Raw genomic sequence first — 53,777 nt, 5'->3', positions numbered from 1 at the left:
GTGGCGAGGTAAGCCGCGCCGCCGGCGTCCACAGTGGTCCCGTCCGACTGCACGACGCGTCCGCTCGAGCCGGACGGCGGCTCGAGGTTGCCGTGCAGGTCGTTGAACCCGATGATCCGGACGTCGGTGGTGGGGTCCGGGCGCTGGCCCGCGGACGCGGGTGCGGTGGTCACCGCCGTCGTCGCCAGCGCGGCCGCGGCGAATACCGCGAGCCGGGTTGAAAGCCTCATGCGTGTTCTTCCTCCGATTCGCGCCCAGGGTCCCCGAACGGGCGCACGGCGGAGGATTCTGCCTCGCGGCGGAGGCGACGACCAGGGTCAAAAGACGGACGTAAAGCGAACGTCACCTAACGGCTTCCGTCGAGCAGCACCTGCGCGACGAGCTCCGGATCGTCGGACATCGGCACGTGGCCACAGCCGGGCAGCAGCCGGAACGTCCCGTTCGGCGCGACCTTCCGCAGGTCGGCGACGCGCGGCCGGGCGAGGATCCGGTCGCGCTCGGCCCAGGCGATGGTCACCGGGACGCCGGTGACCGGGCCGGCGAAGCGGAAGTCCCCTCGGGACTGCGCGGCGGTGGGCTCGAAGCCCGGGGCGGTGGCCAGCGCGTGGGCGTCCTCGACGACGACGTCCGGGGTCAGCAGTTCGGGCCGGCCGACGATCATCCCGGTCAGTGCCCTGCGCCCGGCGGCCGTCGCGGCGAGCCGGCGCACGACGTGTGGTGGCGTGCGCCCGGCGAGGGCGCGGTGGGCCTTGAGCGTGGCGATCGCGTAGACCTTCCGGGGCCGGTTCCACAGCCCGGCCGGCGACAACGCCGTGACGCTGCGGACGAGCCCGGCCTGGCCGAGCGCCAGCGACAGCAGGCCGCCGAGCGAGTTGCCCGCGACGTGCGGCCGGTCGAGCCCGAGGTCGGCGAAGAGGTTCTTGAACATCACCAGCGCGGGCTCGATGCCGTACCCGCCGGCCGGTTCGGGCGACTCCCCGAAGCCGGGCAGGTCGACCGCGATGACATCGCGATGCGGTGTGAGCAGCGGAAACACCGGCGCCCACGCCTGGCGGCGGTGGCCGATGCCGTGGATCAGCACCAGCGGTGCGCCCCGGCCCTCGCGCTCGTAGACCACGTCGTCCATCAGCCGAGGGTAAGGCGGACCTGACGGAAAAGCTACAACCTTCAGTAACAGTTACTCTGCGTCCGGACGAACCCGGGACCCGCTGTCGGCCGACCGCTGGACGGCGTCGAGCACCCGGTGCACACGCAACGCGTGCGCGAAGTCCGGCAGGTCGCCCTTGAGGTGCCGTGCGTAGGCGTGCGCGACGTTGTACGACGGCTCGGCGCCGCGCCCGGCCAGCTGCGGCAGCTCGTACCGGGCGGGCACGGTGAGCTTCTCCAGCGAACCGGTCCGGCTTCCGCGCAGCGTCAGCCTCGCGATCCAGAACAGCGGATCGGCGGCGCCGACGACCAGCGTGCCCTCGGTGCCGTTGATCTCCCAGTGGAAGTCCGTCGCGGGCGACGTCCCGCCGCGCAGGTGCAGCGACGCGACGGCACCGCCGGTCAGCACCCCGGTGACGGCGATCTGGTCCGGCGCGGTCATCGCGACGGACTCGCCGGTGACCTCGTCGCGCACGCGCGGCCGGACGGTCGCCATCGTCGCCGACAGCTCGGCGAAGCCGCCGAGCACCATGGCCAGCGCGTCGACGGTGTGCGCGAACGGGATCGTGAGCATGGTCGCGCCCCCTTCGGGGTGCAGCTGGTAGTCCCGGCCGGCGCGCACCGATGGCCCCCAGTTCGCGCCCGAAGCGATCAGCGACGTCGAAAGCACGCGGCCGACGTAGCCGTCCTTGATGAGGTCACGCAGGTAGCGCAACGCCGGCGCGGACCGGCCCTGCAACCCCACCGCGGTCTGCTTGCCCTTCGCGGCTTCGGCGAGCGCTTCGGTCTCGGCCAGGCTCACGCCGAGCGGCCACTCGCTCAGCACCTGCTTGCCGGCGGCCAGCGCGGGCTCGATCAGCGCCCGGTGCTCGGGCACCTTCACGGCGACCACGACCAGGTCGACCTCCGGGTGCCGGGCCAGCTCCCCGGCGTCGCCGAAGGTCAGCGGCACGCCGTACTTCTCGCCCGCCACCCGCGCCGACTCGGCGGTGCTCCCGCTCAGCGCGCGGAGTTCGTAGCCCTCCACCGCGGCCAGCGCGGGCACGTGCGCGGTGGCGGCCCAGCCGCCGTTCGCGCTGAGCCCGACGATGCCGACCCGGACCGGTGCCATGAGCGTTCCCTTTCGTTGCCTGCACAAGACCTCGACGTGCCGAGCGTCGTGGGCATTCCCGGGTCGGCGCAAGCCGCATCCGGTTACGACTGCCTTTTCCCACGATGACTTCGCTCACCGCGGTAACGACAGGGGGTGCGATACCGATTTCGCGAGCGATCCGTCACCTGGGGGACAAATGGGCATCGAGGTCGTACTCGTGGTGCTGGCCGTCGTCGTGCTGATGATCGGCGGCACGGTGTTCAGCGCGTGGCGGGCCGAACGCGCCACCGAAGAGGACGCCGCCGAGGACGAGACCCTGCCCTGACCGATCGGCCCGGCCGCGGGTCGGCCAGGTGGCCGATGGGCGTCCGGGCCCTCGGGCTCTTCGACCGAAGCGTGGCGGTGGCAAGATCCATAACGTCGGTGGCATGACGAACGCCCAGGTCACCGCCCTGCAGTACGGGTTCATCGGCTTCCTCGCGCTGTGGGGTTTCGTGCTCGTGCCGCAGCTGATCACCCAGCTGGCCCGGCACGGCGGCCTGCGGCCGCGCGGCATCGCCACCACGGCGGCGGTGCTGTTCTACGGCTGCATGACCCTCGCGGTCGTCTTCCTGCCGTTGCCCGGGCCCGGCGCCCGCCGGCTGAGCCAGACCGTGCAGCCGCACCCGTTCCAGTGGATCACCGACATCCACAGCGAGCTGCTCAAGCACGCCGAGCCGCTGTCGCGGTGGTTCATGACGCAGGCGTTCCAGCAGGCCTGCCTGAACGTGCTGCTGTTCGTGCCACTGGGGGTGTTCGCGCGGATCCTGTGGCGCCGTGGCCTGACCGGCACCGCGCTGATCGGCTTCGCCGCGTCACTGCTCATCGAGATCACGCAGGTCACCGCGAACTTCGGCACCGCGCCGCACGTCTACCGGATCTTCGACGTCAACGACCTCATGAACAACGCTTTCGGCGCCGGCGTCGGCTGGGTGTTCGGGGCGCTGCTGCTCACCCTGCTGCGCGGGAAGCGTTCAACGCTCGACGTGCAGCCGGCCCGGCGCGAGCGGGTCCACCTCGCCCAGGCGCGCTAACCGCGCCTTGCGCCGCAGCGCGGCCCGCTTGGCGGCTCGCCGGTCCTCGAGGACGACGACGAGGGCCGCGACGGCCAGAACCAGCGCGACCAGCCCGAGGGTGAGCGAAAGCTGCACGAAATCCTCCTCGGTACGGCGCTGTGCGGGAGATCACACAGGGTACGCAGGTTCGTGGTGAATTCGCTACCCCGGGCGATGGTGACGCGCGGCGAACCAGTTCCGGTCAGCGATGAGCCACCGCTCGAAGGTCAGGCCGGCCGCGGTCAGGACGGCTTCGAGGGCGATCCGACGGCAGGTGAACTCCTGGTCCCAGGTCCGCCCACGAGCCGAATAACGCACGGTCGCGGAGAGCAGATCACCGATGCGGGCCACGTCGGCCAGCTCGACCACCACCTCGCCGAGCCGGCCGCCCTGACCGGACGCGACGGTGTCGAACCACTCCGGCGGGTGCCACTCGACGATCAGCCGCCCGTCCGGGGCGAGGTGGCGGCGCGCGGCGGCGAGCATCGCCCGGCGGTCGGCGTCCCGCTCGGTGTTGAGCAGGTGGCTGGCGAGCAGCACCGCGTCGAACGTCCGGCCGAGGTCCAGGTCGCCGATCCGCGCGCAGACCGTCTCGGCGCGCACGTGCGCGAGCATCGCGGGCGAGTCGTCCACGGCGACCACCTCGTGCCCCAGCTTCACCAGGGGGTGCGTGATCCGGCCGGCACCGCTTCCCAGCTCGAGGATCGAGGCTCCCGGCGGGACCGCGGCGTCCACGATCTCCGGCTCGCCGCTCGGCGGCAGCACCAGGTAGCCGTCGACGGAACAGCCATCCGCGGTGACCTCCATGCTTCGAGCGTGCCGGAAACTGGACGGGTGAGCACCCGACCCACGAAGGACCAGCTGGCCGCCGCGCACAACACGACGATCCCGGATGTTCTCGCGCCCGGCCTCGACGTCCTGTTCTGCGGCATCAACCCCGGCCTCTACTCAGGCGCGCTCGGACAGCACTTCGCGCGGCCCGGCAACCGGTTCTGGCCCGCGCTCCACGCCGGTGGCTTCACCCCGCGGCGCTACGCGCCGAGCGAGCAGCACCAGCTCCTCGATCTGCGCCTCGGCATCACGAACGTCGTCGCCAGGACGACCGCGCGCGCCGACGAGCTCACCGACGACGAGCTGCGCGAAGGCGGGAAGCTGCTGGCCGGGAAGGTGCGAAGGTACCGGCCGCGGTGGCTCGCGGTCGTCGGGATCACGGCGTACCGGACCGCGTTCGGCTTCTCGAAGGCGCGTGTGGGCCGGCAGGAGCACCGCATCGGCGAAACCCGGGTGTGGGTGCTGCCGAACCCCAGCGGCCTCAACGCGCACTGGACGCCGGCCGGGCTGGCGGTGGAGTTCGCCGCGCTGCGTGCCGCGGTCGTGGCCGGTGACCAGGACTGACCCGCATCCGACGGCCGGGGCGGCTCGGCACCCCCGTCGGAGCAGGCCACTCTCGGTAGCGCCAGCAGCCCCATTCGCTCAGTTCATCCTCGGTCGAGCCACCTTCTCCCGAAAGATCTCTACCCAGAGTTTGCTGTGACCTGCGGATTGGACCGTGAGGGGGAATTGGCGTCATGAGCTGCGCAATCGCGACTCGTACCAACCAGGAGGAGTCACTTTTGGCCGGTCCCGGCAGGGGGACCGGGCGGTGCCGAACGCGAGAAACCAGGGGAACGCGTCCGGTGTCCCAGGAGCGACGGCGCAGAGACGGAGGCCGACGATGCACGGCATCGAGCCCAGCCGCAAGCCCGCCGGGCCGATCGGACCCGGCGGGCGCAGTCTCGGCGTGGCGGTCGTCGACCCGGTCCCGATCTATCGCGATGGGCTCGCCGCGCTCGTCCACCGCAGCCCGGGGCTGCACTGGGCGGGGCAGGCGGCCAGCCACCACGCCGCGTTGCAGCTGTGCGAGCAGGTCAAGCCGGACGTCGTCGTGCTCGACTCGGCCCTCGACCCGAGCTGCCACCTGACCAAGCTGCTCAACGCCGGCGACCCGGCGCTGATCCTGGTCATCCTGATCCGTGACGCGAATCGCACACAGCACTACCTCGCGGCCGCGATCGCCGCCGGCGCGCACGCGATCGTGCCCCGGTCAATCGACTCACGACGGCTCGCCGAAGCGATCCGGCGGGCGCATACCGAACGCCGGTACATCGACCCGGCGCTGGCCGCGCTCACCGCCCGGCCGAAGCGGGCGACCGCGCCGAAGGGGGACGCCGCCCACGACGCCCCACCGGCGTCGCGCGGCGGAATGCCGCTGTCCAGACGCGAATACCAGGTGCTGCAGCTCGTCGCCGAGGGTCTCGAGAACTCGGCGATCGCGAAGCTGCTGTTCCTGTCCGTGGAGACGGTCCGGACCCACGTCAAGAGCATCCTGCGCAAGCTGTCCGCGCGTGACCGGACACACGCCGTGACGATCGCCTTTCGCAGCGGGATCCTCGTCGCCAGGGCCGAGGACGGGCACGTCCCGGTGACGGCCGACACAACGGCGGCGCCGGGCAACCACTGACCCCGGTCACGCAGGTGGACGCCGAAATTCGAGGGAATTCCCGGTAATCGGGAGTGCCGTTCTCCTTGCCTTGGTTACCCGCAGGTAATATCCTGAAGTTACCGGCGAGTAAGGCGAGTATGTGCCCGGCCGGGGAGCCGAACACATTGGAGTGACGACATGGGCCACTACAAGAGCAACGTCCGAGACCTGGAGTTCAACCTCTTCGAGGTACTCGGCGTGCAGGAGCGCCTGGGCAAGGGTGTGCTCGCCGAGTCCGACGAAGAGACCGCGCGTGGGGTGCTGTCCGAGCTGAACAAGCTCGCGACCGGCCCGCTCGCCGAGTCCTTCGCCGACGCCGACCGCAACCCGCCCGTATACGACCCGAAGACGTTCAGCGTCAAGATCCCCGAGTCGTTCAAGAAGAGCTACAAGCAGCTCCTCGACGGCGAATGGTGGCGCCTCGGTCTCACCAACGACCTCGGCGGCTTCGGCCTGCCCCCGACCGTGCAGTGGGCGGCCTCCGAGCTCATCCTCGGCGCCAACGCCCCGCTGTTCATGTACATGGCGGGCCCGAACTTCGCGATGATCGTGAACAAGAACGGCACCGAAGAGCAGAAGCACTGGGCCCAGTTCATGATCGACCGCGCCTGGGGCGCCACGATGGTGCTGACCGAGCCGGACGCCGGCTCCGACGTCGGCGCGGGCCGCACCAAGGCCACCCAGCAGGAGGACGGCTCCTGGCACATCGACGGCGTGAAGCGGTTCATCACCTCCGCCGAGCACGACATGAGCGAAAACATCATGCACCTGGTGCTCGCTCGCCCCGAGGGACCCGGCATCGAGACCAAGCCGGGCACCAAGGGCCTGTCGCTGTTCCTGGTGCCGAAGTTCCACTTCGACTCGAAGACCGGTGAGCTGGGCGAGCGCAACGGCGCCTACGTCACCAACGTCGAGCACAAGATGGGCATCAAGGCCTCGACGACGTGCGAGCTGACCTTCGGCCAGCACGGCACCCCGGCCAAGGGCTGGCTGCTCGGCGAGGTGCACGACGGCATCGCGCAGATGTTCCAGGTCATCGAGTACGCCCGGATGATGGTCGGCACCAAGGCCATCGCGACGCTGTCGACGGGTTACCTCAACGCGCTCGAGTACGCCAAGGAGCGCGTCCAGGGTGCCGACCTGCCGAACATGCTGAACAAGGCCGCGCCGCGCGTCACCATCACGCACCACCCGGACGTCCGCCGCTCGCTGATGCTCCAAAAGGCCTACTCCGAGGGCCTCCGCGCGGTGTACCTGTACACGGCGTCGTTCCAGGACCAGCTGTGGACCGGCGAGGGCGACCAGAAGCTCGCGCAGGGCGTCAACGACCTGCTCCTGCCGATCGTCAAGGGCGTCGGCTCCGAGCGCGCCACCGAGCAGCTCGTGCAGTCGCTGCAGACGCTGGGCGGTTCCGGCTTCCTGCAGGACTACCCCATCGAGCAGTACCTCCGTGACGCCAAGATCGACTCGCTGTACGAGGGCACGACCGCGATCCAGTCGCTGGACTTCTTCTTCCGCAAGATCGTCCGCGACAAGGGCCAGTCGCTCGCGTTCGTGGCCGGTGAGATCACGAAGTTCATCGAGTCCGAGGCGGGCAACGGCCGGCTCAAGAACGAGCGCGCGCTGCTCAAGCAGGCCCTCGAGGACACCCAGGGCATGCTCGGCTCGCTGATCGGCTACCTCACCGCGTCGCAGGAGGACGCGCAGAGCATCAACAAGGTCGGCCAGCACACGGTCCGGCTGCTGATGTCGGTCGGCGACCTGCTCATCGGCTGGCAGCTGCTCAAGCACGCCGAGGTCGCCATCGGCAAGCTCGACGCCGGCGCGTCCGCCAAGGACGTCCCGTTCTACGAGGGCAAGATCGCCGTGGCCTCGTTCTTCTCGAAGCAGGTGCTGCCGGAGCTGACGGCCCGCCGCGCGATCGTGGAGGCCGCCGACAACGCGCTCATGGAGCTCGACGAAGCCGCGTTCTGATGGTCACGAAAAGGGCTCTCTCCGCGCGGGGAGGGCCCTTTTCGTGTTTCAGGGCCGTGCGGTGCGGGCATTCCGCTCACCGAGTCCGACGGACCCGAGTGGCCGGGTTCGCGGATCCTTGAGAGGAGAAAGTGATGACTGTCGCCGGCATCGTCAGCGCCATCATCGTCGGGCTGATCATCGGTGTTCTGGGCCGTTTGGTCGTTCCCGGCAAGCAGAGCATTCCGATTTGGCTGACCATCGTGATCGGTATCATCGCCGCGTTCATCGGCACGGCCATCGCGCGCGGTCTCGGGTACGCGGACACCAACGGCATCGACTGGCTGGAAGTCCTCACCCAGGTCGTCCTCGCCGCCATCGGTGTCACCATCGCCGCCGGCGCCTACGGTCGGCGTGGTGTAACGAGGTAGCATCCCGGATCCCTGGCCCGGTCCGGTTCGCGCGCGGCGAACGGGACCGGGCTTTTCCGTGTCAAGCCGCACTACCGCCTGACGGCCAGGCCCGCGCCGACGAGCAACAGCGCGGCGGCGCAGGTCATCGTCGTGGTGAGGGCGGTCGCGGACGACGTCGCGGCCAGCGTCAGGAACAGGCTGCCGAACGTGGCCACACCGACGACCTGGCCCAGCTGCAGCGTGGTGGTCAGCAGGCCGCTGACGTCCGCCGCGCGCTCGAGCGGGACGTGCGTCAGCGCGTTCACCATCAGGGAGCCGAACGCGGGTCCCATCGACAGCCCGAACAGCAGCAGTGCCACGAAGAACAGCGTCCCGCCGTCCCGGCCCAGCGCCAGCAGCGCGTACGCGATGGCGGATCCCGCGTAACCGCACGGGGTCAACCAGGCGTGCGCCCGTCGCGGCAGCCGGTTCCAGAAGAACCCGCACAGGCCGAAGACGACGCCACCGGGCGCCATCGCCAAGCCGGCGGCCATCGCCGTCTTGCCGAGGCCCGACTGCAGGTGCAGTGCCACACAGAAGAGGAACCCGCCGTAGGACGCGACGCCTGCCGCGAGCGTGGCCAGACCGGACGCGACACCACGGATCCTGAGCACGGCCAGGTCGACGAGCGGGTCGCGCACACGGCGTTCCACGACCACGAACAGCACGGCCAGCAGGACGCCCGCGACGATCGAACCGTACGACCAGGCGGGCCAGCCGGTTTCGTGCCCGAGCACCAGCGGCAGCACGACGAGCACCACCGACGGCACGGCGATCGCGAGCCCAGCGAGATCGAGCCGGCGGCCCGCCTTCGCGGCGCCGCTGGGCAGCAGTTTGATCGCGAGCACGGCCACGAGCACGCCGATCGGCACGTTCACCAGGAAGATCGGCCGCCAACCCGCCCCGAACAGGTCCGCGCCGACGAGCACGCCGCCGAGCACCTGGCCGGACACGAACGCGACGGAGATGACCGCGGTGTACGCGCTGAGCGCCTTCGCCCGCGCGGGGCCGGTGAACTGCGCCTGGATCACGCTGATGACCTGCGGCATCATCAAGGCCGCGCCGGCGCCCTGCGCGATCCGCGCGACGATCAGCACGCCCGCGCCCGGCGCGAGCCCGCACAGCAGCGAGCAGACGGTGAACGAGACGACACCGGTCACGAACAGCCGTCGCCGCCCGTACAGCTCGCCCAAGCGGGCGCCGGTGATCAGCAACATCGCGTAGCCGACGGTGTAGCCGGAAACGACGAGCTGCAACGCGGCGCCGGACGTGTGCAGATCGGTGCGGATGTCGGTCATGGCGACGTTCACGACGGTGACGTCGAGCAGCGCCATGAACTGGCCGAGCAACAGAACGGCCAGCATGAACCACGGCCGCCGGTCCGGCCGGGCGGCCCGGTCCGCGGTGGCCGGGACAGAGGTGGTCAGTGTCATGCCCTGACCCTGCGGCTCTTTCCGCCCGGACACCGAGAGCCTGGGGATGCTGGTACTCCCAGCACCTGGTTCGGCGGAAACTGTCGTACCCCTCCGCCATGATGTCCGCATGACCGACACGCAGGTCCACACGAGCCGCCGGGAGGAACTCGGCAGGTTCCTCAAGGCGTGCCGGGCGCGGATCAGCCCCGAAGAGGTCGGGCTCGCGCCCGGCCCGCGCCGTCGCACGAGCGGGCTGCGGCGCGAGGAAGTGGCGCTGCTCGCCGGCGTCGGCGTCACCTGGTACACGTGGCTCGAACAGGGGCGGCCGATCAACGCGAGCGCGCAGGTGCTCGACGCGGTGGCTCGCACGCTGCGGATGGACCACCCGGAGCGGGAGCACCTCTACCGGCTGGCGGAGCTGACGCCGTCGCGGCTGCCTTCGTCGGTCGAAGTGGTGCCGGACGCGGTGCGCGAGGTGCTGCGCGCGCTGGATCCGCTGCCCGCCACGGTGGTCAACGGCCGGTTCGACGTGCTGGAGTCGAACGCGGCCCAGGACGAGCTGTTCTGGGAGTGGCACAGCCTGCCGTGCCTGCACAAGAACCTGCTGTGGTGCTGCGTGACCGAGCCGAACGCGCGGCAGTTCCTCCTGAACTACGACGAGGAGGTTCCCCACATGGTCGCGCGGATGCGCGCCGAGTACGGCAGGCACGTCGGTGACCCGTCCTGGGAAGAGGACATCCGGCGGCTCTCGGCGCTGAGCCCGGAGTTCGCCGGCCTGTGGGCCCGGCACGAGGTGGCCGAACCGCGCCCTCGGCTGCGTCGGCTGCACCACCCGCAGGCCGGCCGGATGAGCTTCCGGCTGACCGAACTGGCGGTGTCGGAGGTACCGGGTCTGCGGGTCCAGGTGTCCACTCCGGACGACGCGGCCACCTGGGCGCGGCTGCCTTCGACGCGGCGGGAGGGATCGTGACCCTGCTCGACCTGAGCGGTCAAGGGCTGACTTCGGTGCCCGAGGTTCCGCACGACGTCACCCGGCTCGATCTCTACTCGAACGAGATTTCGTCGGTGCCCGCGTCGCTGTGGGAACGCACCGGGCTGGAGGTGCTCAACCTCGCGGCGAACCGGCTGTCTTCGCTGCCGCCGGGGATCTCCGCGCTGACGTCGGTGCACACGCTGGACCTGGCGCACAACCAGTTCGACTCGCTGCCGGCGGAGCTGGGTGAGCTGGCCGGGCTCACCGAATACCTGTATGTCAGCGACAACCGGCTGACGGAGTTCCCGGACGCCTGGTGCCGCTTGGGGAAGCTGCGGTACCTGGGGTGCACGGACAACCGGCTCACCGCGCTGCCCTCGGACCTGTCCGGGTTCTCTTCGCTGCGCGAACTCCGGTTGTACCGCAACTCGTTGGCCGAACTGCCGGAGTCGATCGGTGCTCTCGGCGCGTTGCGGGAGCTGCACCTGCGGGGCAACCGGCTCGCGGCACTACCGGATTCGATCGGCGAGCTGGGCGAGCTGCGTCAGCTCGACCTGCGGGAGAACGCGCTCACGACGCTGCCCGCGTCGCTCGCCCGGCTGTCCAAACTGGACAAGCTGGATCTGCGGTGGAACAAGCACTTCCGCGAGCCGGCGTGGCTGCGTGACTTCGAGGAGGCTGGTTGCATGGTCCTTCGCTGACAACTCAACAGAGAACCGTCGGACGCGGACCGTAGGTCGCCGTGTGCGAATTGCGGCGGATCTCGGCGCCGCTCGCGACGTCGTAGAGCACGCGCGTGTCGGTGACGCTGAAGCCGGGCGTGCCGATCGCCGGCAGGCACGGGTCGGCTCCGCCGGAGCCGAACTGGACCGGCGGCGGGTCCCCGGGCGTCTGCGCGCCGGTCTGGCCCTCGACGCGGTAGTGCCGGGTGCCCCAGATCCGGACCGTCACGGAACCGCCGGAAACCGTGGCCTGGATCGCGAACCCGGTCGGCGCGTCGTTGGTCAGCTTGAGCTCGGCCGGGCTGCCATCGGCGTTGACGGCCTTGGCGTCGCGGCCGGCCGGGTAGCGGTCGAGGTAGTGGTCGTGCTCCAGGTGACCGCCGTCGGTCAGGCCCGCGAGGTAACCCGCGTTGTACAAAGTGGACGCCAGCTGCGAGACGCCGCCGCCGACCACGGTGGCGCCGGTGCCGTCCTCGTCGACGGGGGCGGGCACGTAGCCGCTGTCCGCGGTGCGCGGGCCGGAGCGGCCGCCGAGGCTGAACGTCTCGCCGGGCTTGACGATCGCGCCGGACACACGCGCGGCGAGCGTCCGGTTGTTCGTCTCGGCCGGACCCGCCAGGCCGCCGGTGGTGAACTCGCCGATGACCTCGGTGATGCCGAGGGCACCCGCGGCTTCGGTGGTCACGCCGGGCGTCGACGCGTTGTAGACGACCGGGAGGACTCGCCCGTCGGTCTTCTTGAGCACGTCGATCAGCGGCAGGAAGGTCTTCTCCCAGTCGATCTTCCGCGCGTCTTCGGACGGCTCGACCGTCGGCTGGTCGCCGGTGAAGACGATCTGCGCGTCCTTGCCGTCGGTCTCGGTGCTCGCGAGGCCGTCCTTGAGCGCGGCCCGCAGCTTGCCCTGGTCGACGCGGACCTCGAGGGCGCCGCCCTCGACCGGCGCGAACTGGAACGACGACGCGATCGCCACCGGCTTCAGCGGGACGTCCTTGCCCTGGCCGTGCACCACGACCGGCTTCGCCACCGCGGGCACGACGATCTGCTGGTAGGCCGCCTGCACCCCGGCCGCGGTGGCCCGGACCGGTGTGATCGCCATGGGCAGCTTGACCCCGCGCGGGTCCAGCCAGCGGTCGGTGACGGTCTTCACGGCGCCGGCCAGGTCAGTCAGCTGCTGGCCCTGCCGCGGGATGACCGGGTACGGGGTGACGCCGCCGTCGCTGCCCGGGATCGGCATGAACCCGACCGCGCCTTCGGTGGCCGGGTGGTTGAGCCTGCCCTCGGCCAGTTCGCGCACCGCCTGGCTGATCTGGTCGGGGTCGGTGCGCGTGGCGACGCCGACCTCGCGGCTGGTGAAGAAGGACATGATCCGCGTGATGGGACTGAGCGGCTGGTGCCCGGCGAGGCCGAGGGTGTTCGGCCAGTCGAGGCCGAGACCGGAGCGCGACGGCACCAGTTCGGTCTGCACATCCCCACCGTGGACGACCACAGGGCGGGTCAGCCGCGGCTCGAGTTCCTTGCGCAGCTTGGCTTCCGCCTCGGCGTGGGTCAGCCCGCCGACGTCGATACCCGCGACGGTCACCCCGCGCGGCACGTCACCGGCACTGGCGAGCAGGTCGATCGTGTAGAGGATCACGAACATGCCGAGCGCGAGGCCGATGGCCATCATCGTGCGGGCGAGACCCCGGCGCATGCGGGTGCCCGTGGTTTCCGGCGCCGGCGGCGGCGCGGGCGTTTCGAGCAGCTCACCGAGCAGATCATCGGCGAAGAGATCACCGGTCGCGGCCGGCTCGGCGGGAGCTTCCGCTGCCCCGAGAACGGCGGGCGCTTCGACAACGGTTGGCGCTTCGGCGGCGGTCGGTCCGCCAACGACGGTCGGCTTTTCGACAGCGGCCGGCGCTCCGGCAGTGGCGAGTTCCCCGGCAGCGAGCTCCACCTGAGCGGTGGGCTCCTCGGCGACGGATTCCACCGGAGCGGCGAACTCCCCGGCATCGGACTCCACCGGAGCGGCGAACTCCCCGGCATCGGACTCCACCAGAGCAGTGAGCGCCTCGGCATCGGACTCCACCGGAACAGCAAGCTCCCCGGCGACGGACTCCACCGAAGCAGCGAACTCCCCGGCAGTGGTCGATTCCTCCGGAGCCGATTCACCCGGCGACGGCGACAGCGCTGAATCCGGCGCCGGGTCGCGCGCGTCGGCGCGTTCGGTCAGCTCGTCGTTTGCCACCGCCCCCGCCCTCCGCGGGACCCGACCTACAGGTAGAGCCCCGTTCCGTGTTCGGTCCGCTCGGTCGCCATGGCGTGAATGTCGCGTTCGCGCATCACCAGGTGCCCTTCGCCCTGGATCTCGACCTCGAGCTGATCCTCCGGGTTGAAGAGCACGCGGTCGCCGGTCTTGACGTTCCGCACACTGTTCCCGACGCCCAGTACATCACCCCAGGCGAGCCGGCGCGCGACCTGCGCGGTGGCGGGGATCACGATGCCGCCGCTGCTGCGGCGCTCACCCTCTTCGGGGGACAGCCGCACGAGCACACGATCGTGCAGCATCTGGATCTCGAGTTTCGGCCCGTCAGACACGGCGTGCATGTTACCCGTCGGTCCGGGGCTCTCCTGCCATGACCAGGCTCAGCTCCCCCATCCCACCCGCCTCGAGCCGCACCGGGACGCCCCAGTCCTGCCGGGTGATGCGGCACGCGGGGTGCTCACCACCGTCGTCACAGCTCGCGGCCTGCGCGACGACCTGCAGCACGCCTTCGGTGACGCCCTCGGCGAACCGGATCTTGCGGTTCAAGTCCGTGCCGGTGCCGGACCCGTCGGCCAGGAGCGAAGGCGGCGACGCGCTGATCTCGAGCCGCGTCGAAGGGCCGAAGCGGTCGTCGAGCTTCTCGCCGGGTGGCGCGGTGAAGACGACGGAGAAGTCGATCTCGCCGGGGGCGAGCACGGTCGGCGGCCTGCGGACAGCGTGCGCGTCGCCCGTGACGACCGTCGGCTCCCCCGCCGGCAGCGGGCTGAGCCGGTGGCCCGCCGACTCGACGACGAGCAGTTGGCCGTCGTGCGACAGCAGGCCCTGTGGCTCCGAAAGCCCGGTGGCGATCGTGGTCACCTCGCGGGTGAAGACGTCGAAGCGGCGTACGGCGCCGTTGTAGGTGTCCGCGATCGCGATCTTGTCGCCGGGCAGCACGGCGAGGCCGAGCGGGTGCTGCAACAGCGCCTTGTCGGCCGGGCCGTCGGTGTGGCCGAAGGAGAAGAGGTCGATGCCGATCGCGGTGTGCACGGTGAACGACTCGCCGTCGGGCTCGATCCAGCGCAGCGCCGACGTCTCCGCGTCGGCGAGCCACAGCTTGTCGCCGTCCACCGCCAGGCCGGACGTCTGCGCGAAGAACGCTTCGCTGACGTCGCCGTCTCGGAGGCCTTCGACCGTCGTCCCGGCGAAGCGGCGGATGGTGCCGGAAGCCGGGTCGAACACGCTCAACGTGTGGTTGCCCGCCATCGCGACGACGACCCCGCCGGCGGGGCCCCACCAGACGACGTCCCAGGGGCTCGTGAGGTCGACGTCGACACCCTTGCCGGAGTCCGGCCCGGTGCGCCACTGCGCGCCGGTGCCGGCCACCGTGGTCACCTCGCCGGTGATCAGGTCGAGGCCGCGCAGCCGGTGCCCGGCGGTGTCGGCGACGACGGCGTGGTAGCCGGCGCGCTCGGCGACGTCGTACGGCAGGAGCGCGATGCCGGACGGCTCGGTGAAGGTCGCGACGTCGAACGGTCCGTCCTGCCAGCCGCGGACGCCGCTGCCGAAGCGGCGGATGACGGTCTCGCCGTCCGAAGCGAACTCGACGATCGCGTGGTGCCCGGTGTCCGCGACCAGGACGCGTCCCTCGGCCGTGGCGACGGCCTTGCTCGGGAACCGCAGCTCGCTGTCCTGCTCCTCGGCCGGCACGTACGGGCTGCCGCCGCGGCGAAGCGTCCCCTTCGCTTCGTGTTTGGTGACGAGCTCCGTGATGACGCGGCGAAGCGCCTCTACGTGCCCTTCGCCCGCGGCGACGTGCACGACGTACCCCTCGGGGTCGACGACCGCCAGCGTCGGCCACGCGCGGACCGCGTACTGCGACCACAGCTCCATCTTCGGGTCGTTGACCACGGGATGGTGCACGTCGTAGCGGCGGACCGCGGCCTCGATCGACGCGCGCTCGCCCTCGTGCAGGAACTTCGGCGAGTGGACGCCGATCGTGACCAGCACGTCCGCGAACTCGGCTTCCAGCGGACGCAGCTCGTCGAGCACGTGGAGGCAGTTGACGCAGCCGCTGGTCCAGAAGTCCAGCAGGACGACGCGGCCGCGCAGTCCGGCGAGGGTGATCGGGCGGCCGCCGGTGTTCAGCCAGACGTCGCCGCGCAGCTCGGGGGCACGCACGCGGCTCTGCGGTCGTGGAGAAGTCACGGCAAGAGTGAACTACACGCGGTCACAGTCTGTTCCGTGGTTCAGCCGATGAGAGAACAAACTCACTCCTTGGTGGTGTCCCAGGTCGGGCGAGCGGAGGCACGGAAAAGGACGCGCGGCGGGGTGAGCCGCCGCTTAGGCTCAGCTCATGACCCCCGTCCAGCCGGCCGGCGCCCTCACCTTCGAGGAGGCGCGGCACCTGCAGGAGAACCTCCGGGAACCCGTGCGTCCCGGGCTGACCGACACCGAGCTCGACGACGTCGAGCGCCGGTTCGGCTTCCGCTTCGCCGCGGACCACCGCACGTTCCTGGCCGCCGGCGTGCCGATCGGCGACCGCTGGCCGGACTGGCGCTGCGGCAACCCCGAGCAGCTGCGCAAACGGTTGGCGTGGCCGGCCGACGGCGTGCTGTACGACGTCGAGCACAACGGCTTCTGGCTGCCCGACTGGGGCACGCGCCCGGTCGGCCCCGAAGACGCGATCCGCGAAGCCCGGCGGCGCCTGGCCGACGTGCCGCAGCTGGTGCCGGTGTGCGGGCACCGCTACCTGCCCGGTCTGCCGGGCACAGTGGGGTACCCGGTGCTGTCGGTGTACCAGACGGACATCGTCGTCTACGGCAGTGACCTGCGGGACTACCTGAACCGCGAGTTCGCGACCGGCGGCATCAGCACGGCCCCACCGGACGGCCCGCGCTACATCCCGTTCTGGTCCCGCTTCATCGACTAGCTTCGGCGACCCGCTTCAGCCGGCCGAGCGTGGCCGCGATGTTGGCCGCGCGACCTCGATCCGGCCAGTGGCACTGGGTTCGCTCACGGGACCTCCACGCCGAGGGACATACCGACAGTACGTCAGTTTTCCCGGCGCAGCATGCGGCTCACACCCGCGGCCACCGTGGTCGCCAGGATCCAGCCTGACGCCGTGAAGCCCGCCGCCACCCAGTTGTCCGGGCCGTGCATGTACCAGCGGGTCTTGTTGCCGAAGTCGACGATCGGGACCAGCAGGTCGGCCGTGTAGATCACCGGGTTCCACTGCAGGCCCGTGTCCTGCTGGTTCACCACGCACCGGGGTCCGCTCGCGATGAAGCGGCCGGTCTTGTCGTTGACGCAGTCGTCGGAGCCGAGGCCGAACCACAGGCTGCCCAGCACGAGCAGCGCGAGCAGCCAGCCGAGCGCGCGCACCGGGCGGTAGCCGTAGCCGACCATCGAGCGCTGGAGCCAGCTCCACAGGCGGACGCCGGGGCCGAAGAACTTGAAGCCGCCGGCCAGCGCCTCGTAGCGGAACTGCTGCTTGCGCAGGGCGACCGTGGAGGCGTGCTCTTCGTTACCGGCCGCTCTGAGCATGTGCGCGAGCTGGTCGTACGGGCCGGGCCGGTAGCCGCGCATCGCTTTGCGGAGCAGCTCGATGCGGTGGTCGAGCGCCTTGTCGTCGGCGAGCGGGATGCCCGTCTTGAGCGCGTCGTACCGGAAGTCCTCCAGCTCGATGCCCTCGGACGCGGCCCAGAACTGCTCGTTGTCGCTCAGCGTCCCGCAGTGCGCGCGACGCAGCACGACCCGGCCGACCGGCGGGGTGCTCGGGGTGAGCGTGAACTCGTCCGCGGCGACGTCGCCGGCGTCGAGTGCCACGCCGAACGGCGGCAGCGACCCGAGCTGCGAACCCCGCAGGTCCACGCGCCGGGCGACCTGCGCGCCGTCGAGGTTGACGCCGCCCTCGGCGACGAAGGGGCGGCCGTTGTTGTCCCGCAGCGTCAGGTCACGGCCGATCCGCCCGGTCCGGACGTCGAGAGAGAAACTGCTGGTCGCGCGACGACCGGGATCGGTGAGCCGGGTGCCCGCCAGGTTGATGCTGCCGCCGACCTCGACACCCTGCAGCCGCAGCGTGCCGTGGATCGTGGCGTCGGTGAGCTGGAAGTTGCCGGCGATCGTCGACCGGCGCGCCGAAAACACGTCCCGGCCAGGATGGCGGAACATCGAATTCCACGCCAGGAAATTGCCGCCGACGGTGACGTCGGCCAGCCGCAGCTGCCCGGCGGGGACACGCAGGCTCGTCGCCTCGATGTCACCGCCGATCTCGGTCCCGTCCAGGTGCAACGCGCGGTCGTAGTACGGCTGCGACTGTCCACGCACGACGCTGATCTCGGCGCCGGCCAGCCGCAGCGAGCCACCGATCCGGGCGTTGACCATCCGCAACGTCCCCAGCGCCTGCAGGCCGTCCGACAGCTCCACGTTCCCGTCGACCCGCAACCGGTCGGCGACCAACGCCGGCCGCGGATCCAGATACGGGTCGTTGGACTTCCACGCGTCGACGGCGATCGGCCCGTGCTGGGACACCGTCAGCTTCGCCTCTCGCAGGACGATGTCGCTGTCCACCGTGGCGCTCGGCAGGTACATGATCCCGGTCGCGGAAAACCGCTTACGCTGGCTCGCCGGCCCGTAATTGTCGACCTCGCACAGCAGGCTGCCGCCGATGTGCAGGCCGTTGCCGTTGAGCGCGAAGCCGTCCGGGTTGTTCAGGGTGGCGCCGGAGAAGTTGACGTTACCGCCGGTCCGCAGGCCGGGCAGCCGGACTTCGCCGTTGGCGACCATCCGATAGGCCAGCAACGCCCCGGCGAGCACCAGCCGGTCGGCGTGGATCGCCTTACCGTGCGGGTGGGAGATCACCGTGCGGGTCAGCACCAGCGAACCCTCGATCACCGCGTCGGTGAGGTTGACCGCGGCGTTCGGCATCCCGCGCTCGCGGTCGTCGCCGCGCTGGACGGTGGTCTCCTCGATCTCGCGGTCACTGCCGTCCACCTGCACGACGCAGCGGATCAACCGGACGTCGTTGCGGCTGCGCATGTTGCGGGCCTTGAGCCCGGGCAGCCAGCACTTGCGGAAGACCAGGCCCAGCAGGTTGGCCTCGCGCACGTCCGGCGGGTGCTCGAACCGGCACCGCTCGAACCGGAACAGATACTTCAGATCCGCGGCCCGCAGGTCGAGGGTGCCGGTGATGTAAGCGTCCTCGACATAAACGATCGGCGCGTTCGTGGCCTGACGCCGCCAGCGCAACAACCCACCATTACCGGGTTTCAGCAGGTCAGCGGCCTTGACTTCGTAGCGCCGATCCGGGATACCCGCGAACGGGTCGAGGGGCGGCAGCGCACTCTCGGTCGTCATGACGGGCCTCCCCTCCCACACCCCGCCCCAAGGTAGCCGAGGAGAACGCTATCCGCAGGCGTTTCGCAGGTAGACGGCCGAATTCACGACAGTGCCCGCGCGCCCCGCCGACCGGGACGCGCGGGCACCGCTCAGGCGTTGGGGTTCAGCACCCGAGCGAGGAACGACTTGGTCCGCTCCTCGCGCGGGCTCCCGATGACCTGGTCCGGCGGGCCCTCTTCGACGACGACGCCGCCGTCCATGAACAGGACCTTGTCCGCCACCTCGCGGGCGAACTGCATCTCGTGGGTGACGACGACCATCGTCATGCCGTCCTTGGCGAGCTGCTTCATCACGCCCAGGACGTCGCCGACGAGCTCCGGGTCCAGCGCGGACGTCGGCTCGTCGAACAGCATCAGCTTCGGCCGCATCGCCAGCGCCCGCGCGATCGCGACGCGCTGCTGCTGCCCGCCGGACAACTGCGCGGGGTAGTTCTTCGCCTTGTCGCCGAGGCCGACGCGGTCCAGCAGCTCCAGCGCGCGCTGCCGCACCTGGGCCTTCGGCTCGCGCCGGACCTGGATCGGCGCCTCCATGACGTTCGCGAGCGCCGTCATGTGCGGGAAGAGGTTGAAGCGCTGGAACACCATGCCGATGTCCTTGCGCTGGAACGCGACCTCGTTCTCGCGCAGCTCGTGCAGCTTGTCGCCACGCTGCCGGTAGCCGACGAGCACGCCGTCGACGTAGAGCCGGCCGGCGTCGATCTTCTCGAGGTGGTTGATGCAGCGCAGCAGGGTCGACTTGCCCGAACCGGACGGCCCGATCAGGCAGAGCACCTCCCGCTCGTTCACCTCGAGGTCGATGCCCTTGAGGACGTCGACGCTGCCGAAGCTCTTGTAGATCTTCTGGGCGGACACGACGGGGGTCATGCGGTGCCTCCTCCGCCCCGGCCGAACATCCGGCTGCGCAGGCCGGTCCGTGGGGTGACGCCTTGCGAAGTACCGCGGGCGAAGTACTTCTCGATCTGGATCTGGATGGCGGTCAGGATCGACGTCATGAACAGGTACCAGATCACCGCGGTGAGCAGCAGCGGGATCGTCTTGAAGTTCTGCGCGTAGATGGTCTGGACCGCGACCATCAGCTCGAAGTAGCCGATCACGACCACCAGTGACGTGGTCTTCAGCATCGCGATCGTCTCGTTCCCGGTGGGCGGCACGATCACCCGCATCGCCTGCGGCAGCACGATGCGCCGCAGCGTGGTCGTCCGCTTCATGCCGAGCGCGGACGCCGCCTCCAGCTGACCGCTGTCGATCGACTGGATGCCGCCGCGCACGATCTCCGCCATGTACGCGGCCTCGTTGAGGCCGAGGCCGAGCAGCGAGGCCGTGAACTGGTTGATCAGCGTGTTCGTGTCCCACGAAACGAACTCGGGCCCGAAGGGGATCCCGAGTCCGAGCCGGGGGTAGGCGAACGCGAGGAAGTTCCAGAACACCAGCTGCGTGATCAACGGGGTGCCGCGGAACAACCAGATGTAGATGCCGGCGGCGCCCTTGGTCAGCGGGTTCGGCGACAGCCGCATGACCGCCAGCAGGACCCCGCCCACGATGCCGATGAGCATCGAGATCACGGTCAGGATCAGGGTGTTCTGCAGACCGCGCAGCACGCGGTCGTTGAACATGTAGTCCCAGACGGTGGGCCAGTCGAAATTGTCGTTCGTGACGATGCTGCGAACGACGATGAAGGCGACGAAGAGGACGACCACCCCGGCCGCCCAGCGCCCGTAGTGGCGCACCGGGACGGCCTTGATGGGTTCGGTGTCGACGGACTCCCGTTCACCGGGAGGCGCGTCGGAGGAGCTGGACACTGACTAAGCCCTCTCTGCCCGGCTCAGGAGGCCGCCGGGTTGAGTTCCGACTTGGTGACCGCGCCGGCCCCGGACAGACCCCACTTGTCGAGGATCTTCTTGTAGGTGCCGTCGTCGATCAGAGCCTGGACCGCGGCCTGGACCGCCTTGCCGTAGTCGGCGCTGTCCTTCTTCAGGATGATGCCGTAGGGCGCCGTGTCGTACGGCTCCCCGACGACCTCCAGCTGCCCGTTGGTCTGCTTGACCGCGTAGTCGACGACCGGGGAGTCGGCCAGCTCGCCCTGCACCCGCTTCGCGGTGAGCGCGAGGTTCACGTCGGTCTGGGCCTGCAGCTGGGTGACCTCGATCGCCGGCTTGCCCCCCGAGGTGCACTTCTGCGACCGCTTCTCCAGGTCGTCGACCTGCACGGTGCCCTTCTGCACGCCCATCTTCTTGCCGCACAGGTCGTCGACGTTCAGCTTGTCGGGGTTGCCCTTGAGCACGCCGAGCGACGTTCCCGCCTTGTAGTAGCTGACCATGTCGACGATCTGGAGCCGTTCCGCGTTGACGCTGAACGACGACATCGCGAGCTCGTACTTGCCGGCCTGGATGCCCGGGATGATCCCGTCGAACGCGGAGTTCTGGAACTCCATCTTCAGGCCCAGCTTCTGCCCGATCGCGGTGCCGAGGTCCACGTCGAAGCCGGTGACCTTGCCGCTCTCGTCCTGGAACTCGTTCGGCGGGTAGCTCTGGTCCTGGCCGACCAGGATCTTGCCGTCCGCCTTGACCGCGTCCGGCACCATGGCCGCCAGCTTGTCGTCCTTCGCGACCGTGCCCACGTCACCCGAACCGGCGCCCGGCGCGGCCGAGCTGCTCGGGCCGGCGTTGCCGGCGCCACTACCACCGGCGCCACAGGCCACGGTCAGGCCGACCAGGGCGAACGCAGGCAGCAGGGCGAGCGCCTTGAGCTGGGGTCCTCGGGCCACGTCGTCACTCCTCGTAGTTCTCAGTTCGTGAGAGCACGCATATTGCCACTCATCCATACCAAAGCACAGCACCGCGACGTTACAGCGATGTTTAGAGCGGCGCGCGAGAGTCGCGTCCAGGCCACGCCGTGAGCAAGGATGTGGTTCATGAACGCCACGCCGCCCCGGCTGCCCCCGTCCGGTCGACGTGCGAGGACGGCGACGACCCGCCGGATCACCCGTCCGGGGGCCCGGTTCGACGGGTACCTCTCCCCCGACCGGCCGCACGCCGGCGCCTACGACGAGATGTTCGCCGCCGACGGCACGGTCCGCGGCCCGTACCGCGAGCTGTACGAGTCGATCGCGGCGCTCGACGCGCACGACCTGAACTCGCGGTCGCTCGCGCTGGACCGGGCGATGGTCGACCAGGGCATCACGTTCTCGCTGTCCGGCCAGGAGCGGCCGTTCCCGCTGGACCTGGTGCCGCGGGTGATCCAGGCGGCCGAGTGGGCGAAGCTCGAACGGGGCGTGGCCCAGCGGGTCCGCGCGCTCGAGGCGTTCCTCGCCGACATCTACGGCGACCGCCAGATCCTGCGCGAGGGCGTGCTGCCCCGGCGGCTGATCACCTCGTGCGAGCACTTCCAGCGCGAGGCGTTCGGCATCAACCCGCCGAACGGCGTGCGCATCCACGTGTCCGGAGTGGACCTGGTGCGTGACGAGGAGGGCACCTTCCGGGTGCTCGAGGACAACCTCCGCAACCCGTCCGGGGTGTCGTACGTGATGGAGAACCGGCGGACCATGGCGCGGGTGTTCCCGGACCTGTTCGCCCAGCACCGGGTGCGACCGGTGGGCGACTACGCGTCACACCTGCTCCGGGCGCTGCGCGCGGCGGCCGCGGCGAACGTCGCCGACCCGGTGGTCGTCGTGCTCACCCCCGGCGTGCACAACTCGGCGTACTTCGAGCACTCGCTGCTGGCGCGGCTGATGGGCGTCGAGCTGGTCGAAGGCCGCGACATGTTCTGCCGGGACAACGTCGTCTACCTGCGGACCACCGAGGGCGAGCGCCAGGTCGACGTCATCTACCGGCGGATCGACGACGAGTTCCTCGACCCCGTGCACTACCGGCCGGACTCCGTGCTCGGCATCGCCGGCGTGCTCAACGCGGCCCGCGCGGGCAACGTCGTCGTCGCGAACGCCGTCGGCAACGGCGTCGGCGACGACAAGCTCGTCTACACGTACGTGCCGGAGATGGTGAAGTACTACCTCAACGAGAAGCCGCTGCTGCCCAATGTGGACACGTACCGCTGCTGGCTGCCGGACGAGTTCGACCACGTCATGGCGCACCTCGACGAGCTGGTCGTGAAGCCGGTGGAAGGCTCCGGCGGCTACGGGATCGTCTTCGGGCCCGAGGCGTCGAAGAAGGAACTCGACACGCTGCGGCGGAAGGTCCGCGCGCACCGGCGCGGCTGGATCGCGCAGCCGGTGGTCCAGCTGTCGACCGTGCCGGCGAAAGTGGAGGACCGGCTGGCCCCGCGGCACGTCGACCTGCGGCCGTTCGCCGTCAACGACGGCAAGGAGATCTTCGTGCTGCCCGGTGGGCTGACGCGGGTGGCGCTGCCGGAGGGCAGCCTGGTCGTGAACTCCTCGCAGGGCGGCGGCTCGAAGGACACGTGGGTGCTGACGTCCCGGGCGTCGACGGCCGAACGGGAGCTGTCGCAGCCCGCACTCGGCGCGATGTCCACTGTGGATGGACTGGTCGCCGAGCAGGGGCCGGAGCTTTCGGTGTCGCAACAGCAACAGCAGCAGCAACAGAGCTGAGTTGAATGATCCCTCAGCGGTAAAGATTACTTCGGGATGTGGAGGCTCTCATGCTCGCCCGCAACGCGGAATCGCTGTACTGGATCGGCCGGTACGTCGAACGCGCCGACGACACCTCCCGCATCCTCAACGTCTCGGTCCACCAGCTGCTCGAAGACGCGACCGTCGACTCGGACCACGCGAGCCGCCAGCTGCTGGCCGTCCTGGGCATCGAGTCGGAGGGCACGGAATCCCTCGACGTCTGGAAGCTGACCGAGCTGGTGGCGTACGCGAAGGACAACCCCGCGTCGATCGTCGGGTCGATCAACTCGGCCCGCGAAAACACGCGCGGCGCCCGCGAAGTCGTCTCGACCGAGCTGTGGGAATGCCTGAACGCGACCTGGAACGCGGTGCCCGACCGGCAGCGCTACGCCCGGCGCGCCGGGCCGCACTCGTTCCTGTCGTTCGTGGAGGAGCGCGCGGCGATGTTCGCCGGGCTCGCCGACTCGACGATGAGCCGCGACGACGGCTGGCTGTTCATGGTCCTCGGCCGGTCCATCGAACGCGCCGACATGGTGGTGCGGCTGATGCTGTCCCGGGTCACGGACCGCGCGTCCTCGCCGGGCTGGATCACGGTGCTGCGCTCGGCCGGCGCGCAGGACACCTACCTGCGCACCTACCGCGGCGCGCTCGACGCCGGCCGCGTCGTGCAGTTCCTGTTGCGGGACACGCTGTTCCCGCGGTCGGTGTTCCACGCGCTGCGGCAGGCGGAGGACTGCCTGCGGCAGCTGGACCCGGGCGGCGGCTCCCGCAACCACGAGAAGTCCGAGGCGTTGCGCCAGCTCGGCCGGGCCCGCAGCGAGCTGGAGTTCCTCCGCCCGTCGGACCTGCTGACCGACCTGCCGCGGCGGCTCGGGACACTGCAGACGTCGATCAAGGAAATCGGCGAAGCGGTGTCCATGCAGTACTTCAGCACGTCGCCGTGGGTGGCGTGGAGCGGTGCGGAGGTTTCGCTGTGACCTGGCAGGTGCGTGTGGCACACCGGACGGGGTACCGGTACGCGACGCCGGCGACGCAGTCGTACAACGAGGCCCGGCTGACCCCGCGCTCGGACCGCCGTCAGACGACGGTGGCGACGCGCATCGAGACGACCCCGGCGACGCGTGCCTACCGGTACACGGACTACTGGGGCACGGTCGTGACGTCGTTCGACCTCCACGCGCCGCACACCGAGTTCACGGTGCTCGCGACGTCGGTGGTCGAGACGGCGGACGAAGCGGAGCCGATCCGCACGGCGTCGTGGAAGGACCTCCGCGCCGACACGGTGATCGACCACCGCACCGAGTACCTGACCCCGACGGACTACACCCCCCGCGACCTGGAGCTGGCGCGCGAAGCCCGTTCGTTGCGGACGGGGCTGGACCCGGCGGACGCGGTGCTGGCGGTCTGCGAGTGGGTGAACAAGCAGCTGAAGTACCAGCCGGGCACGACGGGCGTCCACTCGACGGCGACGGACGCGTGGCGGGCGCGCGAAGGCGTGTGTCAGGACTTCGCGCACGTGACGTTGGTGATGCTGCGCGCGATCGGCGTCCCGGCCCGGTACGTCTCGGGCTACCTGCACACGAAGCCGGACGGGAAGCTGGGCGAGGTGGTGGAGGGCGAGTCGCACGCCTGGGTCGACGTCTGGACCGGCGGGTGGTGGGCCTACGACCCGACGAACGCGATCCCGGTCGGGCCGCGCCACGTGTGGGTGGCGATGGGCCGGGACTACGCGGACGTGGCGCCGTTGAAGGGGATCTTCACCGGGGGTGGGCAGTCCACTCTGGACGTCTCGGTCCACCTGACCCGGCTGGGCTAGCGCCCCAATGTGGCGTTGGTTGCGTCCAACGCACCCAATGTGGCGTTCGGTGCGTCCAACGCACCCAACGCCACATTGGGGCGTTTGAGTCAGCCGTTGGCGTGGGCGTCCAGGATGTGCGCGACGGCCTCGGTGACCTGCTGTGCGAAGTCCAGGTGCAGCCACTCGTCCGGCACGTGGATGTTCGAGTCGGCCCCGCAGGCGCCGGTGACCAGGAACTGCGCCTCCGGGTACTTCCGCGAGAGCAGGCCCATGAACGGGATCGACCCGCCCATGCCGGTCGCGCGGTGCGGGCGGCCGAACACCTCGTCGCTGACCGTGCGCAGGGCCGTGGTCAGCCACGGCGACTCGGCCGGCGCGTTCCAGCCGTTCTCCGCCTGCGGCGAGCCGAGCGTGACCTTCGCGCCGTACGGGACGTCGGTGGTCAGCGCCTTCTTCACGGCTTCGAGCGCCTTCTCGGCGTCGACCGTCGGCGGGAGCCGGAAGCTCAGGGTGAGCGTGGTGCTTTCGCGGAGTACGTTGCCGGCGTCGGCGGGCTTCGGGAAGCCGTCGGCGCCGATTACCGACAGCGTCGGCCGCCACGCGTTGTTGAGCATCAGCTCCAGCGCGTCGTCCGTGATCACGCGTCCGCCTTCGACCAGCGGGAACGCCTTCGCCAGCGCGTCGGGGAAGTCCTGAGAGACGGCCTCGAGCTCGGCGAGCCGGTCCGCCGGGACGTCCACCTTCAGTTCGTCCAGCAGCAGTTCGCCGGTCGTGCTGTCCTCGAGCCGCTCGATCAGCTGCCGCAGGATCCGGAACGAGCTGGCGACGACGCCGCTCGCGACACCGGAGTGCTGTGCCGAGCCGAGCAGCTGCACCGTGACGTCCAGGTGCAGCATCCCGCGCAGGCTCGTGACCAGCCACAACCGCTCGTAGTCGCTGCCGCCGGCGTCGAGGCAGACCACCAGCGAGACGTCGCCGATCCGGTCGGCCAGGTGCTCGACGTAGGTCGGCAGGTCGGGGCTGCCGGACTCCTCACCGGTCTCCAGCAGCAGCACGATGCGGGCGTGTTCGCCGCCCGCCGCGTGCACGGCTTCGATCGCCGTCGTCGCCGCGTACCCGGAGTAGCCGTCGTCGACGGAGCCGCGGCCGTACAGCCGGCCGTCGCGGATCACCGGGGTCCACGGGTCGAGGCCTTCGGACCAGCCGCCGACCGGAGGCTGCTTGTCGAGGTGGCCGTACATCAGGACGGTGCCCTTGTCCGCCGCGCCCGGGGTCGCCGGGACGTCGACGAGCAGCAGGGGAGTTCGGTCTTCCAGGCGCACGACCTCGCACGTCGCGCCGGGCAGCGCGCGTCCGGCGATCCACGCGCGGACGTGCTCGACGGCGGCGTCGAGGTGACCGCTCTTCGCCCAGTCGGCGTCGAAGGCCGGGGACAGGGCGGGGATCGCCACCAGCCCGGACAAACTCGGGGTGACGTCGTTGATCCAGGCGGACACGACGGATTCACGGACGGATTTCTGCTCCACGTGGCCCATCGTGCCACGCAGGTCCGATCGTGCGGCACGTCACAGCAACGGCAAAGCGGGGGCGCCCGCGCGTCCGTACGGCCGCGTGCCCGTGCGACCGCGCCTGGTGAGCGGTCGGACCGACGACCTACTCTCGTAGGTCCAATGCTCGGGCTTCCTAGCGTTTTCCCTGTTCAGGGGCAGTTCCTCAGCAACAAATCAGTATCCGTGACTCACCAAGACGTTGACCTTCGTGCCAGGATGGCGGCGAGAACCGTCAACGCCGACGGTGACCGAGCGCTTCGGACCCGATGCGCTGGTCCCCGCCGGTGCAGTCGCTGTGGTCGCCACAAGCGGCCGCCAGAGGCACCGACACCGAGGAGTACAGCGCATGCCGTCCGAACAGTGGACGCACCCGGAGCCTGGCGACGGCCCAGCCGCGCTCGCGGCCCAACCGTCCCCCGAACAGGTGATCGCCGGATTGCGAGCAACCAGCGAAGGTGGCGCTGAGCTCACTCAGCTGCTCACCCCCGAGGGCGAACGGGTCCCCTCGCCCCAGTTCGACAAGTACGTCGAGGACGTCGACGCCGAAGCGCTGTGCGGTCTGTACCGCGACATGGTGCTGGTCCGGCGGGCCGACCGCGAAGCGAACGCCATGCAGCGCCAGGGCCAGCTCGGCATCTGGGTCCCGCTGCTCGGCCAGGAAGCCGCACAGGTCGGCTCCGGCCGCGCCCTGAAGCCGACCGACATGGCGTTCCCCAGCTACCGCGAGCACGGCGTCGCGTACACGCGCGGGGTCGACATGAAGGACCTGCTGGGCATCTTCCGGTGCACCGACCACAGCGGCTGGGACTACCAGCGCCACGGCTTCCACCCGTACACCATCGTGATCGGCAACCAGGTGCTCAACGCCGCCGGCTACGCGATGGGCCAGAAGTTCGAGGGCAAGGTCGGAGACGACGACGGCGAAGCGACGATCTGCTACTTCGGTGACGGCGCGACCTCGCAGGGCGACGTCCACGAGGGCTTCGTCTGGGCCGCGGTCTACGACGCGCCGCTCGTGTTCTTCTGCCAGAACAACCAGTGGGCGATCTCCGAGCCGACCGAGCGCCAGTCGCGCCTGCCGCTGTACCAGCGCGCCCGCGGCTACGGCTTCCCCGGCATCCGCGTCGACGGCAACGACGTCCTGGCCTGCCTCGCGGTGTCCCGCTGGGCGCTCGACGAGTGCCGCCACGGCAACGGCCCGGTGCTGATCGAGGCGTTCACCTACCGGATGGACGCGCACACGACCACCGACGACCCCTCCCGCTACCGGCTCTCCGACGAGCTGGAGGAGTGGAAGCTCAAGGACCCGATCGAGCGCGTCCGCGCGTTCCTGGCCCGTGGTGGCTACGCCGACCAGGCGTTCTTCGACAAGATCCAGGCCGAGGCCGACGCCTTCGCCGCCGACCTGCGCGACTACACGTTCAACATGCCGGAACCCCCGCCGGAGCGGATCTTTTCGAACGTCTACGCCGAGGGTAATCCGGTGCTGGAGGCGCAACGCGAAGAGTTCCTGTCCTACCTCGACGGCTTCGTCTCGGCGGGTGAGCACTGATGACCGACATCCAGAAACTGACCATCGGCAAGGCGCTCAACCTCGGCCTGCGCCGGGCGATGGAAGAGGACCCGAAGGTCCTGATCATGGGCGAGGACGTCGGCAAGCTCGGCGGCGTCTTCCGGATCACCGACGGCCTGCAGAAGGACTTCGGCGAGCAGCGCGTGCTCGACACGCCGCTGGCCGAGTCGGGCATCATCGGCACCGCGGTCGGCTTGGCCGTGCGCGGGTTCCGGCCGGTGTGCGAGATCCAGTTCGAGGGCTTCATCTTCCCCGGCTTCGACCAGATCTCCTCGCAGCTGGCGAAGCTGCACTACCGGACGCAGGGCAAGATCAAGATGCCCGTCGTGATCCGGGTGCCGTTCGGCGGCGGGATCGGCGCGGTCGAGCACCACTCGGAGTCGCCGGAGTCGCTGTTCGCGCACATCCCCGGCCTGAAGGTCGTCTCGGTCTCGAACGCCGTCGACGCCTACTGGGGCATCCAGCAGGCGATCAAGTCGGACGACCCGATCCTGTTCTTCGAGCCCAAGCGGCTGTACCACTCGGGCGCGCTGCGTGCCGAAGTTGACGTCACCAGCACGCCGTCGCAGGTGTTTTCCTCGCAGATCGTGCGCGAAGGCACGACGGCGACGGTCGTCGCGTACGGCCCCTCGGTGAAGGTCGCCCTCGACGCGGCCGCCGCGGCCGAGGACGAAGGCAAGTCCCTCGAGGTCATCGACCTGCGCACGCTCTCGCCGCTGGACCTCGGCCCGGTGTTCGAGTCGGTGCGCAAGACCGGACGGCTGATCGCGCTGTCGGAGGCGCCGTCCGAGTCGTCGCTGACGTCGGAGATCGCCGCGCGCGTCCAGCAGGAGTGCTTCTACTCGCTGGAAGCGCCCGTCCTCCGGGTGACCGGGTTCGACACGCCGTATCCGCCGGCCAAGCTCGAGGAGCACTACCTCCCCGACCTGGACCGGGTGCTGCACACCGTCGACCGCTCGCTCGCCTGGTAAGGGGGACATCCGCGCAATGCCAACGTTCAAACAGTTCCCCCTGGCCGACACGGCCGAGGGGCTGACCGAAGCCGACATCCTCTCCTGGCACGTGAAGCCGGGCGACACGGTGACCGTCAACCAGATCGTGGTCGAGATCGAGACCGCGAAGGCCGCCGTCGAGCTGCCGATCCCGTGGGCCGGCGTGGTCACGGAGCTGCACGTCGAGCCGGGGCAGACGGTGGAGGTCGGCACGCCGATCCTCACCATCGACGTCGACCCCGGTGGCGCGGCCGCTCCCGCTCCGGCCGCCGCTGCTCCCGCTCCGGCTCCTGCCGAGGAAGAGGAGATGAAGCCGCTGGTCGGCTACGGCTCCAAGGCCGTCGGCACGCAGCGGCGAGCCCGGAAGGGCGCTGCTCCCGCCCCCGCGGCCGCTGTCGTCGCTCCGCCCGCGCCTGCTCCGGCCGCCTCCGCGGCGCCTCGGGGTGGTTACGTGCCGCTGGCCAAACCGCCGGTGCGGAAGCTGGCGAAGGACCTCGGTGTCGACCTGCACGCGCTGACCGGAACCGCGGACGGCGGCGTCATCACCCGTGAAGACGTCGAGCGCGCCGCCAACGGAGCTCCGGTCGTCGCGTCCACTGTGGACAGCGGAGCACGCGAGCGGCGCGTGCCGATCAAGGGCGTCCGCAAGATGACCGCGGCCGCGATGGTGCAGAGCGCGTACACCGCTCCGCACGTCACGGAGTTCCTGACCATCGACGTCACGCCGATGATGGAGTTCCGCGAGAAGCTGAAGAAGTCGCGGGAGTTCGCCGGGGTCAAGGTCACGCCGCTGACGTTCGCCGCGAAGGCCGTGTGCCTGGCGGCGAAACGCACGCCCGACATCAACGCGGTCTGGGACGAGCAGGCGCAGGAGATCGTCTACAAGGACTACGTGCACCTCGGGATCGCGGCCGCCACGCCGCGGGGCCTGATCGTGCCGAAGGTCCGCGACGCCGACTCGATGTCGCTGAAGGAGCTGGCGAGCGCGCTGACCACGCTGACGGAGGTCGCCCGCGAAGGCAAGACGTCGCCGGCGGACATGGCGAACGGCACGATCACGATCACCAACGTCGGCGTGTTCGGCGTCGACACCGGAACGCCGATCATCAACCCGGGCGAGTCCGCGATCCTGTGCCTCGGCGCGATCAAGGACCAGCCGTGGGTGGTGGACGGCGAGATCAAGGTCCGCAAGGTGCTCCAGCTGTCGCTGAGCTTCGACCACCGCGTGGTCGACGGTCAGCAGGGCTCGGAGTTCCTGGCCGACGTCGGCGCCTTGCTGGCCGACCCCGCGATGGCCATGACGTACTGAGTTCCCGCAGGAGAGGGCCGCTTCGGGAATTTGCCGGGGCGGCCCTTACTGCTGCCGGAAGACGATCTTCCCGGCGTCGAGGTCGACGTGGGTGCGCGGCGGGGCGCCGTCGGCCTCATCGTCAACCAGCATCAGCTGGACCTGGCGCTGCTCGAGCTCGTGCTGCTTCGTCCCGCCGAGGATCGCTTCGACCTCTTCGGTCGCGACCGCGCTCGCCATGCGCGGGCCGTCGCCGCGGCGGTGCCACGGCAGGAACCGGCGGCCCCAGACCTCGAGCACGGCCAGCAGGAACAGCAGCACGACCAGCATCGGGAACACCATCGCCCAGACCACGCCCATGGGACCAACGTATACCCGCTTGACGGAGTGAGCACTCACTCCGCACACTGGTCGTATGACACCAGCACCCGAAACCCGGCGGAGAGCGCCGGGCATGAGCGCCGAAGCCCGGCGCGCCATGATCGTGCACGCGGTGCTGCCGCTTCTCATGGAGCACGGCGCCGGCGTCACGACCAGCCAGATCGCCCGCGCCGCCGGCATCGGCGAGGGCACCATCTTCCGCGCGTTCAAGGACAAGGAGGAGCTCTTCGACGCCTGCACGGCGGAAGCGTTGCGGCCTGACCACGTGCTCGACGCGATCGCCGAGATCCCCCTGGACCAGCCGCTGGCCGACCGGCTCGTCGAGGCCGCCGAAGCGCTCGGCGCCCACCTCGAGCGCATGGGCGCGCTGATGGGCGCGCTCCACGCGTCCGGACGGCACAAGCTGCGCGACCCCGAGCAGCGCCTCAAGGATCGGCGCGGCAGCTGGAAGGGCGACCGTCGCGAGTCGATAACCGCGATGCGCGGGGCGGTGGTCGAGCTGTTCACCCCCGAGAAGGACCGCCTGCGGCTGCCGCCCGAGCAGCTGGCCGCGCTGTTCCTCACCCTGCTGTTCGCCGGCCGGCGGATGGCGCCGGACGACGACGCGCCCGCCACGCGCCAGGTGGTCGACGTCTTCCTGCACGGCGCCGTGGAGGCTCAGTGATCCCGGGCGGTGGGGGCGGCATGGAGTTCATGCTGGCCAGGCGTGGCCGACGGCGGCACGCCACGACGGTGCCGGAGAGCGGGCTCACCGGGCCGGTCGAGATTCCCGAGCCGAACCAGGACGACCAGCCGAAGGACCTGCGCTCCCGGCTGAAACGCGCGAAGACGTCGGTGGCGGGGACGGTCCGCGGCCTGCCGAAAGTCGCGCGGCTGACGTGGCAGGCGAGCCCGATCCTCACGATCCTGCTGGCGCTGATCACGCTGCTGTCCGGCCTCCTGCCGACGGCGACCGCGTACATCGCGAAGCTGCTGCTCGACTCCGTCGTCGCGGCGATCCAGGGCAAGGGGACCACGGGCGACATCGTGAACGTCGCGCTGCTCCAGTTCGGCGTGCTCGCCGCGACCGCGCTCAGCAGCGCGCTGACGTCGATCGCGCAGTCGCTGCTGCAGGAACGCATGACGCTGACCATCCGCCACCAGGTGATGGCGCACGCGAGCGAACTGCACCTGGCGTACTTCGAGGGCTCGACGTCCTACGACATGCTGCGCCAGGCCGCGCAGGAAGCGCCGACGCGGCCGCTGTCGATGATGAACTCCGCGCTGGGGCTCGTGCGGACGCTCATCACGTTCGGCAGCATGGTCGCGCTGCTGGTCTCGATCAGCCCGCTGCTGGCCCTGGTCGCGCTGGTGGCGCCGATCCCGGCGTTCATCTCGCAGTCGAAGTACGGCTCGCGCGCGTTCTGGCTGACCTTCCTGATGTCGCCGATCAAGCGGCGGATGGACTACCTGTCTTCGCTGGTCACGACGGACACCTACGCCAAGGAGACGAAGCTGTTCGGGCTCGGCCCGTACTTCGTCGACCGGTTCCGCCGGCTGGGCGTCGTCTCCTACGAGCGGCAGCGGAAGCTGACGATCAACCGCAACATCAGCTCGACGTCCTGGGGCCTGCTGAGCACGTTCGCGGGTTCGGCGATCGCGCTGTACATCGCGCTGGAGGCGGTCGGCGGGCGGCTCACGCTGGGTGACCTGGCGTTGTACACGGCCGCCGCGACGTCCGTGCAGACGTCGGTGTCCGGGCTGTTCACGGCGTTTTCCGGGATGTACGAGAACAACCTCTACCTCGACACGCTCTACCGGTTCCTGGACACGAAACCGGAGATCACCCCGCCGGCCGAACCACGCCCGATGCCGTCCACAGTGGAGGGACACATCGAGTTCGACGCGGTGACCTTCAGCTATCCGGGTGCGGAGGAACCCGCGCTCGACAACGTCAGCTTCGAGATCCGCCCCGGTGAGACGGTCGCGGTGGTGGGCCGCAACGGCGCGGGCAAGTCGACGCTGTTCAAGCTGCTCTGCCGGCTCTACGACCCGACCGACGGCCGCATCCTGCTCGACGGCGTCGACATCCGCGAGTACGACCCGGTCGAGCTGCGGACGCGGATCAGCGCGATGTTCCAGGACTACGTGACGTACCAGGGCACGGCGGCGGAGAACATCGGCCTCGGCGACCTGGCCCGGCTCGAGGACCGGCCCCACATCGAGGAGTCGGCGCGCCGCGCGGGCGCGGACGAGCGGATCGAGCGGCTGCCCAGCGGCTACGACAGCCCGCTCGGCCGCTGGTTCGACCAGGGCGTCAGCCTGTCGGGCGGCGAGTGGCAGAAGATCGCGCTGGCCAGGGCGTTCCAGCGGGAGGCGCCGTTGTTGATCCTCGACGAGCCGACCTCGGCCCTGGACGCCCAGGCCGAGCACGATCTGTTCTCGCGCCTGCGTTCGCTGTCGGAAGGGCGGACGACGCTGTACATCTCGCACCGGTTCTCGACCGTGCGCCAGGCGGAGCGGATCCTGTTGCTGGACCACGGAAAGGTGGCCGAGTACGGCACGCACGAGGAGCTGATGGCGGCGAAGGCGGGGTACGCCGAGCTGTTCACCCTCCAGGCCCAGGCGTACCTGGACAAGGTGCCGAGCTGAGGCATTACGCCTCGGCGGCGGCCGTCCGGCTACCGTCCGGTCATAGGGGAATTCGCCGAGTTCGAGCCGGCACCACCGGTAGCGCTGCCGGAATTCTGCGGCTAGGGCACCAGCACGACCTTGCCGACGCCTGCGCGGCTCTCGACGCGCGCGTGCGCGGCGGCGACGTCGGCGAGGGGATAGGTCCGGTCGATCACCGGCGTCAACGTGCCGTCCGCGACGAGGTCGAGCGCCTCGGCGCGGGCGGCCGCGACCCGCTTCCCGTAGGCGTCCGGGCCGCCGAAGCCGATCAGGGTGATGCCGCGTGCGATGAGGCCGGCGACGGGGAACGCCGGGAATTCGCCGCTGAGCATGCCGTAGGCGAGGATTCGGCCGTGCGGCGCGAGTTTCGCGGTGAGTTCGGCGGCGCGCGGGCCGCCGATCGACTCGAAGATGACGTGGATGCCCTCGGGCACCTGCTGCCGCCAGTCCGGGTCGTTGTGGTCGATGTCGGCGCTTCCGTTGCCGGCGGTGGTCACGACTCGAGCGCCGCTTCGTTCGGCCAGCCGGACCAGGTAGCCGCCGATCGCGCCGGACGCGGCTTCGACCAGCACGGACTCGCCGGCTTCGATGTCCGCGGTCTTCATCAAAGCGAGCGCCACGGAGGCCGGAACGGCGGCGGCGACGGCCTGCTCGGGCGTGATGCCGTCAGGCACGAGCGTGTATTGGCTCGCCGCGACGACCTCGGCGTACGCGCCCCCGGTGAAGGACATGGTGACGACCCGGCGTCCGTGCAGCGTTTCGTCGTCGGCCTCGATGACGATCCCCGCGGCTTCGTGCCCGAAGACCGTCGGTTCGCTGCTTGCCGGGAGGAGGCCGGACCGTAGCTGGGTCTCGTAGAACGGCACCGCGATCGCCTCGACCCGGATCAGCACCTCGCCGGTTTGTCGTCGCGGCGTGGGCCGTTCCTCGACTTTGAGCACCTCCGGACCGCCTGTGCCGTACTGCACCACTGCTTGCATGGCCACCCCTTAACTGGACCATCGGTCAACTTGTGGTCGCCTACTATATGGACCACCAGTCAACTTGTCGAGGAGCATTCATGGAGCGCGCCGACGCGGCCCGGAACCGCCGGGCGATCCTGCGCGCGACGGAAGAGTTGTTGTCGTCGCACGACCTCTCGGAGGTGTCGATGGACCGCGTCGCGGCCGCGGCCGGCGTCGGCAAGGGCACGGTGTTCCACCGCTTCGGCAACCGCGAAGGCTTGATGCGCGCGCTCGTGGAGGAGCGAGTGCGAGCCCTGTCAGACGGTTTTACGAGCGGCCCCCCACCGCTGGGCCCGGGCGCACCACCAGCCGAGCGGCTGGCGGCGTTCTTCGACGCGGTGGTCGAGCTGGCGACCCGCAACGTGAAGGTGATGGCGGCGTTCGAGCAGGCGTCGACGGACCGCCTGAACAGCCCGATCTACCTGGCGTGGCACGCGCACGTGTCCGGGCTGATCGCTTCGGCGTCACCTTCGCTCGATGCCGACCTGGTGGCGCACCTGCTGCTGGGGTCCCTGCACAGCGACCTGATGCTGCGTTTTTTGAGGACGGGCGAGACAGACCGCCTGGCCACGGGCCTGCGATCGATGGTCTCCACGCTGCTGCGCTGACCAGGCCGGGAGCAAATCGGACAGCTTGTTCGTTGTCCGGGGTATGGCTGTCGCGTTCTTGCTTTACGTCTTCGCCGAGATCGCCGCGATCTGGGCGGTGGGCTCGGCCGTCGGCGTGCTCGGCACGCTGGGCCTCCTGCTGGCCGGCGCCTTCCTGGGCTCCTGGCTCGCCCGCCGGGAGGGCGGCAAGGCGATGAGGGCGTTCCTCACCGCCGCCCGGGCCGGACAGCCGGCGGAGAAGGAACTCACCGACGGGATGCTCGTCGCACTCGGCGGGGTGTTGATCCTGATCCCGGGGTTCGTGAGTGACGTCATGGGGCTGTTGCTGATGCTCCCGCCGTCGCGGGCGGTGGCACGCCGGTGGTGGCTGAAGCGGATGGAGATGCGCGCGCTTCGGTTCGCCAACCAGCGCCGCGGGCCGGTGATGGTGGTGGACAGCGAAGTGGTGTCACCGGCGGAGCCGCGCCGCGACCAGCCGACGGTGATCGAAGGCCGGGTCATCGAGAACTGATCATGAGTGGATCTCACGGTGAAATGTGAGGTACTTGTCGTCGACGTAATGCCGGTCATCCAACCGAAGTTTTCCGATGTTCTTCCCGTTGTAGACCAGTGCATGATCAGGCTGAACCAGAATCGCTCCCATATCGAACAGAGAATGGCAGTTTGGACACAGGCAAAGGACGTTTTCGGGAACATCCGGACCGGCCTGAACACCACCAAGAGCCTGAATGTGCGCTCCTTGTGAGTAACCCTGATCCTTGACCACTAGTCTGACGTTGCAAATTTGACAAGTGTGGTTGTGTACCTGTTTGACAAAGTCTGAAACTTCGAGTGAACGGACGATCGGCTTGGTGACCGCACTGCGACGGGCCGGCTTCTTCTTTCCCGCCGGCTTCACCGGGTGCTTCTCGACCGGCGAAAGTTCGATGGCGACGTCGGGGTAGCTGACATCTACCTCGGAACCATATTTGATCATGAGGAAACGGCACATTTTGTACCCTTCCCCCCCGACCTCGTAGTACGAGTCCTTCACGAGAAACAGTCCGTCGTACCGATAGCCTTCATCCGGCCCGAACTTTGCTTCTGCGCCTCGGATGACCCGAACGGGTGTCTCATTCACCCTGCTCGCGACCAGCGCAGCATTTCCCGTGGCATTGAAGGTCTGATGATCGACCTGCTTGCGGTTCTTGCGGCCGCCGTGACCCGTGTACAGGATCCAGTCGTCGCCATCGACGTCCTCATAGCCGCCAGAAAGCACGATCGACGCTGCACCCGTCAGCGCGACGCCCACGATCCCTGCCTGCAGAGCCAGGTGAACGCCGCGGTCGTAAGCCTCACGTCGGCTCGCGAAGGCGGTTCCCTCCCGAATACCGGGAACAGCACCCCAGACCCGACCCGGCTCCACGAAAACTTCCGGCACGCGGCCAACACCAGCACTGCTCATGCAGACCACTCTAAGGTGGGACACCGACAGTTTGGTGTCACCAAGCTGCGACAGCTAGTCCACGGATGGCTTGGGGAGGTCGAAGTAGCTCGAGAACCGGACCGCCGGCGCGTACTCGCCCTTCACCTTCACCCGGCCCGTCACGAACATCGCCGCCACCGCCGCGTTGCCCGTGGCCATGCGGATGAAGTCGTCCACTGACAGCGTGATCGTCGTGTCAGGGATTCGAGACAGGTCCGTCGAAGAAACGCACACCCCGTCCTCGATCACCGTCTGGAATCGGTCGTAGCCGTCTTCGCCGGCGCCGTCGGAAAAGCGCCAGGAAACCACGAAATCAACGTGACGCGCGCGTGACGGCGAGAAATGTTCCGACATTCTTCGGAATATCTCGTCGAGGAACACCGGGCGGAGCTCCGGGTGGTCCGCGATCGCCTTCAACTGGTCGCGGGACGCTCTGCGGACGACGTCGACCAGTACGTCCGTCGAGAGGGAGCTCAGCTCGATGCCCGCGCCCGTGTTTCCCAGCATGTGCAGGGTTTCCAGGACCTGGATGAACTGGCCGGGCGTCAGGTTGCCGAGGACCAGGTTCTCCGCGAACGCGTTGATCGCGTGGCCGCCGCGGGCACTGCGGGGGCGGGAAAGGCGCCACTTCGCGTTTCGGGGCACGGGACGGACTATACGGGGTGCGGGAGGTCGAAGAATCCGATCAGCCCGGCCGCGAAGGCTAGATCACCTTTGACTTTGATTCTTCCCGTGACGAATAACACCGCGGGCGTCGTCTGATGGGTGATCAACCGGAAGAAGTCGGCCGGCGCGATGGTGATGGTGACTCGCGCGGGAGAGCGCATTTCGCGGCTCACCGTGCACGAGCCGTGCGCGATGACCGTCTCGTAGCGGTCGTAGCCGCCTTCGCCGATGCCGCCGGAGAGGCGCCAGTGGACCACCGCGTGCAGGTCGCGGGCTCGATCCGGCCTGATGTGGGCGCCCATGCGGGCAAAGATTTCCGCCAGCACGCGCTCCCGCAGCTGCCGGTCCGCGGCGACGCTCTCCAGCTGCGCGCGCGACGCCGAGGCCACCAGGGACGCGAAGCGAGCCGGCTCGACCTTGCTCAGGTCGAACGCCGGGGCGCGTGAAGCCAGCCTCAACAGGGCGTTCAGGAGACGGCGGAAGTCGTCCTTGCGGAGCTCGCCGAGCTCGAGAGCGAGCGCGTTGACGTCGAGGGCGTGCGCCTCGGGGCCCAGCGGGTCGAGGCGCTCCAGTTCGTCCAGCAGCGCCGCCCCACGAAGGCTCGCGACCCGATCGGCGCTGGTCATCCCCGCATTCTCGATCATCGTCACCCCCGTCGAAGTTACTCACGCGTAATGCTACCCGTCGGTAGATAGCCGGGCAAGCGTGCCGAAATCACGCTCGCGTGGCAACGACCGGTACCGTCTCCGGGCAGCTACAGGGAGGTCCAGCGTGTCAGAGGATGATCAGCGTCCGCCCGAACGGGCCAGGCGGCTGCCGCGTGCGGTACGCGAGCGGCAGATCCTGGACGCGGCCGTCCAGGTCTTCTCGCGTCACGGCTACCACGCGGCCTCGATGGACGAGATCTCCGACGTCGCCGGTGTCTCGAAGCCGATGATCTACACCTACCTCGGTTCGAAGGAGGATCTGTTCGGCGCGTGCATCCGCCGTGAGGCGACGCGGCTGCTCGAGGCCATCCAGGCCGGCGTGCAGCCCGATCTGCCGCCGGACATGCAGCTTTGGCACGGCCTGCGTTCCTTCTACCGCTTCGTCGCGGAGTACCGCGAGTCGTGGACGGTGCTGCACCGCCAGGCGCTGACCGTCGGTGGCGCGTTCGCCGCGGAGGTCACCGACATGCGGGTGCGCGCGATCCAGCTGGTCGCGGCGCTCGTGGTGTCCGCCGGCACCCGCAAAGGCGTCGGCGAGCAGGCCGAGTTCTCCGGGGAGGGCCTGTCCGCCGCGTTGGTCGGGGCGGCCGAGTCGCTGGCCGACTGGGCCCTCGACCACCCCGACATCTCCGACGGCGTGCTCGCCTCCTGGCTGATGAACCTCGTCTGGCTGGGCTTCAACGACCTCATCGAAGGCGCGGTCTGGAAGCCGTCAGAGTGAGCTGATCGTCCCCTCGAGGTGCGGCTTCGACTTGCTCCACAGCTCGAAGGCCCAGCCGTCGTCCAAGGACCAGGACGTGAAGCCCGCCTTGGCCGGCAGCAGCACCGGCTGCTTGAAACGGACGTCGACGGTGAACGCTTCCGGCAGCCGGCCTTCGAACGCGGCCAGTGCGTGGGCCTTCGTCCACATGCCGTGGGCGATCGCGCGCGGGAAGCCGAACAGGCGGGCCGTCAGCGGGTGCAGGTGGATCGGGTTGCGGTCGCCCGAGACCTCCGCATAGCGCCGCCCGATGTCGCCCGGGACGCGCCAGATCGCGTCCGGCGTCGGCGGCGCCAGCTGCTCACGCCGCGAAGGGGACCCGGAACCCGAGCCGCGACGCAGGTACGTGCTGACGTCCGTCCACACCAGATCGTCCCCGGTCCAAGCTTCGCTGACGACGTCGAACTGACGGCCCTTCTCGTGCGCGCGCAGGTTCTCCGCCCGGACGCGCACGGTCAGCGGCTCGCCCAGCCGCAGCGCCCGGTGCTGGGTGATCCGGTTCGCCACGTGCACCATGCCGAGCAGCGGGAACGGGAAGCCCGGCTCGGTCATCAGCGCCATCTGCAGCGGGAACGCCAGCATGTGCGGATACGTCGCGGGCAGCTCGTCGCTCAGCCGGAAGCCGCACACCGTGTTGTACGCGGCGAGGTGCGCCGGGTCGACGACGACGCCGGTGCGGACCAGCTCCGTGTCCGGCAGAGAACCGCCCGACGGCTTGTGCAGCACACCGCCGAGCAGCGCCTTCGGGTACAGCGTGGCCAGGCTGGGCGTGCTGTCGAGTTCACGGATCGCCACGTCACGCCCCCAGCAGGGCCTGGCCGCAGACACGGACCACGTTGCCGTTCACCGCGGCCGACGCCGGGTTCGCGTACCAGGCGATCGTCTCGGCGACGTCGACCGGCAGCCCGCCCTGGCCGAGGCTGGAGAGCCGCCGCCCGGCTTCGCGGATGAACAGCGGGACCGCCGCGGTCATCTTGGTCTCGATGAATCCCGGCGCGACGGCGTTGATCGTGCCGCCGTACTCCGCGAGCTGCGGCGCGCCGACGTTCACCATGCCGATCACGCCGGCCTTCGACGTCGCGTAGTTCGTCTGGCCGACGTTGCCGGCGATGCCCGCGATCGACGAGACGCCGATGATGCGGCCGTTCTCGTTCAGCACCTTGTCGGCGAGGAGCTTGTCGTTCACCGCGAGCTGCGAGGCGAGGTTCACGGCGATCACCGAGTCCCACGCGCTCTCGCTCATGTTGCCCAGCGTCTTGTCGCGCGTGATGCCCGCGTTGTGCACGACGATGTCGACGCCGCCGTGACGTTCCTTCAGGTACTCGGCGAGCTTCGCGGGCGCGCTCGGCGACGTGATGTCGAGCTGCAGCGCCGATCCGCCGACCTTGTTCGCGACCTTCGACAGGTCGCCGCCCTGCGCGGGGATGTCGAGCGCGACGACGTGCGCGCCGTCGCGGGCCAGCACCTCGGCGATCGCCGCGCCGATGCCGCGGGACGCGCCGGTGACCAGCGCGACCTTGCCTTCCAGGGGCTTTTCCCAGGTCGCGGGCGGAGAAGCCGTCTTGCGCTCGGAGCCGATCCGGATGACCTGCGCGTCGACGAACGCCGACTTCGCCGAAAGCAGGAAGCGCAGCGTCGACTCCGTGGCCTCTTCGGCGCCGTCGGCGACGTACACGAGCTGAGCCGTCGCGCCGCGCTTCAGCTCCTTGCCCACGGAACGGACGAAGCCCTCGAGCGCGCGCTGGGCGATCCGCTCGCGGCCCTCCACCTGCTCCGGCGGGGTGCCGAACACGACGACCCGGCCGGACGGGCCGACGCTGCGGATCACCGGGTGGAAGAAGTCGTAGACCTCGCGCAGGCGCGCGGGGTCGGTGACGCCGGTGGCGTCGAACACCAGCGCCGCGTGCCGGTCGGTCGCCGAGGTGACGACCTCGATGCCCGCGTCGGCCATCTGGTCGCGGAGAGTCTTCTCCAGCCGGCCGCCGGGCGCGGCACCGAGAAGTGCGGGACCCTCGAGAGCGGGTTGGCCGGGCTTGTACCGGCGCAGCGTGGCGGGGTTGGGCAGGCCGAGCTTCGGCACCACGAACTTCCCCACCGGGGTTTTCGTGAACTGCTGGTACCTGTCAGCCATCGAATGCCTCCCGTGCAGTCTGCGTCACGTCGCAGTCTAACCTACTCGCTAGTAGGTTACAGTGTGAGGGACACGACCAGAGAGGTGAAGTCATGCCACCGAAGAAGACGCCAGCGGTACGCAAGGTCGCGATCATCGGGGGCAACCGGATCCCCTTCGCGCGGTCCAACGGTCCGTACGCGAAGGCGTCGAACCAGGACATGTTCACCGCCGCCCTCGACGGCCTGGTCAGCCGCTTCTCGCTGCAGGGCGAGGTGATCGGCGAGGTCGCCGCCGGCGCGGTGCTCAAGCACTCCAAGGACTTCAACCTGGCCCGCGAAAGCGTGCTGGGCAGCAAGCTTTCGCCCGCGACGCCCGCGTCCGACGTCCAGATGGCGTGCGGCACCGGACTGCAGGCGATCATCAACGTCGCCAACAAGATCGCGCTCGGCCAGCTCGACTCGGCCATCGCCGGCGGCGTCGACACCACGAGCGACGCGCCGCTGGCCGTGAACGAGGACCTGCGCCAGATCCTCATCCGCCTCAACTCCGCGAAGACGCTCGGCGACCGGCTCAAGCTCGTCGCGAAGATCCGGCCCGGGCACATCGTCCCGGCGATCCCGCGCAACGAAGAGCCGCGCACCGGCCTGTCGATGGGCGAACACGCGGCACTGACCGCGAAGGTCTGGGAGATCACGCGCGAGGCGCAGGACGAACTGGCCGCCGCCAGCCACCAGCACCTCGCCGCCGCCTACGAGCGCGGGTTCTTCGACGACCTCGTGACGCCGTTCCTCAAGCTCACCCGCGACCAGAACCTGCGCCCGGACTCGACGGCGGAGAAGCTCGCCAAACTCAAGCCGGCCTTCGGCGGCCCGGGCGGCACGATGACCGCGGGCAACTCGACGCCGCTGACCGACGGCGCGTCGACGGTCCTGCTCGCCACCGACGAGTGGGCGAAGGCGCACAAGCTGCCGGTGCTCGCGTACCTGACGTTCTCGCAGACCGCGGCCGTCGACTACGTCCACGGTGACGAGGGGCTGCTGATGGCGCCCGCGTACGCCGTGCCGCGGATGCTCGCGCGGGCTGGGCTTTCGCTGCAGGACTTCGACTTCTACGAGATCCACGAGGCGTTCGCGTCACAGGTGCTGGCCACGCTCAAGGCGTGGGAGGACCCGGCGTTCGCCAAGGAGAAGCTGGAGCTGGACACGCCGCTCGGCGCGATCGACCGGACGAAGCTCAACGTCAACGGCTCGTCGCTGGCGGCCGGCCACCCGTTCGCGGCGACCGGCGGCCGGATCGTCGCGACGCTGGCGAAGCTGCTGCACGAGAAGGGGTCCGGCCGCGGCCTGATCTCGATCTGCGCGGCCGGCGGCCAGGGCGTCACCGCGATCCTGGAGAAGTAACTTTCATAGGGAAAGTGCCGTTTCCGGAGTCCGGATGCGGCACTTTCCCTACGAAAGAGATCAGTGGGGGAGAGCCTTCTCGGCCCGCTTCGCGAGCTTCTTGGCCCGCTTCTCGGCCTTGCGGCCCAGCTTCTCGGCGCTGTGGCCGACGTCCTTCGCGGCGTGACGCGCGCGCCAGCCGACCGACGGCTTGCCGGCGGTGTCGCTGACCGCGAGCAGCAGGCCACCGGCCAGGCTCGCGTTCTTGAAGAACTGGATCTGCTGCTGCTGGCGCTCGCCCGGGTCCTTGATGGTCCAGAAGCTGTGCGTCGACAGCGTCGTCGGAATCAGGCTGCCGAGGAGCAGCCCCGCCGCGAGCCGCGGCGCCTTCCCGGACGCGAGCGCGAGACCGGCGCCGATCTTCACCGCGGCGTCGATCCGGACGATCGTCACCGGGTCGCGCGGAACCTGCTCCGGCACGACGTCGCCGACCTTCTCGAACGCGCTGTTGAGGAACGGTTCCGCGGCCTTCGCGTGCCCCTCGGCGTGCCTCAGCGCATTGATCCCGCCGGTCACGAAGATCGTGGCGAGCAGGGGACGTGCCACTCGACGGAGTATCACGGTCATTGCCTTCCTCGTACGGGCCGCTGCCTGGTCGAACCTACTCCGTGGATGCCCGCTCGGCCCGGCGCCGAACCGTCCTAGAGGTCTCTGCGGGAATATCGACCCAAAGCTAGAGAGCACTAGAAAGCGTTAGCCGTTGACCTTGACGCAGCGTCAACTTCTATCGTCGAAGCCATGGAGTGGTCGATCCAGGACATCGCCCGCTCGGCGGGGACCACGAGCCGGACGCTGCGCCACTACGGCGCGGTCGGCCTGCTCGAGCCCAGCCGGATCGGCAGCAACGGCTACCGCTACTACGACGAGCAGGCGCTCGTCCGGCTGCAGCGGATCCTGCTGCTGCGCGAACTCGGCCTCGGGCTGCCGGCGATCGCCGAGGTGCTCACCGGGCAGCGCGACAGCGCCGCGGCGCTCGAAACCCACCTGGAGCTGCTCGAAGGAGAGCAGCGGCGGATCGGACGGCAGATCGAGTCGGTCCGCACGACCCTCCGGAAACTGAAGGGAGGTGAACGACTGATGGCAGAAGAAGTCTTCGACGGCTTCGACCACACGAAGTACGAGCAAGAGGTCACTTCTCGGTGGGGCGCCAACGCCTACCGACGTGGCAACGAGTGGTGGAACTCGATGTCGGCGGAGGAGAAGAAGGCTCACCAGCAGGAGCAGCTCGACATCGGGGCGGCGTTCGGCGCGGCGTGCGTCTCGGGTTCGGCGCCGGATTCCGACGAGGTCCAGGCGATCACGCGGCGGCTGCACGAGTGGCTGCTGGGCCCGGTCTCGACGGTGTCGAAGGGCTATTTCGCCGGACTCGGCCAGATGTACGTGGACGACCCGCGTTACGGCCAGTACGACGAGAGACACGGCGCCGGGACCGCGGAATTCATCCGGGACGCGATGAAGATCTACGCGGAACGGAACCTCAGTGACTAGACGCGCGTCATAACTGCGCGCTGGGGGTAGGGACGAGCAGGGCTGCTGACATTTTTTCTTAGACCCTCTCCGGTGTGACCACTACTCATTGCGCGCTTACGGCGCTGCCCCCCTTGCACCACGGCTATCCGGGGCGCGCCCCGGTCGTCGCGGCGCGGATCGGCGCCGGGCGGCTCTACCTCGCGGGAGCTGGCGTCTACCTCGCCGTCCGGATCGTCGGCGTGCTGGTGCTGGCCCTCCTCGCCGCGCGGCACGATCAGACGTTGCTCGACCGGCTCGCCGCGTGGGATGGCCAGTGGTACTTGCGGCTGGCAGAGCACGGGTACGCGGTGGTCGGCGGCGACGTCAACGGCGACCCTTACCGGGACGCCAGCATGGCGTTCTTCCCGCTCTACCCCGCGTTCGTCGCCACGCTCGGGCAGCTCGGCCTGCCGCTCGTCGCGGCCGGACTGGTCCTCTCTGCCGGGGCCGGCGTCGCAGCGTCGGCCGCGCTGGTCCGGATCGGCGAGCGCGTCGGCGGGCCGCGGGCCGGGCTGCTGCTCGTAGCGCTGTGGGCCGGCGCGCCGCTCGCCATCACGCAGTCGATGGTGATGACCGAGTCGCTGTTCACCGCGTTTGCCGCGTGGGCGCTCGTCGGCGTACTCGAACGCCGGTGGGAGCTGGCCGCGCTGTGCTGCGCCTTCGCCGGGGTGACGCGCTCGACTGCCGTCGTCGTCATCGCGGTGGTCGTCGTCGCGGCCTCGGTCGCCGCGTGGAAGGCGGCCGGCTCGGCGCGGTGGCGCGCCTTGGGCGCGGTCGCGGTGGCGCCGCTCGGCCTCGCCGGGTTCTGGGGGATGGTCGCCGTCCGGACTGGCAGCCTGACCGGTTGGCAGGACATCGAGTTGCGGGGGTGGGGCGTCCGGTATGACGGCGGTGTCGACACGGCGCAGTACGTGTGGGACGTCCTCACCACGGACCGGGGCGCGTTCCAAACCCTCGTCGTGGGGATCATCCTGGCCGCGGTCGCGCTGGCCGCGATCGCCGTGCGGCGGCTGCCGTGGCAGCTCACGGTGTACGGGGTCGGCGTGGTCGTGCTGGTGCTCGGCACTGCGGGGATCCCGGCGACGCGGCCGAGGTTCCTGGTGCCGGCGTGCGTGCTGCTGCTGCCGGTCGCGCTCGGCCTCGCCCGCCGCCGCCCGGCCACCATCGCCGCGGTGGTGGCCGTGTGGGTGCTGGCGGGCGCGTGGGCGTCCGGGTACGCGCTCACCGCCTGGAAGTACGCGATCTGATCGCGCGGGCAACCGGCCGCACAAACTAGGCGCGCACAGCGGCGGCGGCGAGGATGTCGCGCGCCGCGTCGCCCTCGGCGGCCGAACCCCAGAGCGTGTCCGTCAGCCGGTTGTACACGGCGAGTTCGTCGGGGTCGTCCACGGTCAGCTCGGCCGTCACGGTCTCCACCTGGACGATCTCGTCGACGATCCACCAGCCGTGCATGAGCGGGTACGGCAGTCGGACGTCGTTGGGCAGGATGCCGATCCGGACGTCCGGCGTGCCGATCGCCGCGATGAGTCGATGTATCTGGCCGAGCATCACTTCACGAGGCGCGATCGGGTGTCGCAGCGCGGATTCCGTCATCAGCAGCTCAATCGTGCGGCCAGGCTCGAAGAGGACTTGCTGCCGCCGCATCCGGGCGCGCACGGCCTCGGTGATGTCCTGCCCACCGCCGTGCAGCTCGGCATGGGCGAGCAGCGTGTGCCGGGCATACTCCGGGGTCTGGAGCAGCCCAGGCACCACGCCGACCTCGACAGCGCGGATGATCCGCGCCCGCGCCTCGCGGTCTACGGACTCTTCCTGCCGGGCCCGATGCCCAGCCCGGACGGTCTCCTTCCAGGTGACGTACGCGTCGTGCACTCCGGCGAGCATCGCTCGCATCTTCTCGGCGACATCTGGCGCCGCGGCGACCGCGGACAGCCACGTTTCGAGATCGTCGGTGCTCGCAGTCTGCCGACCATTCTCGATCTTGCTGACCTTCGGTGCGTTCCAGCTGACCGCCCTCGCGAAGTCCTTGCCGGTCTCAAATCCGGCGTTCTCGCGTAGTTCGCGCAGAGACTCGCCGAACGCCGTGCGTCGCTTCTCGAAGCTGGTAGGCACTCACACCCTCGCTAGGTCACGGCGTACTCCTCGAACGGGACCGCATCCTGCCACACCAGTTCCCGAATTTCGAGAAATTCGGCCACCCGGGCGGGCTCGGTTACTGCGTCGGCGTACAGAAACCCCGCGTCCCCGAAGTGCATCACGGCTGCCCACTCGTCGTCGAACAGCCAGAAGTCGGTGTCAGGCACGGCGAGCGCTCGTTGCCGCGCCGCAGGTAACACGCGGATGTCCTCGCCAGCGGCTGCGTTGAGCGGTGTCAAGGACAGCTCGAACCGCAGGTAGTCCGTGAGCGGGTCCGTCAACACACGTACCCGGCTATATCGACGGCCCGCGTCGGTGGCACGCCGCACGTCGTCGAGCCAGCCTTGAAGAAACGCGGTGTCCGGGTCCGCGCCCGTCAGGAACTGACGGAGCGGTTCCTGTTCGTACGGCTCGCGGTAAGTTCCTTGCGCTTCCCAGCGGAACGCCGAGGTCTGGAAGCTGTGTAGTGCCTTCGCCCAGTCGTCGCCGGTGAGGCGATCACCCATCACGCCCCCTCTGTGAAGTAGGGCAGCAGGCTGGCAGGGATCTCGACCGCGGTTTCGTGGTCTGGCAACCCGCGCTCGCGCAGCTGTGCCAGCGCGGCCGGGTCGGTGACCTTGGAGCCCTGGACCACGAAGGTGCCTCGGTTGGTGGCGTAAGCGGTCGGGCAGTTCCCGCCCGCGCTCGGCGTGCCGAGGAACACCAGACTCAACGGTTCGTCGTGATCAGTGGACATCAATCCTCCTACGTCGGGTTTCGCGGTCATCGATCATGCCACGCGAGGCGCGGCGGAAAATTGGTCCAATCGTGTGTACGTGTGAAGGATTTCGAGAAATCTCTTCCGCCCGTTCGCGAATTCGTGTCAGTCTCAGCTCATGACGGCAACACGGGGTTGGCGAGAAGAGCGGGTGACTTGGTCACGCGACACCACCGGCCGACCGGTTCCCCTCTTCACCGGCATCACGCGCGACGAGCGCGGCAAGGACGTCCCCGCCCTCGGTGTCGGACTCAGCGAGACCGCACTGCTCACAGCCGGGCTCCGCGATCAGCTCTGGGAGAACATGCGCTTGACGCTCAATGACGCCGCCGAGGTGCGACGTCAACGACCGCCCGGAGCCGATCGATGACCGACGTCCGCATGTCCGGCGCTCCACCGCTGGAGACACCGCCCGATCTGCTCGAACGCCTCCGGCGCGACCGCACGCCAGACGATCCGCCGCGCAACGCCGAGCCGCCCGAGCCGCGGCGGGCCGACCTGTGAGCGGCCTGGTGTACGTCGACCTCGACGCAGTGCGCCTCATCGCCGATGGAGTTTCGCACCGCGTGCGCCTCACGCGGCTGCCCGTCGCCGGTGAACAGCTGACGACCGTGTGCGGGCTCCACATGTCCGCAGCTTTCGATGACGAACCGGCGCGCGTCGTTCCGGTGCCGTGCTCGGTGTGCGCCGAGCTGGATCGGAGCGACCGCGCCGCCGAGTCGACGCGGCTGCGTGCGCACGCCGTTCGGGTCGCCGAGCCGGGCAACGTCTACGGCTCCCCTGCCGGCCTCACGAGTTTTCCAGCCCAACCCCAGCGGGGGCTGCGTCCGCCGCCCCAACGGAAGGAGATCACGGGATGAGTAACAGCACGGCGCCGGAACTCACCGGCTGGCACATGTCGACCTGGTGCACCAAGGACGACCACGACAACTGTGTAGAGGTGGGCACCGGCAACGGCGTCGTTGGCGTGCGCGACACGAAGGAAAGCGCACCCGATCAGCCGACGCTCGTCCTCGGCAACACCGCGTTCACCGCGTTCCTCCAGCACGTCGCGTAGCCGTGGCGATCGGCGAGCCCTACCACGTCGATGACGTCGGCGAGATCGCGCAGAAACTCGCGCTCGGCCGGTGGGTGGTCTTCCGGCACGAGTACCTCGGCGACGTGTGCGATCTGGACACGTGGACGGGCGCCGTACGCGATGCCTGCGCGCAGATTGACGTGGTCGAGCGGGTCGTGACGATTCCCCGCAAAGATCTGACCATTGTGTTCAACGCCGAGAAGGTCCCGACCGCGGGCCAAGTTCAGGAGTCGGTGAGTCGAGTCGAACTCGACCGCTGGCTAGAACGCGCACTGCGCCCCGAGCTACCGACGAGGATCGCCGGGGGCGAATGACGCTCGGCCGGTGCGCTGCGTTCCCCTCGCGCGGCGCGCTGGCCGGGTTCCATCCCACCCCACGCGGCGGGGTCCTTGCTCTACCTCGGGCCGGCAGGTTTGAAATCCGGGGTGTCGTAGAGCGGCCCGAAACCGTCCGTGCCGTCCGGGCGGGGATGCATCATTCCACTGCCCCAGTACGGCACGGGCTCGTCATCGTTGATGTCCCAGTCGGCCTGGTTGAACTCGGGGCCGGCCTTGTAGTGGAACCACCGGTTGCAGTCGTCGCGGTCGCGCCACACGCGCTTCTCCCGGGTGATCTTGTGCCGGGCGACGCAAGGCATGGCGGAGGCTCCAGACGGGGCGAGCGGCACACGCCGCTCCAGTCGCACGGTTCGAGTACGTGTCTGTGTTCCGCGTGCGGCCGGAGCGGCATGCTAGTGACGTCGGGCGGAACCTTCCCCGTCCCGCCCGACGTCGACCACCGTAGAACATCTGTTCGATCCGTCGCAAGCCTGAGCGTCGCTACCCGTTCGCGACCGGCGCGAGCTTGGTCCCGTCGTCGGCGCGCGGGTCGACCACCGACGTGACGAGCGGCTCGGCCTGGCGACGCACGCCGAACGCGGCGAGCACGCTGGTGCCCGCGCCCGCGACGGTGGCGACGCCGACGAGCAGCCCCTGAAGGGCGGTGTTCTGGTCGGCGGTGATGATGCCGACTCCGGCCAGGCCGGTCACGATGCCGCCGACGGCGGCCCAAAGTTTCGCGGCCGAGCGCGCTGCGCCGGCCAGGGGGAAACGGTTCACGGGTGGTCCTTCTCATTCGGGACGAGCGGGTCAGTAGGTCTCCAGGACGAACGGGTCCTCCGGTTTGGCGGAGTAGCAGACGTCCGCCCACAGCGCGTTCGGGAGCGCGAACCGGCGGTGCCCCTTGCATCGCGCGTCGTAGCCCGCCGTCTGCGCCGGGTCGTGCCCGACACCGACGTTGTCGTGACCCCACGCGTACAGCGGGGCGATCCACAGCGGGGCCGGGGTCTTGCCGTCCTTCCCCCCGAGCCGCGGACGCACGACGATGGCGGCCTGGTCGGTGCCGGACAGGCTGACCCGGACGGTGTTCTGCCGGTCGTTGGGCGGGGTGACGGTGATGCGGTCAAGCATGGTTACCTCCGTTGTCGAACTCGGGGTGTTGCCGGGCGCGGGAGTCCCGCCCCCGCCGGCCGTCGAGCCGGTGAGCTTCGCGAGCACCGCGGCGCAGCGCTGCTCGTTCGCGTTGATCTCGAAATGCATCGGATCCCGGCGGCCCACGTAGTCCCCGCCCCACCGCACGCACCCCTCGGTGCGCGCGACGATGGCGCGGATGGTGGCGATCTGGGCGGGCCGGAAGTTCGCGGCCGGGTTGGTGTCGAGCGGGTGCGCGGGCGCGTTCAGGTCCAGCGCTGTGCCGGAGCTGTGGTTGCTCAGCTGCGTGGCGCCGCGGATGTCGCGGTAGGCGTAGCCCCAGCAGCCGGGCCAGATCAACGGCTCGACGAGCGCGTGGAACTGGCGGCCGACCCACGCGAGCAGGTCGCCGGTCGGGCCGGCGCGCAGCGCCACCTTGCCGCCCGGTAGTTCGCGGCTCACCGGGGTGATCGGGGCCGAGTAGCCGTTCTGGCTGGTGGGCATCAGGAAGTCCCTTCGGGGTAGAGGGGTGGGGGGTCGGAGATCTCGCCGCCGAGCGAGCGCAGGGTGTCGACCACTTGCCGGTCCCAGCGGACGTGGTCGGTGATTCGCCGTTCCTGCGCGTGCTGCGCTTCCCAGAGCCGGTTCGTCTCGGCGTGCAGCTTGGCCACCTGCCCGGCGAGTTCCGTGGTTGTCGCGGTGGTGGCGGTCAGCAGCGCCGCGGTGGCATCGGCCCTCAGCTTCCGTGACTCGGGGCGCATCTTGACCACCAGGACGCCGGCGGTGATCAGGCTCGCCAGCGCGACCACCACGCCGCCGCCGACAGTCCAGGCGTTCACCCCTCACCCGGCACGGGATCGAACTGCTCGGCGATGTCTGCTGCGGTGATCAGCCAGACACTCAGGCCGCCGCCCTCCACCATCCCGTCGCCGACGTTGGCGACGATCCCCGGTCCGTACACGAGCGTGTTGCTCGCAGAAACTTCGGCGTTCGGCCAACGCGCCCGCCACTCGTCGAGGTTTTCCCCAGTCCACGTCAGAAGCCGCGGCTTCGGTGTCACAGGAACCCAAGGCATTGTGTTCTCCTCACGCGACTTTCCACACGATGAATTCGGCCGGCTTGTTGACGCTAGGATTGAGAGTGAACGCCGAGCCGTTGTTGTAGATCCAGGCACACAGCTGGGTTCCGGCGGCGAGCCAGCGGGTCACGGCGGCGAAACTGTCGGTCTGGCCGTTCGAGAACAGCGGAGACGCCAGCCACGGTGTGCCGGCCGCCGGTGCCGTGGTTCCGTGGATCGCGACGCCGAAGTTGTTGCCTGCGGCGAATGCCGTCGAGGCAGCGGTGTAGCAGGAATACCGCCCGCTCACCGGGATAGTGACGGTGTTGTTCCCCGTCCAACCAGTTCCGCCGGCCGCCGGTGTGGTCACCGAACCGAACGTGAGCTTGGTCGCGCCGGACGACGCCACGATGTTTTGGTTGGCGGTCGCCCGGACCTCGATCCCGTACGCGGCAGCTGCGGCGTCCTCGATCCCGCCCACCGTGGCCTCGGCCGCCTGCGCCAAATTCTTGATGTACAGGGACAGGTTCGGCGGATCGAACGTCTCCGGCCAGCCCCAGCCGTAGCGGCCAGTGTTGCCCATGACTGGGCTCCTTTCCTTATGTCAGAACGGAATGACGATGATGTAGCGCTCGGCGAATGAGCAGGTCGGGTTAGCCAGGCTCGACTTGTATTGCATTGTGAAAGTGTTGGCTCCGGGGTTGAGTCCGTTTGCGGCGGTGAGCACGAAGTTCCGGTTGTGGTTCGAGGCGAACCCGACAATGGGGGTGGTCTGCGCCAGCATCGCGGCGGAGACCGAGCCCACGACGGGAATGTCGCTGGCTCCGCTGACGTTCACGGTGGCGGTTCCGCCGATGTAGGCGTTGGACGCGGTTCCGGCGCAGTTGATGCGGACACCGGTCATGAGAAGACAACGGCGACTGGACCCGATGTTAATGGTCAGCTGCGGGCCAAAGGTCGCCAAGTCCGTGTACGTGGTCGACCCGGTGGTCTCGGTGGTCGAGACCTCAGCGGACTTGATCTGGTTGACATTGCTGCCGCCGGGCGCGCCGATCTTGCCGACGATGTACCACTGCGTCATCCGCCGCTCGACCATCACCGTGTCGCCCTTGGAGTACTGCAACCCGATACCCGACTGGATCACCTTCAGGTTCGACACCGCAGCGCCGTTGACCAGCACCGAGTTGACGCCGCTGGCCTCGTCCCACGACAGGATTTCCCCCTGGATGTGAGCGAGGTCCGAGCTACCGGTGGGTGTTGCGGCGGCGGCGTTCGCGGCGGCCATGGCGACGGCGTAGGCAAGATCGTCCATCAGCCCGCCCTCCGCGCCAGGTACTGCTTACGGGTGTCGATGCCCATCGATTCGCCGGGCGCCAGGCCGTAGGTGATCCGGTCGATGATGTGCACCTCGGAGTTGCCGGGGTAGGACACGCTCACCACGTCCCAGCCCTCCAGCGCAGGGTTCGGGATCGAGCCGAGCGCCACCGCGTAGGGCAGCCCGATCACCTTGGCCAGCTTCGCCGCGCCGGCCGTCTTGCACTGGTCGACGGTGGTCATGAACGCCGAGCTGTAGACCGTGGGCACCAGGCCGAACGCCCCGCCGACCCACGTCGGTGACGCCGGGTCGTTGTCGGACACCACCGCCTGCACCGGCGGCAGCTCCCCGACCGGCTCGCCGCGCGCGACGACGATGTTGTACACCGCCTCACGGGAGATGCTGCGCTGCATCGACACCAGCACACCGTTCGCGCCGGAGTTGATGTCCCACACCGGCGACGCCTTCGTCAGGTCCGGAATGGACTTCACCTGGAAACGGCCCGCGTAGTCGAAGTACCCGTACTTCCCATACGCGGCAAGCAAGTCCTGCACAAACCCCAGTCGATCCTCGTCGAGAACGTGATCGGCGCCGAGCGGGGTGGCGTACGCGGCGAAGTCGTAGACGGTGACCAGGCCGGGCACGGCCGCACCCACGACGAAGTCGATAACCGAGCCGACCGACGCACCCGCTCCGAACTGGACCGGGGAGGTGTTGCGGGCGTCGCGGACCATCGCCATCCGGTCGGAGGCGGTGATCCGGATCGCGCCGTCCGGCACGCTCTGCTGCTCGACCTTGTCGATGCGGAAGTAGCCGAGCCCCACCAGTTCCTGCGTGCCCAGGCCGTACTCTATGCCGCGTTCCACGTAGATCTCTTGCCCGTACGGGGTGCCCGGGTCGGTCGGCTTGGACGGCCACGGATACACCGTCGACAGATCCAGCGTGGATTGAACGTCGGCGGTCATGTCGGTGGTCACGTCACCGGAGAGGATCGGCAGCCGGCCAAGGTCGGACACGCCGGGGATCGCGATCCCGGTGGGCGCGGTGCCGGTCTGGCCGGGCGCGACCAGCGTGCACCGCGCCGCCAAGGTGTGCGAGCCACGCAACCCGGTCAGGAAACTATCGGTGGTGGGCCTCACGGGACGATCACCACCGCGGTCGACACCTTGTCGATCAGGTCCGAGATCGTCGGCACCGCGGCGACCACGTCGGCGATCGTGGCGTAGGTCGCGACCACGTCGGCGATGGTGAACGTGGCCGAGTACACCGTGGACGCCGGCGCGGCGACCTCGGTCAGCGGCAGGTCGAAGTACCGGCGCACGCCGCGCGCCGAAGTCTGGCGCTTGACCGTGTCGCCGATCGCCGCGTACAGCGTCGGCACCGCGCATTCCGGCTCGGGGGCTTGCAGGAACACGGTGTGCCCGGTCATCAGGGCGTTGGCGAAGTCGGCGGCGGCGGCCAGGCTCGGCACGGTCACCGTGATGGACAGCCGTTGCGAGCCGCGCACGTCGTTGATCGCGACCGGGTAGGTGCGGCCGATCACGTCCATGATCGCCACTCGGGCCGGGGAGGTGATCTCAGAGATGCCGCACACGGTGACCTTGCGGTTCAGGCTCGGCCGTCGGACGTTCTTCAACCACACCGTGTCCAGGACCGGGGTGATGGTCGAGGTCTCCACCCCGACGTTCACCCGCCGGGGCAGACGGAGCAGCCGGGCCTTGCTCACCGCGGACGTGCCACCGGTCCACGTCGTGATCGACGCCGGGATCGTCTGGGCGTTGGTGGCCGCCAGGGTGCGCCAGGTGATCTGGGATTCGGTGTTGGCGCCGGCGGTGTTGAACCCGCCGGTGGGGTCGGCCTCGAACTGCACCGTCGGCAGGCTCGCGCCGGTGCCGGTGGACGCCTTCCACTCG

The 53,777-nt window shown here is 69.5% G+C and carries 62 protein-coding genes (1 of these 62 running past the window's edge); 28 read left to right on the top strand and 34 right to left on the bottom strand.

All coding sequences use genetic code 11. The features are described 5' to 3' along the window. From AB0M82_RS25075 to AB0M82_RS25065, 3 genes are all read right to left on the bottom strand, one after another. Positions 1–230: the 5' portion of a bifunctional metallophosphatase/5'-nucleotidase gene (locus AB0M82_RS25075; RefSeq protein WP_364726285.1), read on the bottom strand. Its footprint begins 1,462 nt before the window's first position; the window shows 230 of its 1,692 coding nt (coding positions 1–230); it begins with the start codon at positions 228–230; its stop codon lies beyond the left edge, outside the window. A gap of 116 nt (positions 231–346) precedes the next feature. Further along, on the bottom strand, positions 347–1,126 hold the full coding sequence (locus tag AB0M82_RS25070) for an alpha/beta fold hydrolase (RefSeq protein WP_364726283.1): 780 nt from the start codon (positions 1,124–1,126) through the stop codon (positions 347–349). 51 nt (positions 1,127–1,177) lie between these two features. Continuing rightward, on the bottom strand, positions 1,178–2,257 hold the full coding sequence (locus AB0M82_RS25065; protein WP_364726280.1) for a Gfo/Idh/MocA family oxidoreductase: 1,080 nt from the start codon (positions 2,255–2,257) through the stop codon (positions 1,178–1,180). Between the two features lie 178 nt (positions 2,258–2,435). On the opposite strand from AB0M82_RS25065, the gene AB0M82_RS25060 reads away from it, so the two are divergent. Beyond that, positions 2,436–2,564 carry a hypothetical protein gene (locus tag AB0M82_RS25060; RefSeq protein ID WP_364726278.1) on the top strand — a complete coding sequence of 43 codons (129 nt, stop codon included), beginning with the start codon at positions 2,436–2,438 and terminating at the stop codon, positions 2,562–2,564. Between the two features lie 103 nt (positions 2,565–2,667). After that, positions 2,668–3,312: a VanZ family protein gene (locus tag AB0M82_RS25055; protein ID WP_364726275.1), complete on the top strand. Its 645-nt coding sequence runs from the start codon at positions 2,668–2,670 to the stop codon at positions 3,310–3,312. Here the strand turns inward: AB0M82_RS25055 and AB0M82_RS25050 are convergent. Beyond that, positions 3,253–3,429, bottom strand: coding sequence for a hypothetical protein (locus AB0M82_RS25050; protein ID WP_364726272.1), 177 nt, complete (start codon positions 3,427–3,429; stop codon positions 3,253–3,255). The two genes, AB0M82_RS25055 and AB0M82_RS25050, sit on opposite strands and share 60 nt — an antisense overlap. A gap of 66 nt (positions 3,430–3,495) precedes the next feature. Further along, positions 3,496–4,140: a class I SAM-dependent methyltransferase gene (locus tag AB0M82_RS25045; RefSeq protein ID WP_364726269.1), complete on the bottom strand. Its 645-nt coding sequence runs from the start codon at positions 4,138–4,140 to the stop codon at positions 3,496–3,498. A 27-nt stretch (positions 4,141–4,167) separates the two neighbouring features. Here AB0M82_RS25045 and mug point away from each other — a divergent pair, with 27 nt between their 5' ends. The 4 genes from mug (at position 4,168) to AB0M82_RS25025 (ending at position 8,238) form a co-directional block, all read left to right on the top strand. Further along, positions 4,168–4,728: a G/U mismatch-specific DNA glycosylase gene (gene mug, locus AB0M82_RS25040; protein ID WP_364726266.1), complete on the top strand. Its 561-nt coding sequence runs from the start codon at positions 4,168–4,170 to the stop codon at positions 4,726–4,728. Between the two features lie 319 nt (positions 4,729–5,047). Then, a complete protein-coding gene (locus AB0M82_RS25035) occupies positions 5,048–5,833 on the top strand; it encodes a response regulator transcription factor (RefSeq protein WP_364726263.1) in 786 nt (261 codons plus the stop codon). Positions 5,834–5,992: 159 nt separating this feature from the next. Continuing rightward, positions 5,993–7,828, top strand: coding sequence for an acyl-CoA dehydrogenase (locus AB0M82_RS25030; protein ID WP_364726260.1), 1,836 nt, complete (start codon positions 5,993–5,995; stop codon positions 7,826–7,828). Positions 7,829–7,962: 134 nt separating this feature from the next. After that, on the top strand, positions 7,963–8,238 hold the full coding sequence (locus tag AB0M82_RS25025) for a GlsB/YeaQ/YmgE family stress response membrane protein (RefSeq protein WP_364726257.1): 276 nt from the start codon (positions 7,963–7,965) through the stop codon (positions 8,236–8,238). 71 nt (positions 8,239–8,309) lie between these two features. Here AB0M82_RS25025 and AB0M82_RS25020 read toward each other — a convergent pair whose 3' ends face one another. Continuing rightward, positions 8,310–9,692 carry an MFS transporter gene (locus tag AB0M82_RS25020; RefSeq protein ID WP_364726254.1) on the bottom strand — a complete coding sequence of 461 codons (1,383 nt, stop codon included), beginning with the start codon at positions 9,690–9,692 and terminating at the stop codon, positions 8,310–8,312. A 109-nt stretch (positions 9,693–9,801) separates the two neighbouring features. On the opposite strand from AB0M82_RS25020, the gene AB0M82_RS25015 reads away from it, so the two are divergent. Both AB0M82_RS25015 and AB0M82_RS25010 read left to right on the top strand, forming a co-directional pair. After that, positions 9,802–10,644 (top strand): helix-turn-helix transcriptional regulator, encoded by an 843-nt coding sequence (locus tag AB0M82_RS25015; protein WP_364726251.1) that lies wholly within the window; start codon positions 9,802–9,804, stop codon positions 10,642–10,644. Next, entirely contained in the window at positions 10,641–11,348 is a 708-nt protein-coding gene (locus tag AB0M82_RS25010) for a leucine-rich repeat domain-containing protein (RefSeq protein ID WP_364726248.1), read from the top strand. The genes AB0M82_RS25015 and AB0M82_RS25010 overlap by 4 nt, the downstream gene beginning before the upstream one ends. Before the next feature lie 4 nt (positions 11,349–11,352). Here AB0M82_RS25010 and AB0M82_RS25005 read toward each other — a convergent pair whose 3' ends face one another. Genes AB0M82_RS25005 through AB0M82_RS24995 form a run of 3 tightly spaced genes read right to left on the bottom strand, consistent with a single transcriptional unit; the run spans position 11,353 to position 15,771 of the window. Then, a complete protein-coding gene (locus AB0M82_RS25005) occupies positions 11,353–13,593 on the bottom strand; it encodes a VanW family protein (RefSeq protein WP_364726245.1) in 2,241 nt (746 codons plus the stop codon). A gap of 26 nt (positions 13,594–13,619) precedes the next feature. Continuing rightward, entirely contained in the window at positions 13,620–13,952 is a 333-nt protein-coding gene (locus AB0M82_RS25000) for a co-chaperone GroES (RefSeq protein ID WP_364726242.1), read from the bottom strand. A 1-nt stretch (position 13,953) separates the two neighbouring features. After that, positions 13,954–15,771, bottom strand: a complete 1,818-nt coding sequence (locus tag AB0M82_RS24995; protein WP_364726483.1) for an NHL domain-containing thioredoxin family protein — start codon at positions 15,769–15,771, stop codon at positions 13,954–13,956. A 175-nt stretch (positions 15,772–15,946) separates the two neighbouring features. On the opposite strand from AB0M82_RS24995, the gene AB0M82_RS24990 reads away from it, so the two are divergent. After that, on the top strand, positions 15,947–16,522 hold the full coding sequence (locus AB0M82_RS24990) for a hypothetical protein (protein ID WP_364726239.1): 576 nt from the start codon (positions 15,947–15,949) through the stop codon (positions 16,520–16,522). Between the two features lie 122 nt (positions 16,523–16,644). Here the strand turns inward: AB0M82_RS24990 and AB0M82_RS24985 are convergent, their stop codons facing one another. The 4 genes from AB0M82_RS24985 to AB0M82_RS24970 all read right to left on the bottom strand — a co-directional run bounded on the left by AB0M82_RS24985 (position 16,645) and on the right by AB0M82_RS24970 (position 21,753). After that, entirely contained in the window at positions 16,645–18,948 is a 2,304-nt protein-coding gene (locus AB0M82_RS24985; protein WP_364726238.1) for an oxidoreductase, read from the bottom strand. Between the two features lie 131 nt (positions 18,949–19,079). Further along, positions 19,080–19,853 (bottom strand): amino acid ABC transporter ATP-binding protein, encoded by a 774-nt coding sequence (locus tag AB0M82_RS24980; protein ID WP_364726235.1) that lies wholly within the window; start codon positions 19,851–19,853, stop codon positions 19,080–19,082. Then, positions 19,850–20,788 carry an amino acid ABC transporter permease gene (locus tag AB0M82_RS24975; protein ID WP_364726232.1) on the bottom strand — a complete coding sequence of 313 codons (939 nt, stop codon included), beginning with the start codon at positions 20,786–20,788 and terminating at the stop codon, positions 19,850–19,852. Before AB0M82_RS24975 ends, AB0M82_RS24980 begins: the two co-directional genes overlap by 4 nt. A 23-nt stretch (positions 20,789–20,811) precedes the next feature. After that, the gene (locus AB0M82_RS24970; RefSeq protein ID WP_364726229.1) at positions 20,812–21,753 is read right to left on the bottom strand and encodes an ABC transporter substrate-binding protein; all 942 of its coding nucleotides are present in this window, start codon (positions 21,751–21,753) and stop codon (positions 20,812–20,814) included. A gap of 138 nt (positions 21,754–21,891) precedes the next feature. Here AB0M82_RS24970 and AB0M82_RS24965 point away from each other — a divergent pair, with 138 nt between their 5' ends. Genes AB0M82_RS24965 through AB0M82_RS24955 form a run of 3 tightly spaced genes read left to right on the top strand, consistent with a single transcriptional unit; the run spans position 21,892 to position 25,387 of the window. Next, the gene (locus AB0M82_RS24965) at positions 21,892–23,550 is read left to right on the top strand and encodes a circularly permuted type 2 ATP-grasp protein (protein ID WP_364726226.1); all 1,659 of its coding nucleotides are present in this window, start codon (positions 21,892–21,894) and stop codon (positions 23,548–23,550) included. 50 nt (positions 23,551–23,600) lie between these two features. Continuing rightward, entirely contained in the window at positions 23,601–24,548 is a 948-nt protein-coding gene (locus AB0M82_RS24960; RefSeq protein WP_364726223.1) for an alpha-E domain-containing protein, read from the top strand. Next, positions 24,545–25,387 carry a transglutaminase family protein gene (locus AB0M82_RS24955; protein WP_364726220.1) on the top strand — a complete coding sequence of 281 codons (843 nt, stop codon included), beginning with the start codon at positions 24,545–24,547 and terminating at the stop codon, positions 25,385–25,387. Before AB0M82_RS24960 ends, AB0M82_RS24955 begins: the two co-directional genes overlap by 4 nt. Before the next feature lie 89 nt (positions 25,388–25,476). Here the strand turns inward: AB0M82_RS24955 and AB0M82_RS24950 are convergent, their stop codons facing one another. Further along, entirely contained in the window at positions 25,477–26,895 is a 1,419-nt protein-coding gene (locus AB0M82_RS24950) for a M20/M25/M40 family metallo-hydrolase (RefSeq protein ID WP_364726218.1), read from the bottom strand. Between the two features lie 370 nt (positions 26,896–27,265). Here AB0M82_RS24950 and pdhA point away from each other — a divergent pair, with 370 nt between their 5' ends. The 3 genes from pdhA to AB0M82_RS24935 are packed head-to-tail and all read left to right on the top strand — an operon-like array spanning position 27,266 to position 30,793. Next, positions 27,266–28,471, top strand: a complete 1,206-nt coding sequence (gene pdhA / locus AB0M82_RS24945) for a pyruvate dehydrogenase (acetyl-transferring) E1 component subunit alpha (RefSeq protein WP_364726215.1) — start codon at positions 27,266–27,268, stop codon at positions 28,469–28,471. Continuing rightward, positions 28,471–29,463 (top strand): alpha-ketoacid dehydrogenase subunit beta, encoded by a 993-nt coding sequence (locus tag AB0M82_RS24940; protein ID WP_364726212.1) that lies wholly within the window; start codon positions 28,471–28,473, stop codon positions 29,461–29,463. Before pdhA ends, AB0M82_RS24940 begins: the two co-directional genes overlap by 1 nt. A gap of 16 nt (positions 29,464–29,479) precedes the next feature. Beyond that, complete coding sequence (locus AB0M82_RS24935) at positions 29,480–30,793, top strand: dihydrolipoamide acetyltransferase family protein (RefSeq protein WP_364726209.1); 1,314 nt, start codon at positions 29,480–29,482, stop codon at positions 30,791–30,793. 45 nt (positions 30,794–30,838) lie between these two features. Here the strand turns inward: AB0M82_RS24935 and AB0M82_RS24930 are convergent, their stop codons facing one another. After that, the gene (locus AB0M82_RS24930) at positions 30,839–31,132 is read right to left on the bottom strand and encodes a DUF6191 domain-containing protein (protein WP_364726206.1); all 294 of its coding nucleotides are present in this window, start codon (positions 31,130–31,132) and stop codon (positions 30,839–30,841) included. Between the two features lie 94 nt (positions 31,133–31,226). Here AB0M82_RS24930 and AB0M82_RS24925 point away from each other — a divergent pair, with 94 nt between their 5' ends. Both AB0M82_RS24925 and AB0M82_RS24920 read left to right on the top strand, forming a co-directional pair. Next, entirely contained in the window at positions 31,227–31,817 is a 591-nt protein-coding gene (locus AB0M82_RS24925) for a TetR family transcriptional regulator (protein WP_364726203.1), read from the top strand. A gap of 20 nt (positions 31,818–31,837) precedes the next feature. Then, positions 31,838–33,784 (top strand): ABC transporter ATP-binding protein, encoded by a 1,947-nt coding sequence (locus AB0M82_RS24920; RefSeq protein ID WP_364726200.1) that lies wholly within the window; start codon positions 31,838–31,840, stop codon positions 33,782–33,784. Between the two features lie 101 nt (positions 33,785–33,885). Here AB0M82_RS24920 and AB0M82_RS24915 read toward each other — a convergent pair whose 3' ends face one another. Then, entirely contained in the window at positions 33,886–34,785 is a 900-nt protein-coding gene (locus AB0M82_RS24915; protein ID WP_364726198.1) for a zinc-binding dehydrogenase, read from the bottom strand. 80 nt (positions 34,786–34,865) lie between these two features. Between AB0M82_RS24915 and AB0M82_RS24910 the strand changes: the two genes are divergently transcribed. Next, positions 34,866–35,417, top strand: a complete 552-nt coding sequence (locus AB0M82_RS24910) for a helix-turn-helix domain-containing protein (RefSeq protein WP_364726195.1) — start codon at positions 34,866–34,868, stop codon at positions 35,415–35,417. 43 nt (positions 35,418–35,460) lie between these two features. After that, positions 35,461–35,928 carry an FxsA family protein gene (locus AB0M82_RS24905; RefSeq protein ID WP_364726192.1) on the top strand — a complete coding sequence of 156 codons (468 nt, stop codon included), beginning with the start codon at positions 35,461–35,463 and terminating at the stop codon, positions 35,926–35,928. On the opposite strand, the gene AB0M82_RS24900 is transcribed toward AB0M82_RS24905, so the two are convergent. The 3 genes from AB0M82_RS24900 to AB0M82_RS24890 all read right to left on the bottom strand — a co-directional run bounded on the left by AB0M82_RS24900 (position 35,929) and on the right by AB0M82_RS24890 (position 38,192). Continuing rightward, positions 35,929–36,861: a YDG/SRA domain-containing protein gene (locus tag AB0M82_RS24900; protein ID WP_364726189.1), complete on the bottom strand. Its 933-nt coding sequence runs from the start codon at positions 36,859–36,861 to the stop codon at positions 35,929–35,931. 54 nt (positions 36,862–36,915) lie between these two features. Further along, positions 36,916–37,467 (bottom strand): SCP2 sterol-binding domain-containing protein, encoded by a 552-nt coding sequence (locus AB0M82_RS24895; protein WP_364726480.1) that lies wholly within the window; start codon positions 37,465–37,467, stop codon positions 36,916–36,918. 68 nt (positions 37,468–37,535) lie between these two features. Beyond that, complete coding sequence (locus AB0M82_RS24890) at positions 37,536–38,192, bottom strand: SCP2 sterol-binding domain-containing protein (protein WP_364726477.1); 657 nt, start codon at positions 38,190–38,192, stop codon at positions 37,536–37,538. Between the two features lie 127 nt (positions 38,193–38,319). Here AB0M82_RS24890 and AB0M82_RS24885 point away from each other — a divergent pair, with 127 nt between their 5' ends. Beyond that, the gene (locus AB0M82_RS24885; protein ID WP_364726186.1) at positions 38,320–38,976 is read left to right on the top strand and encodes a TetR/AcrR family transcriptional regulator; all 657 of its coding nucleotides are present in this window, start codon (positions 38,320–38,322) and stop codon (positions 38,974–38,976) included. Here AB0M82_RS24885 and AB0M82_RS24880 read toward each other — a convergent pair. Together AB0M82_RS24880 and AB0M82_RS24875 are read right to left on the bottom strand one after the other, a co-directional pair. Then, positions 38,968–39,810 (bottom strand): MaoC/PaaZ C-terminal domain-containing protein, encoded by an 843-nt coding sequence (locus AB0M82_RS24880; RefSeq protein WP_364726183.1) that lies wholly within the window; start codon positions 39,808–39,810, stop codon positions 38,968–38,970. The two genes, AB0M82_RS24885 and AB0M82_RS24880, sit on opposite strands and share 9 nt — an antisense overlap. Before the next feature lies 1 nt (position 39,811). Next, positions 39,812–41,146, bottom strand: a complete 1,335-nt coding sequence (locus AB0M82_RS24875; protein WP_364726180.1) for a 3-oxoacyl-ACP reductase — start codon at positions 41,144–41,146, stop codon at positions 39,812–39,814. Positions 41,147–41,238: 92 nt separating this feature from the next. Here AB0M82_RS24875 and AB0M82_RS24870 point away from each other — a divergent pair, with 92 nt between their 5' ends. Continuing rightward, complete coding sequence (locus AB0M82_RS24870; RefSeq protein WP_364726177.1) at positions 41,239–42,528, top strand: acetyl-CoA C-acetyltransferase; 1,290 nt, start codon at positions 41,239–41,241, stop codon at positions 42,526–42,528. A gap of 60 nt (positions 42,529–42,588) precedes the next feature. On the opposite strand, the gene AB0M82_RS24865 is transcribed toward AB0M82_RS24870, so the two are convergent. Next, a complete protein-coding gene (locus tag AB0M82_RS24865) occupies positions 42,589–43,134 on the bottom strand; it encodes a DoxX family protein (RefSeq protein ID WP_364726174.1) in 546 nt (181 codons plus the stop codon). A 171-nt stretch (positions 43,135–43,305) separates the two neighbouring features. Between AB0M82_RS24865 and AB0M82_RS24860 the strand changes: the two genes are divergently transcribed. Both AB0M82_RS24860 and AB0M82_RS24855 read left to right on the top strand, forming a co-directional pair. Continuing rightward, on the top strand, positions 43,306–44,055 hold the full coding sequence (locus tag AB0M82_RS24860; protein ID WP_364726171.1) for a MerR family transcriptional regulator: 750 nt from the start codon (positions 43,306–43,308) through the stop codon (positions 44,053–44,055). A 74-nt stretch (positions 44,056–44,129) separates the two neighbouring features. After that, a complete protein-coding gene (locus AB0M82_RS24855) occupies positions 44,130–45,323 on the top strand; it encodes a hypothetical protein (RefSeq protein WP_364726168.1) in 1,194 nt (397 codons plus the stop codon). 25 nt (positions 45,324–45,348) lie between these two features. Here the strand turns inward: AB0M82_RS24855 and AB0M82_RS24850 are convergent, their stop codons facing one another. Genes AB0M82_RS24850 through AB0M82_RS24840 form a run of 3 tightly spaced genes read right to left on the bottom strand, consistent with a single transcriptional unit; the run spans position 45,349 to position 46,945 of the window. Beyond that, a complete protein-coding gene (locus AB0M82_RS24850) occupies positions 45,349–46,185 on the bottom strand; it encodes a helix-turn-helix transcriptional regulator (protein WP_364726166.1) in 837 nt (278 codons plus the stop codon). Between the two features lie 11 nt (positions 46,186–46,196). Then, positions 46,197–46,715 (bottom strand): DUF6879 family protein, encoded by a 519-nt coding sequence (locus AB0M82_RS24845; protein ID WP_364726163.1) that lies wholly within the window; start codon positions 46,713–46,715, stop codon positions 46,197–46,199. Next, positions 46,715–46,945, bottom strand: coding sequence for a hypothetical protein (locus tag AB0M82_RS24840; protein ID WP_364726160.1), 231 nt, complete (start codon positions 46,943–46,945; stop codon positions 46,715–46,717). Before AB0M82_RS24840 ends, AB0M82_RS24845 begins: the two co-directional genes overlap by 1 nt. 139 nt (positions 46,946–47,084) lie before the next feature. Between AB0M82_RS24840 and AB0M82_RS24835 the strand changes: the two genes are divergently transcribed. Genes AB0M82_RS24835 through AB0M82_RS24815 form a run of 5 tightly spaced genes read left to right on the top strand, consistent with a single transcriptional unit; the run spans position 47,085 to position 48,358 of the window. Next, positions 47,085–47,336 carry a hypothetical protein gene (locus AB0M82_RS24835; RefSeq protein WP_364726158.1) on the top strand — a complete coding sequence of 84 codons (252 nt, stop codon included), beginning with the start codon at positions 47,085–47,087 and terminating at the stop codon, positions 47,334–47,336. Continuing rightward, the gene (locus AB0M82_RS24830; RefSeq protein WP_364726155.1) at positions 47,333–47,470 is read left to right on the top strand and encodes a hypothetical protein; all 138 of its coding nucleotides are present in this window, start codon (positions 47,333–47,335) and stop codon (positions 47,468–47,470) included. Before AB0M82_RS24835 ends, AB0M82_RS24830 begins: the two co-directional genes overlap by 4 nt. An 8-nt stretch (positions 47,471–47,478) precedes the next feature. Continuing rightward, the gene (locus tag AB0M82_RS24825; RefSeq protein WP_364726152.1) at positions 47,479–47,826 is read left to right on the top strand and encodes a hypothetical protein; all 348 of its coding nucleotides are present in this window, start codon (positions 47,479–47,481) and stop codon (positions 47,824–47,826) included. Then, positions 47,823–48,023 carry a DUF397 domain-containing protein gene (locus tag AB0M82_RS24820; RefSeq protein ID WP_364726149.1) on the top strand — a complete coding sequence of 67 codons (201 nt, stop codon included), beginning with the start codon at positions 47,823–47,825 and terminating at the stop codon, positions 48,021–48,023. The genes AB0M82_RS24825 and AB0M82_RS24820 overlap by 4 nt, the downstream gene beginning before the upstream one ends. Positions 48,024–48,025: 2 nt before the next feature. Next, positions 48,026–48,358, top strand: a complete 333-nt coding sequence (locus AB0M82_RS24815; protein ID WP_364726146.1) for a hypothetical protein — start codon at positions 48,026–48,028, stop codon at positions 48,356–48,358. A gap of 80 nt (positions 48,359–48,438) precedes the next feature. Here AB0M82_RS24815 and AB0M82_RS24810 read toward each other — a convergent pair whose 3' ends face one another. The 9 genes from AB0M82_RS24810 to AB0M82_RS24770 form a co-directional block, all read right to left on the bottom strand. Further along, positions 48,439–48,681 (bottom strand): hypothetical protein, encoded by a 243-nt coding sequence (locus tag AB0M82_RS24810; protein WP_364726143.1) that lies wholly within the window; start codon positions 48,679–48,681, stop codon positions 48,439–48,441. A 181-nt stretch (positions 48,682–48,862) separates the two neighbouring features. Continuing rightward, positions 48,863–49,141, bottom strand: a complete 279-nt coding sequence (locus AB0M82_RS24805) for a hypothetical protein (RefSeq protein ID WP_364726140.1) — start codon at positions 49,139–49,141, stop codon at positions 48,863–48,865. Between the two features lie 30 nt (positions 49,142–49,171). Next, entirely contained in the window at positions 49,172–49,996 is an 825-nt protein-coding gene (locus tag AB0M82_RS24800; RefSeq protein ID WP_364726137.1) for a M15 family metallopeptidase, read from the bottom strand. After that, positions 49,996–50,331 (bottom strand): hypothetical protein, encoded by a 336-nt coding sequence (locus tag AB0M82_RS24795; RefSeq protein ID WP_364726135.1) that lies wholly within the window; start codon positions 50,329–50,331, stop codon positions 49,996–49,998. The genes AB0M82_RS24800 and AB0M82_RS24795 overlap by 1 nt, the downstream gene beginning before the upstream one ends. Next, a complete protein-coding gene (locus AB0M82_RS24790) occupies positions 50,328–50,552 on the bottom strand; it encodes a hypothetical protein (RefSeq protein ID WP_364726132.1) in 225 nt (74 codons plus the stop codon). Before AB0M82_RS24790 ends, AB0M82_RS24795 begins: the two co-directional genes overlap by 4 nt. A gap of 25 nt (positions 50,553–50,577) precedes the next feature. Next, positions 50,578–51,132, bottom strand: a complete 555-nt coding sequence (locus AB0M82_RS24785) for a hypothetical protein (RefSeq protein ID WP_364726129.1) — start codon at positions 51,130–51,132, stop codon at positions 50,578–50,580. A 21-nt stretch (positions 51,133–51,153) separates the two neighbouring features. Next, on the bottom strand, positions 51,154–51,861 hold the full coding sequence (locus AB0M82_RS24780; protein ID WP_364726126.1) for a hypothetical protein: 708 nt from the start codon (positions 51,859–51,861) through the stop codon (positions 51,154–51,156). Then, a complete protein-coding gene (locus AB0M82_RS24775) occupies positions 51,861–53,003 on the bottom strand; it encodes a DUF5047 domain-containing protein (RefSeq protein ID WP_364726123.1) in 1,143 nt (380 codons plus the stop codon). Before AB0M82_RS24775 ends, AB0M82_RS24780 begins: the two co-directional genes overlap by 1 nt. Beyond that, a partial coding sequence (locus AB0M82_RS24770; protein WP_364726120.1) for a hypothetical protein occupies positions 53,000–53,777 on the bottom strand: 778 nt, incomplete at its 5' end. The genes AB0M82_RS24770 and AB0M82_RS24775, both read right to left, overlap by 4 nt.

Source organism: Amycolatopsis sp. NPDC051128, from assembly GCF_040682715.1.
Lineage (GTDB): Bacteria > Actinomycetota > Actinomycetes > Mycobacteriales > Pseudonocardiaceae > Amycolatopsis.
This window is presented reverse-complemented; position numbering and strand designations above follow the sequence as displayed.

What these genes read in the sequence shown, in the direction of transcription:
- AB0M82_RS25070 (WP_364726283.1), bottom strand. Translation starts at nt 1,126, where the DNA reads ATGGACGACGTGGTCTACGAGCGCGAGGGCCGGGGCGCACCGCTGGTG.
- AB0M82_RS25065 (WP_364726280.1), bottom strand. Translation starts at nt 2,257, where the DNA reads ATGGCACCGGTCCGGGTCGGCATCGTCGGGCTCAGCGCGAACGGCGGC.
- AB0M82_RS25060 (WP_364726278.1), top strand. Translation starts at nt 2,436, where the DNA reads ATGGGCATCGAGGTCGTACTCGTGGTGCTGGCCGTCGTCGTGCTGATG.
- AB0M82_RS25055 (WP_364726275.1), top strand. Translation starts at nt 2,668, where the DNA reads ATGACGAACGCCCAGGTCACCGCCCTGCAGTACGGGTTCATCGGCTTC.
- AB0M82_RS25045 (WP_364726269.1), bottom strand. Translation starts at nt 4,140, where the DNA reads ATGGAGGTCACCGCGGATGGCTGTTCCGTCGACGGCTACCTGGTGCTG.
- AB0M82_RS25035 (WP_364726263.1), top strand. Translation starts at nt 5,048, where the DNA reads ATGCACGGCATCGAGCCCAGCCGCAAGCCCGCCGGGCCGATCGGACCC.
- AB0M82_RS25030 (WP_364726260.1), top strand. Translation starts at nt 5,993, where the DNA reads ATGGGCCACTACAAGAGCAACGTCCGAGACCTGGAGTTCAACCTCTTC.
- AB0M82_RS25025 (WP_364726257.1), top strand. Translation starts at nt 7,963, where the DNA reads ATGACTGTCGCCGGCATCGTCAGCGCCATCATCGTCGGGCTGATCATC.
- AB0M82_RS25020 (WP_364726254.1), bottom strand. Translation starts at nt 9,692, where the DNA reads ATGACACTGACCACCTCTGTCCCGGCCACCGCGGACCGGGCCGCCCGG.
- AB0M82_RS25015 (WP_364726251.1), top strand. Translation starts at nt 9,802, where the DNA reads ATGACCGACACGCAGGTCCACACGAGCCGCCGGGAGGAACTCGGCAGG.
- AB0M82_RS25000 (WP_364726242.1), bottom strand. Translation starts at nt 13,952, where the DNA reads ATGCACGCCGTGTCTGACGGGCCGAAACTCGAGATCCAGATGCTGCAC.
- AB0M82_RS24990 (WP_364726239.1), top strand. Translation starts at nt 15,947, where the DNA reads ATGACCCCCGTCCAGCCGGCCGGCGCCCTCACCTTCGAGGAGGCGCGG.
- AB0M82_RS24985 (WP_364726238.1), bottom strand. Translation starts at nt 18,948, where the DNA reads ATGACGACCGAGAGTGCGCTGCCGCCCCTCGACCCGTTCGCGGGTATC.
- AB0M82_RS24980 (WP_364726235.1), bottom strand. Translation starts at nt 19,853, where the DNA reads ATGACCCCCGTCGTGTCCGCCCAGAAGATCTACAAGAGCTTCGGCAGC.
- AB0M82_RS24965 (WP_364726226.1), top strand. Translation starts at nt 21,892, where the DNA reads ATGTGGTTCATGAACGCCACGCCGCCCCGGCTGCCCCCGTCCGGTCGA.
- AB0M82_RS24960 (WP_364726223.1), top strand. Translation starts at nt 23,601, where the DNA reads ATGCTCGCCCGCAACGCGGAATCGCTGTACTGGATCGGCCGGTACGTC.
- pdhA (WP_364726215.1), top strand. Translation starts at nt 27,266, where the DNA reads ATGCCGTCCGAACAGTGGACGCACCCGGAGCCTGGCGACGGCCCAGCC.
- AB0M82_RS24940 (WP_364726212.1), top strand. Translation starts at nt 28,471, where the DNA reads ATGACCGACATCCAGAAACTGACCATCGGCAAGGCGCTCAACCTCGGC.
- AB0M82_RS24935 (WP_364726209.1), top strand. Translation starts at nt 29,480, where the DNA reads ATGCCAACGTTCAAACAGTTCCCCCTGGCCGACACGGCCGAGGGGCTG.
- AB0M82_RS24930 (WP_364726206.1), bottom strand. Translation starts at nt 31,132, where the DNA reads ATGGGCGTGGTCTGGGCGATGGTGTTCCCGATGCTGGTCGTGCTGCTG.
- AB0M82_RS24925 (WP_364726203.1), top strand. Translation starts at nt 31,227, where the DNA reads ATGAGCGCCGAAGCCCGGCGCGCCATGATCGTGCACGCGGTGCTGCCG.
- AB0M82_RS24920 (WP_364726200.1), top strand. Translation starts at nt 31,838, where the DNA reads ATGGAGTTCATGCTGGCCAGGCGTGGCCGACGGCGGCACGCCACGACG.
- AB0M82_RS24915 (WP_364726198.1), bottom strand. Translation starts at nt 34,785, where the DNA reads ATGCAAGCAGTGGTGCAGTACGGCACAGGCGGTCCGGAGGTGCTCAAA.
- AB0M82_RS24910 (WP_364726195.1), top strand. Translation starts at nt 34,866, where the DNA reads ATGGAGCGCGCCGACGCGGCCCGGAACCGCCGGGCGATCCTGCGCGCG.
- AB0M82_RS24905 (WP_364726192.1), top strand. Translation starts at nt 35,461, where the DNA reads ATGGCTGTCGCGTTCTTGCTTTACGTCTTCGCCGAGATCGCCGCGATC.
- AB0M82_RS24900 (WP_364726189.1), bottom strand. Translation starts at nt 36,861, where the DNA reads ATGAGCAGTGCTGGTGTTGGCCGCGTGCCGGAAGTTTTCGTGGAGCCG.
- AB0M82_RS24890 (WP_364726477.1), bottom strand. Translation starts at nt 38,192, where the DNA reads ATGATCGAGAATGCGGGGATGACCAGCGCCGATCGGGTCGCGAGCCTT.
- AB0M82_RS24875 (WP_364726180.1), bottom strand. Translation starts at nt 41,146, where the DNA reads ATGGCTGACAGGTACCAGCAGTTCACGAAAACCCCGGTGGGGAAGTTC.
- AB0M82_RS24870 (WP_364726177.1), top strand. Translation starts at nt 41,239, where the DNA reads ATGCCACCGAAGAAGACGCCAGCGGTACGCAAGGTCGCGATCATCGGG.
- AB0M82_RS24865 (WP_364726174.1), bottom strand. Translation starts at nt 43,134, where the DNA reads ATGACCGTGATACTCCGTCGAGTGGCACGTCCCCTGCTCGCCACGATC.
- AB0M82_RS24860 (WP_364726171.1), top strand. Translation starts at nt 43,306, where the DNA reads ATGGAGTGGTCGATCCAGGACATCGCCCGCTCGGCGGGGACCACGAGC.
- AB0M82_RS24845 (WP_364726163.1), bottom strand. Translation starts at nt 46,715, where the DNA reads ATGGGTGATCGCCTCACCGGCGACGACTGGGCGAAGGCACTACACAGC.
- AB0M82_RS24840 (WP_364726160.1), bottom strand. Translation starts at nt 46,945, where the DNA reads ATGTCCACTGATCACGACGAACCGTTGAGTCTGGTGTTCCTCGGCACG.
- AB0M82_RS24835 (WP_364726158.1), top strand. Translation starts at nt 47,085, where the DNA reads ATGACGGCAACACGGGGTTGGCGAGAAGAGCGGGTGACTTGGTCACGC.
- AB0M82_RS24830 (WP_364726155.1), top strand. Translation starts at nt 47,333, where the DNA reads ATGACCGACGTCCGCATGTCCGGCGCTCCACCGCTGGAGACACCGCCC.
- AB0M82_RS24820 (WP_364726149.1), top strand. Translation starts at nt 47,823, where the DNA reads ATGAGTAACAGCACGGCGCCGGAACTCACCGGCTGGCACATGTCGACC.
- AB0M82_RS24810 (WP_364726143.1), bottom strand. Translation starts at nt 48,681, where the DNA reads ATGCCTTGCGTCGCCCGGCACAAGATCACCCGGGAGAAGCGCGTGTGG.
- AB0M82_RS24800 (WP_364726137.1), bottom strand. Translation starts at nt 49,996, where the DNA reads ATGCCCACCAGCCAGAACGGCTACTCGGCCCCGATCACCCCGGTGAGC.
- AB0M82_RS24785 (WP_364726129.1), bottom strand. Translation starts at nt 51,132, where the DNA reads ATGGGCAACACTGGCCGCTACGGCTGGGGCTGGCCGGAGACGTTCGAT.
- AB0M82_RS24780 (WP_364726126.1), bottom strand. Translation starts at nt 51,861, where the DNA reads ATGGACGATCTTGCCTACGCCGTCGCCATGGCCGCCGCGAACGCCGCC.